Origin of the sequence: Corynebacterium sp. NML180780 (assembly GCF_007786415.1) — a bacterium.
Lineage (GTDB): Bacteria > Actinomycetota > Actinomycetes > Mycobacteriales > Mycobacteriaceae > Corynebacterium > Corynebacterium gottingense.
In genome coordinates, this window is the sequence record NZ_VNKN01000017.1 from 1 (window position 1) to 41,839 (window position 41,839).

Genomic DNA, 41,839 nt, shown 5'->3' on the forward strand with positions numbered 1-41,839 from the left:
TTGGGTGTGTCGGTGGTTGATGGCGGCGGGGAAACGCCCGGTCCCATTCCGAACCCGGAAGCTAAGCCCGCCCGCGCTGATGGTACTGCACTCGGGAGGGTGTGGGAGAGTAGGTTACCGCCGACCCAATAACTATAAATAATTGAATACTGTTTGTGCGCCCCGGCCCCGGGGGTGGTGGGATCATGTGTTGATCCGCACCGCCCTTTGTGGCCGGGGCGCTTCTCTGTGCGCGTAGCAGGGTGGGGGGGAGCCTGGCCCGCCGAGACGCGTAACCTGCCACCGGGGAGTAGCCGTTGTCAGCTGCCGTCTGTGACGGGCATCAATGGCGGGGGCTCGGCCGACCCACGAGGCGTGCGTACTTGGCGCTAGCTCGATCTACGGCTACCAGACACATGCGACCTGGGCTTTTCCCGGTGAGCCGAGCGCACATGGCGCTAGCTCCTTCTGCGGCCACCAGACGGATGCGACCAGGGTATTTGCCGGCGCCACCGTCCAAATGGAGCTAGCTCCATATAACGCAGCCCGCGCAGAAGCCGCACAACCATCGCAGACCAAGCTGTGGCCGTGCCGGGGGCTTTACTCTGCCACCGCAGAGTAAATGGGGAGCGTGGACCGCCGTGGTGCCTACGCTGGCGTCGCAGAGTGCCACCCGGTTGAATACCCGGGCAAAGGCTTCGCGGTTATCCTCACCGCATGATCGCCTGGCGTTGCTGTTGCCACCCGGTTCACGCGTGCTGGCGCACCGCCCAACCCCGCGTGCAGTCAGTAGGGCGGCTATCTGACGAGATCTCCTTGACGAAGATGCGAGACGAGGTCCGTGAATTCGTCACCCCCTTCTCGTCAAACACACACAGCGGCCATCAAACACACGGTCTTCTCGTCAAACACCCGACACCACACCCCACCGAAACACCGAGCCAGACGAAGGCCACCCCGAACCGGCGAACACCCCGCCACCGCAGAGTAGAAGTCGGGGCAGCGTCGGGCAGACAACTTTACTTCCTGGTTATTCTTGATGACTGTTTTTGACGCGATTAACCAGTACAGCTGCAACTATGGTGAGCAGCATGAGGATGATGAATCCGAGGATCGACTTGTTTGTGATGGCGACATAACTCGAGATTGCCAGCCCGAATAGTGCAACGACAATCGCATTGGGAGAAATTTTGTGCCCGTTCATGAGTCCCCCTGTACTTGATCGTTAAGTACACGCGCTGCCGCGAACCGATCTGCACCACGTGTCATGGACCTTTATGCCATTATTGCATTTCTTGTGGTGGCTCGGGGCTACTGTTGCCCCGGTGATAGTGGCTCCTATGACGGTGCAGAAAGCCCACCCGACATCAGGAATGGCTGTCCCTTGGGCAACCCCCGATCCGCTGATAACTTTGTCTTACTCAAGAGGACTGAACTCCAAACGCCCACCTTCACTCAAGGAAGGCAGGCGTTGTGCGTTCGGGGCGGCGAAGAGCTCGCTAGAGTTCCACGAGGGTGTTCTTCGCGGCAGTGACCAGCTCGGAGTCCTTGCGCGCCTTCTCCAGGCGCTGCCACTGGTCCTGCGGGATCTCGGCGCGTGCGCGCGATATTTCCTTGGTATCGGGGGTGGCCCAGGCGATGGGCATCGGGGTGATGACCTGCCAGGTGTTCTTGTCGCGGGTGGAGCGCTGCCCACCAACGGCGACGACTGGGACCTTCGTGCCCACCGTGTCGTGGGTGTTGGGGATGCGCTTGACCACGCGGGACGTGAGTGCCCAGCGGGCGGGGCCGCGGTCGGAGGCGTTCATGTTCACCAGCGCGGTCAAGGTGAGGGTCGTCCCGACATTTTCGGTGATGATGGCGGGGGCGAGCGGGTGGGCGTCGTAAAGCGTCTGCGTCTTGCCCACTGACTTGGGCAACATGAGTGCGACGATGAGCATCATGACGCCAAACAGGATCAGGCCGACGGAGCCGAGGAGGCGCCACGGCGACGTCGGGTCGATGAAGATCCACGCGGCGATGCCGCCGGCGATACTGAGGACGAAGAGCGCGATGCCGGAGAGCACCATGCTCTTGGTGTCACGGAGCAGTTCGTTGTGCTGCTTGGCATATTCCTCGTCAACGTCGAAGTGAAACGTGCTCATGGGCGACCAGTCTATAGGTCGGCGGCGTCGACCAATCTGTAGGCATAGCCCTGCTCGGCGAGGAAGCGTTGGCGGTGTACCGCGTATTCGGCGTCGAGTGTGTCGCGTGCGACCACGGTGTAGAAGACGGCCTCGGCACCGTCGTGCTTGGGGCGGAGCAGCCTGCCGAGCCGCTGTGCCTCCTCCTGGCGCGAGCCGAACGTGCCGGAGACCTGGATTGCAACTGCCGCCTCGGGCAGGTCGATGGAGAAGTTCGCCACCTTGGACACCACGAGCGTGGTTACTTCGCCGTCGCGGAAGGCCTGGAACGCCTGCTCGCGCTGCTTCGTGCTGGTTTTGCCGTGAATGAGCGGGGCGTCGATGCGCGCGGCGAGCTCCTCAAGCTGGTCCACGTAGGCACCGATGATGAGCGTTTGCTGGCCCTCGTGCTGGGCAAGCAGCTTATCGACGGCCCCCAGCTTCCCCTTCGAACACGCCGCGAGCCGGTACCGCTCCCGGGTCTCCGCGGTGGCGTAGGTCAGGCGTTCCTCCTGCGTGAGGGCGGTGCGTACCTCGACGCACTCGGCGGTGGCGATGTAGCCGGCCATCTCCAGTTCCTTCCACGGCGCGTCGTAGCGCTTCGGGCCGATGAGCGAGAATACGTCGTCCTCACGGCCGTCCTCGCGCACGAGCGTCGCGGTCAGCCCGAGGCGGCGGCGCGACTGCAGGTCGGCGGCCATGCGGAAGACGGGGGCGGGGAGAAGGTGGACTTCGTCGTAAATGATGAGGCCCCAGTCGCGGGAGTCGAAGAGCTCGAGGGCGCGGTATTCGCCCTTGGTCTTGCGGGTCACGACCTGATACGTGGCGATCGTGACGGGGCGGATCTCCTTCTTCTCGCCGGAGTACTCGCCGATCTCGTTTGGGGTCAGCGAGGTGCGTCGCAGGAGTTCGTCGCGCCATTGGCGGCCGGCCACGGTGTTGGTCACCAGGATCAGCGTGGTGGTCTGCGCCTGCGCCATGGAGGCCGCGCCCACGATCGTTTTGCCAGCGCCGCAGGGCAGGACGACCACGCCGGAGCCCCCCTCCCAGAAGGATTCGGTGGCGTACTGCTGGTAGTCGCGAAGTGCCCAGCCGTCCTGGTTGAGCTGGATCGGATGCGATTCGCCGTCGACGTAGCCGGCGAGGTCCTCGACGGGCCACCCGAGCTTGGTCAATTCCTGTTTGATCTGGCCGCGGGCGGACGGGTGGACGGGGATGGAGGTGGCGTCGATAGGCGAGCCGATGAGCGGGCGCACCTTCTTGCTGCGGGTGACCTCGGTGAGCAGCGCGGGCTCATCCGCCTCGAGGACGAGGCCGTGGGCGGGGTGTTGGAAGAGCTTGAGGCGGCCGTAGCGCGCCATCGTCTCCGCGACGCTGATGAGCAGCGGCTGCGGGACGGGGAAGCGGGAGTAGCGCTCGAGTGTATCCACGGCCTGCTCGGCGTCGAAACCGGCGGCGCGCGCGTTCCACAACGCGAGCGGGGTGATCCGGTAGGTGTGAATGTGTTCGGGCGCGCGCTCGAGCTCCGCGAACGGAGCGAGCGCGGCGCGGGCCTTCGGCGCGTCCGGGTGTGAAACCTCGAGCAGGACCGTGTTGTCCGATTGGACGATAAGCGGGCCGTCTCCGAGCGGCATGGGGATCCTTTCTGGGCCGGGATTTGAGCTGCTGAGTAGTGTAACCGGCTGGCTGCGGGGAGCATTCCGTCGTCCGCGTCGGAGTCCCGGAGGCGCGGGGGTGGCGGGGTTTGTCGTTCCGTTCATCGAAAAACCGCCACCGCCCGCCTTGGACGCACTAGGCTCGAACGGTATGACGGTCATCACTTCCGGCAAAGAACCTGTTTCGAATCACCAAACGAGCGCGGTATCTTCAGCCGCGCTCACCGCCGCCCTCGAGGCGGAAATCGGTACCGCGGAGACGGTGAGCACGCGGCTCATCGACCGCGTCAAGTACGCCAACGACGCGTCGCACTACCTCTACACCCCGCAGGCGGTGATCCAGGCGCGCAGCGCAGCGGACGTCGCCGCCGTCTTCCGCGCCGGGCGCGCCTCGGGCACCCCAGTGGTGTTGCGCTCGGGCGGCACCTCGCTCTCTGGTCAGGGCGGGGGCAAGGGGCTGCTTGTCGACGTCCGCAAGCACTTCCGCGACGTCGAAGTCCTCGACCACGGCAACCGGGTCCGCGTGCAGCCCGGCGCGACGGTGCGTTCCGTGAACGCTCGGCTGAACCTGTACGGCCGGAAGTTGGGGCCGGACCCGGCGTCGGAAAGCGCGGCCACCCTGGGCGGCGTGATTGCGAACAACTCCGCTGGCATGGCCTGCGGCACCGAATTCAACACCTACCGCACGCTGGAGTCCATGACGTTCGTGCTGCCCTCCGGCACCGTGATCAATACGGCGGATGTGGACGCGAACAACCAGTTCCGCGCGCAGGAGCCGGAGCTCTTCGACACGATTGTCCGCCTGCAGAAGCGTGTGCGCGAGAACCCCGAATCCGTGGCAAAGATCGAGCGCCACTTCGCGCTGAAGAACACGATGGGCTACAGCGTCAACGCGTTCCTGGACTTCGAGGAACCGGTGAAGGTGTTCGAGCACCTGCTCATCGGTTCCGAGGGCACGCTGGCGTTCATCGCGGAGGCGGTGCTGCGCACGGTACCGGTGCCGAAGGTGAAGACGACGTCGGTGGCGGTGTTTAAGAGCATCGACGCCGCGACGCGCAGCCTGCCGGACCTGTTCGCCTCCAAGGCGGCCACGCTGGAGCTTATGGACTCGCACTCCATCGAGGTGGGCCGCAGCTTCGCGTCCGTGCCGCAGGAGATCACGGGCTTTGACGTGGACGGCCAGGCCGCGCTGCTCATCGAGTACCACGCCGACGACGAGGAGGAGCTGCGTGCCCGTGAAAAGGAGGGCGCCGAGATCCTGCGCAACCTGGACCTGCAGAACCCCGCAGTGTTTTCCACCGACGCGTCGGCGGCGGCGAAGGCGTGGGCGTTCCGAAAAGGCCTCTACGCCCAGGTGGCCGAGGCGCGCCCGTCCGGCACGACCGCGCTGCTGGAGGACGTCGTTGTCCCGGTCGGAGACCTGGCCGACACGTGCTCCGGCCTGCAGGTGATGTTTGACCAATACGGGTACGACGACGCCGTCATCTTCGGCCACGCCAAGGACGGCAACATCCACTTCCTCATCACGGACCGTTTCGAGGGCGAGGAGAACCTCACTCGCTACAACGGCTTTAACGACGCACTCGTGGACCTGATCCTGGGCGCGGACGGCAACCTGAAGGCCGAGCACGGCACCGGACGCGTGATGGCGCCCTTCGTGCGCCGCCAGTACGGCGACGAGGTCTACGACGTCATGGTGCAGCTTAAGCGCGCGGTCGACCCGCACAACACGATGAACCCGGGCGTCATCATCACCGATGACCCGGAGGAGCACCTCCACAACATGAAGCTGTCCGCCACGGTCGAAGACGCCATCGACAGCTGCGTCGAGTGTGGCTACTGCGAGCCGGTGTGCCCGTCGCGCGACCTGACCATGACTCCGCGCCAGCGCATCGTCGTGCGCCGGGCCCGCGCGCAGGCGCTCCTCGACGGCGACATGGACACCGTCCAAGAGCTGGACAAGGCCTACCAGTACCAGGGCATTGACACGTGCGCGGTGGACTCCATGTGCGTCACCGCCTGCCCGGTGGGCATTGATACCGGCAAGTTCATCAAGTCCCTGCGCCGCGAGCAGGCCACGACGCTGGAGAACGAGGGCTGGGCCGCGGCCGCGAAGGCGTGGGCGCCGGCGAACAAGGTGGCCTCCGTCGCGCTGACCGGCGCGCACTACATGCCGACCGGCCTGGTGCAGAAGGTAACGGACGTTGCCCGCGCGCTGGTCGGCGAGGATACCGTGCCCGAGTACCGCCCAGAGCTGTCCAAGGGCGGCCGGACCCGCTCGAAGGCGTTCGGCGAGCGCATTGGCAGCAAGTTTGCGGAGCCGGTTGGCGTCTTCGTCCCGGCCTGCGTGAACTCCATGTTCGGCCCGCAGGGCGACGGCGTGGGCGCCTCGGAGGCGTTCGCCCGCCTGGTGGAGCGCGCCGGGCTGGCGCTCATCGTCCCGGAGGAGATCGACGCGCTGTGCTGCGGCACCCCGTGGTCCTCCAAGGGCATGGCCAAGGGACACGACGTGATGGAGCAACGCGCCCAGGAAGCGCTCATGGCAGCGACCGACGGCGGCCGGCTCCCCGTGGTCGTGGACGCGTCGTCGTGCACCCAGGGCTTCCAGGGCATGGCGGAGAAGGTGGGCATCACCGTCCTCGACGCGATCGAGTTCGTGGAGCAGCACGTCGTGGACAAGCTCACCGTGCCGCAGAAGCTGGATTCGGTGACGCTGCACCCCACCTGTTCCTCGACGCACCTGGGCATCAACGAGCAGCTGGTGGCAGTTGCGGAGCACGCGGCGGAGCACGTGCATGTGCCCGCGGACTGGAACTGCTGCGGCTACGCGGGCGACCGCGGCATGCTGCACCCGGAGCTGACCGAGTCGGCCACCAAGCGCGAGGCCCGCGAGGTGGAGCAGCTCGGCGCGCGGCACCACGCGTCGTCGAACCGCACCTGTGAGCTTGGCCTGACCAGCGCGACGGGCGAGGATTACCACCACGTCCTCGAGCTGCTGGAGCGCGTGAGCCGTTAGCTTATCGACGCCACTGTGACCGGGGCCACATCATACCGGTGGCCGTGGTCTGGGAGCTGCCTTAATTTAGAGTGCGTCAACCTCAATGGCTGACTGTCAGTCATCTGAAACCCCGCATTGAAGGAGCTTCACCGTGATGCGTTCCCGTTCGCTCGCACTCGCCACCGCCGCAGCTGTTACTGTCTCTGGCATCCTCGTCCCCGCCGCTTCCGCTGAGCAGCGCGAGGTGACCAACGAGTACATCGCCGACAATTTCCACAGCCCGTTCACGCTGCCGGAGAAGACTCCGGAGGGCGTGATCCTGCAGGTGGGCGGCAACGAGAACGAGGCCATGCTCAACTGGGTGACCCAGAAGGGCATCACCGGCCAGTCTGTGCAGTTCGCGCCGGAGGGTGCCGACGTGGCTAAGGGCGAGGTCGTGGACGCTACCTCCAAGGACTCCGTCGTCTCCCTCACCGAAGGCAAGCTGAAGAACCCCGAGGTTGAGCCGGTCTTCAACACCATCGCCGAGCACAAGGCGACCATCTCCGGCCTGAAGCCGGGCACCTCCTACTCCTACCGCGTGGGCAGCGAGCAGGACGGTTGGTCCGACACCTACACCTTCAAGACGGACAAGGCCGACGCCGAGAAGTGGAACTTCCTCCTCTTCGGCGACGTGCAGCTGTACTCCACCAAGGACCTCAAGGCGCAGACCAAGGGCTGGGACGACAACGTCACCAAGGCTACGAAGCAGTTCCCGGACACCTCCTTCATCCTCTCCGCGGGCGACCAGGCGAACCACTCCGCGCTGCACGAGCACGAGGCCTTCATCTCCCCGGACGAGCTGCGCTCCTACCGCACCGCGGTGAACATGGGCAACCACGACAACTACTACGCGCCGAGCTACGAGGCGATGTACAACCTGCCCAACCAGGAGGACGAGAACTACTGGTTCACCCACAACAACGCGCTGATCATCTCCCTGGACTCCAACGACTGGGAGGACCTGGACGACGACGTTGACTTCCTGCGCCGCACCGTCAAGGAGCAGGGCGAGGGCAAGGACTGGGTCATCGTGACCTACCACCACTCCACCTTCTCCCAGGCGTACCACCAGGAGGACCGCGGCATCATGTACTGGCGCGAGCGCATGACGCCGGTGCTCTCCGAGCTGGACGTTGACCTGGTGCTCGGCGGCCACGACCACATCTACGCCCGCTCCCACCTCATGAACGGCTACACCCCGGTTGACTCTGGCCGCGAGGCGAAGATCGGCGAGACCCTGGCGAAGAAGCCGGGCGAGGTCCAGTACATCACCACCAACTCCGGCTCCGGCTCGAAGTACTACCAGTTCTTCGATTTCAAGACGGGCGAGCGCGACGAGGACACCAAGGAAAACTTCGACCAGACGGTCAAGGAAAAGACCATCCGCGATTACACCGCGCTGTGGAACCAGCAGGAGGTGCCCAACTACACCAACGTTGAGGTCACCCCGGAGGGTCTGAAGGTTTCCACGTTTGCGTACAACACCGGCGACCGCGTCGACGAGTTCACCCTGACCCGCGCTGCCGACGATGCAGGCCAGGCTGATCAGGGCAAGGGCGATCAGGACCCGCAGGAGGGCGGCTCCTCCGACAACACCCTGGCCATCGCGCTGGGCGTGCTGGCCGGCCTGCTCGCAATCCTGGGTGGCGGTGCCTGGGCCGCGCAGCAGGGCCTGATCCCGGGCGTGAACCTGGACACGCTGCTCCCGTAAGGAGTTAGGCCAGCTCTACTCCGGCCACGCGCGCGATGGGGAGGCGGACGACCTTGTCGGTCGCCTCGTCGAGCAGGTCGGCCCGCCCCTCCCGCACCGAGAGCGGCAGCGCCGCGAGTTGGCGCTGCTCGCCGGCACCGGAGAAGTAGGTCACGCGCACGTGGCGCCGGCCGCGCGCCGCCGCGCGCAGCACCTCTGCGGGAGCCTCCTTGTCGCTTGTCGACGCCACCTTCGCCCCCGCAGTCAGCGCCCCGACGAGCTGCTCCACGCGGCCCTCGTCGATCTGGTAGTCGCGCGCCAACGTTGCAGGTGTCGCACGCACCAGCGCCGGTTCCGGGGCGAGGTCGATGGTGGCGCCGTCGGCGTCTTCGGCGGCCGGTTGCAGGCCGGCGTCGCGAAGCCGGGCGATCAGCTGCGGCAGCGGGAGCTGGGAGACAGCGACGGTGGGGGCGAGGATACGCAGCGGCGCGTGCTGCGCGGCGGCCGTGAGCGCGGCCGGGTCCTCGCTGCGCAGGTAGCTCAGCGCGGAGCCTGCGCGGACGGCACCGTGGGTGCGCGCGACGTCGTCAAGCAAAAAGCCCAACCCCTGCGGAACCTCTCCGAGGGTGTGGGCTTCCAGCCATGCCTTGAGCTCGTCGGCGGTACGGCCGGCGTCGAGGGCGCGGCGCACGGAGGCGTCGCTGACGCGCCAGACGCTGGCCAGGCCGGGTGACTCGAGCTGGGCGAAGGATTCGAGCATGGACGCCATCGCCGGTGGGAGGGGGCCAGGCGCGAGGATGGTGAGGTCCGCCTGGGCGATGACGGCGTCGATTTCCGCGGGGACCAGCTCGCGGGTGGCCGCGGCGACGTCGCCGCGCGCGAGCAGAACCCGCAGCGGCGTGGACGGGGTGGGGGCGAGGGCGCCGAACGTGCGCGCCTCTTCGGCGAGCTGAGCGACGAATTCCGGGCGCAGCCCCGCGGTCTCGAGCGGGGCGTGGAAGAGGAGCTGCTCCATGTCGCCGCCGTGGCGAGCGACGACCTCGCGGGTGCGCCGCAGGTCCGGCTGGCGCGACTCGGTGCTGAGCAGGCGGCCCTGGTCAAGGCGCCACGGGGAGGCGAGCCAGCCGGCGAGGAGGATCGCCCACTGATCCGAGATCGCCGCGTCGAGCCAGCTCAACGCGTCCTTGGTGGCGGCGAGCGCGTTCGTGTCGTCCGCGCCGGTGCGGGAGTCGTCGACCGGGCCGCGCCCGATGAGGCCGGCGGCCTCGCCGACGGTGATGGTGAGGCCGGGGTCGAACCCGAGCTCCTTGGTCAGCGCAGCGAGGGTGCGCACGCCCACGGAGCCGTCCTTGTTCAGCGGCGCGGGTGTGCGCAGCAGGCGGGTGAGCAGCTGGCGCGCCTGTCGCACGGCTTCCAGGCCCGCGGCGGTGGCGTCGCGGTCCACGGTCGTCTGGTCTGCCTCCGGCTCCGGCGGGGCGGTAAGCGGGTGGACGCGCGGAGTGCGCCCGCGGAAGGCGAGGAGGACAGGCTCGGGGAGACGGACGGAGTGCGCGTCCATGCGGACCAGGAGTCCGTCCGCGACGAGGCGGGCGGCGGGAGTAGTGGGGTCGGCGTCCGGCGCGGCGGCCTTGGACAAGCCGATGCCGCCGCCTGCGGCCAGCGACTCGATCACTTTGCGCTGGCGCGCATCGAGGGCCGCGAGCTTTGCGTCCAGGTCGGCCGGAGGGCGGTCGGCGACGCGCCAGGCCTGGGGCAGAGGAGCGACGGCGCCGGGGGCCACGCGCACCAGCTCGCCGGAGCCAGCAGCGCCGCCGTCGTAGACGAGCGCTGCGTCGCGCAGCCGGTTCGTGTCGCCGAAGGGGGCGGGGTCGATGGGGGAGAGCTCGGCACCGGCGTCGACAAGCGATTGCAACGTGGCGAGGTCTGCGGCGTTGAGCGCGCGCAGCGCACGGGCAGTGGAGGCGGGCTGCGTGAGGCGCGTGGCCAGCGACGCCAGCGAGGGCGGAGGCGGGAAGAACACGTCCGGGCGCAGGGCGATGAGGCGGCGTAGGGCGTCGGGGGTGAGCTGGTTGAGCGCGTCGGCGAAGTCAGTCATGTCAGGGTACAAGCTTAGTGGGTGACTTTGCGTGCGTTTTGACCACGGACGTGACAGAATAAGGGGCATGGCTAAAGATGTAGAGAAGATCGGTCGCGCAAACCCGGCGTGGCCTGAGCACACCCCAGGTAATGGTCACCCCGTGACGGAGATTTCCTCGAAGATCGCCGGCGCTTCCAGCCCCTTCGGCAACGAGCTCGTGCTGCCGATGCCGGCTGAGGAAACCGGTTACGTGCACCCGACCACGCGCATCAACCGCTAGCGCGCCCGCGGCACGAAAAAGCGCCTCCCCGGTTCCCCAACAGGGATCCGCGGAGGCGCTTTGCTGTGCGCTGCACAGCCGCCGTTTAGCCGTTTAGCGCAGTGCCTGTGCCTGCACCTGGGCGATGATGCCGTTGATGTTGCCGTTGAAGACGGCGTCGATCAGCGGCTGGTTCGCCTTGTAGAACGCGTTGTAGTCGTGGCGGTTCGCGGCGTAGGTGTTGTGGACCTGGGCCGGGACGCCGAGGCCGGCGTTGTTCAGCGTGGTGACAACCTGGGAGTACAGCTCGTCGACGGCCAGAGTGGTGTCCTCCTGGACCGGAGCCTGCTCAGCCGGGGCGGCCGGTGCGGGCGCCGGAGCCGGCTCGGGGGCCGGAGCTGGCTGGGCTGCCTGCGCGTCGCGGTTGGTCGGCGCGGAGTTCAGGCCGAGGCTGGCGGAGCAAGCGGGCCATGCGCCCCAGCCCTGCTGCGCCAGGGTGCGCTCGGCGACGATGATCTGCTGCTCGCGGGTGGCCTGGTCTGCGGTCGGGGCGAACTCGCCGCCGCCGTACGCCTGCCAGGTGCCGTAGTTGAACTGCAGGCCACCGTAGTAGCCGTTGCCGGTGTTGATGTGCCAGTTGCCGCCGGCCTCGCAGCCTGCGAGACGGTCCCAGTCGGAGTCGGGAGCGGCGGATGCTTGCGGAGCAAGCGCGCCGACACCTGCGAGGGCTGCTGCCGCTGCGGTGCCTGCGAGGGCCTTCTTGGCCGGGGAAGTGGTCTGCTTGGAGTGGCGACCCATAGGTGAAAAATCCTCTCTCGGTTCTGCCTGTCTAGCGTTGCGGGTCAGCCTAGCGGTTTATAACGATTGAGTCACGCAACGGGCACGAAACGGGTGTCGGTGAGGCGCGGCGTCGACAAGCGTGGCCCCGAAAGCGCTGGTCAAGGCGTTGAAGAAATATTCAGTGAGTTACGCCACAGTGGTGCGGTTTGGAAGCGGGAGGAGGTGGATGGGTACGATCACCTCTTTCGTTAAGGTGAAGGGAACGCCCTTACGGGCACGATACGAGTAAAGGAAGATGCATTATGCCTATCGGAAAGGTGAAGTGGTTCGACGCCGACAAGGGCTTCGGCTTCGCATCCAACCCGGGTGAAGAGGACGTCTTTATTGGCAAGTCCGTGCTTCCCGACGGCGTCGAGGAGCTCGTCCCCGGCCAGCGCATCGAGTTCGATTTCGCGGCCGGGCGCAAGGGCCCGCAGGCGCTACGGGTGAAGGTACTGGAGACGCCGAAGCGCCGCCCCGTGCACAAGCACACCCCGGAGCAGCTGGGAAGCATGCTCGCTGACGTGATGACCATGATTGAGACCGAGGTCCAGCCGGCGCTGACCAACGGCCGCTACCCGGACCGCAAAGAATCCCGCCAGGTGGCGGACATCCTGCGCGCCGTGGCCCGCGAGCTCGACGCGTAGCGGGGCATTGCTTATCGACGCCTACGCGTCACCCACACCAACCGACCACGTGGCGAGGACAGGGATTTCTTCCCCGTCCTCGCCACGATCTATTTCCAGCGCCGAGACCTCCGCAACCACCAGCCGCGCTCCCGACTCCGTCACCGCCTGCACGGTCTGCTCGTTGGACTCGTTCGACTGAAACACTTGCTCGTTGTTCGCCGCGGGGTCGTCGTAGATGGTGAGCAGGCGCCACCCGGAGCTGGAGATCTCTTCCGGCACGTTGAATCGCAGCTCGGTCGCGTCGCCCAGCTCAAGCGCGGGCGGCTCGCCGCCGTCGCACTGCTCATCCAGCGGGCAGACCGTGTACGGCGCCAGCTCCTGCGAATTGTCCCCCGCGGCGACCTGCACGCGGACGTCGTGCACCGGTGTCGACGGCGCGGAGCGCTGCCACTCCAGGAACGCGTAGATACCCCCGACCAGCACAATCACGAGCACGGCGATGACCGCGATCTGCTTCAGCGCGCCGCCACCCGACGCCGCTCCGGACTGTTTTGCCGTAGATGCCATGCGCGCCAGTCTAACCGGGTGCGCTAGCCGGACTGGCCGTCGGCCGGTTCGAAGGTGACCCGGTATAGGTCCGGCCAGCGCTTGCCGGCCAGCAGGAATTCGTCCGTGCCCGGCAGGTGTGCGATGCCGTTGAGTACGTTGTTCGGGTCGGGGGAGGCGTGGTTGGGGAGCGCGGAGGCGTCGATAAGCGCTGTGACCTCGCCCGAGTTGGCGTCGATGCGCACAATATCCGTGGTGGTAAACACGTTGGCGTAGATGTCGTCGCCCACGCACTCGAGCTCATTGAGCCCGGTGACGGGGGCGCCGTCGGAGGTGACGCGGAACCGCTCGCGCTCCTCAAGCGAATCCGGATCCATGCGGCGCAGCTCCGCCGAGCCGTCGGAGAAGATGAGCTCCTCGCCCCGGTTGCACAGGCCCCAGCCCTCGCCCTCGTAGGAGACGCGACCCGTCTCTTCCAGCGTGGAGGCGTCGCGGCGGATGGCGGTGTTGTCCTGCCAGGTGAGCTGCCAGAGCGCGTCGCCCACGCGGGTGATGCCCTCGCCGAACAGCTCCGGGTCCAGGTCCACCGACTGCGACTCGGCGCCGTCGAGCGAGCGCCGGTAGATGCGGGACTCGCCCTCCTGCCCGGTGCCCACCAGCAGCGAGCCGTCCTGGTCCACCTCCAGGCCCTGGGTAAAGCTGGTGGGGTCGAAATCGTAGCGCTCCTGCACGACCGCGCGCAGGCGCTCGGGGGCAGCATTTGGCACTGTGTCGGGCACGGTGTCGGGCAGGGCGTCGGGCACGGTGTCGTCGGCGCACGCGGTCAGCGATGCGCAGACGGCAAGGGAGGCAGCGGCTACTGCGGCTGCGCGGCGAGTGAAGATCATGCCCCTATCTTGCACCACCTGCACACCCGCTGTACTCGTGCGCCCGGTGTCGCGCATAATGGTGAGCGTGTCACATTCCAACAAACGCTCCCGCAAGCGGCCCGACGCGGCCACGCCACTGCTCAGCGCCAACGCGATCGACACCGCGCGCGAAGCGCTCGAAGAGATCGCGCAGCCCGAGGAAATCGGTGAGCACATCGGCGTGGGCGGGTTGAGCCACAACGTCGCGACGCATCGGTTTGCCGCGCAGGTCCCCGGGTACCCCGGCTGGGAATGGAACGTCGTCGTCGCCTGCGCCACGGGCTCCGACTGGGTGACCATCAACGAGCTCGCGCTCATGCCCGCTGCCGGCGCGCTCGAAGCGCCCGACTGGGTGCCGTACTCCGAGCGGCTGCGCCCCGGCGACCTCGGCCCGGGCGACATCATCGAGATCGCGCCTGACGACGATCGCCTCACCGAAGACTCCTTCTCCCGCCACGCCGTCACGTTCCCGGGGCGGGAAACGAAGCACTACCTCACCGAAAAGGGGCTCAGCGACGCGGAGAAGCGCTGGCGCACCGGCGACTACGGCCCCAACAGCGAGTTTGCAGAGAAGGCAGCGCTGCACTGCCGCAGCTGCGCGTTCTACGTCCCGATGGGCGAGCCGGTCGGCGACAACTTCGGCGTGTGCACCAACGAGTACTCGGCTGACGGTCACGTCGTCGCCGCGTCCTACGGGTGCGGCGCCCACGCCGATACGACGGTGGAATCGGTCGGGCTCTAGCGCGGCGTGCCTAGAGCGGTGTCGCCCGCCCGCGGCGCAGCTCGTTGACCTCACGGTGCGTGGGCACTTCGCGGCGCTCCACCCAGCGGCGCGCCGGGCGCCGCGTCCCGTACTCCAGCCACGACGTGACCAGGCGCGCGCCGCACAGCGGGTCGACCACCCACACCTCGCTGGTGAGCAGGTCCGAGCGGACGAAGCCGCCGTCGAGGTGGCGCACCTCGACGCCTTGTCCAGCGAGGATGTCCACCACGCCGTCGAGCGCGATCGAGGCGGAGGTGTGCTCGTGGCTCGATACGTACGCGGCCCCGTGCTTGAGCAGCAGGAGGGGGTTCATGATGGCGGAGACGACCCGCCCCGTGGCGTCGACAAGCAGGCCCTCATCGGCCCCCGCCTGAGCGAGTTCGAGCCGCTGCCACCCCAGGTCCGGGCCGACAAAGGCGGGGGTGGTGCGCTCGTCGCGCACCGGCTGGGCGGCGACCGCGATCTCCAGCGGCATAGGGGCCAGCGGGCGAAGCTCGAGGGAGGCCGAGCTGCCCTCGACCACGAGGACCGCGCGGCGCGTACCACCCACCAGGCTTAGGCGGAGGCGGAGCCGATGTATCTCGGCGGTGGAAACGCCGAGGTGGCGCAGCTCGGAGGTGTACGCGGCGGCGTCGACAACCGCCCCCTCTTGCACGACGAAGGTGAATGAGTGCACCGCGGGCCTTTCCGTGGGTGGGGCAGTGGTTGCAATGGTCGTATTTGTAAAAATGCCAAGAAAAGTGACAGTCTATGTCACGGAAACGGCTGTATGTATCCAGGCCGTGCCATTCATAATTCAATCATCCTGAAAGGGACAGGGGAGAACATCCGACGTGAGTACCGTCACCTCAAACGCCTCGCCGCAGGGCGGGCTCGACCGATTCTTTCACATCAACGAACGCGGCTCCACCGTCGGCACGGAGATCCGCGCCGGCGTAGTGACCTTCTTCGCAATGGCCTACATCGTGCTGCTCAACCCGCTGATCCTGGGCACCAGCGCGGACCGCGACGGCGTGGTGCTGGGAATCCCGCAGGTCGCCGCCGTGACCGCGCTCGCCGCGGGCGTGATGAGCATTCTCTTCGGCGTGATTGCCAAGTACCCCTTCGGCATCGCCACCGGCCTCGGCCTGAACACGCTCGTGGCCGTCACGCTCGTGGGGCAGCAGGGGCTGACCTGGCCGGAGGCCATGGGCCTGGTGGTTATCGACGGCATTATCATTGTCCTGCTCGCCATCTCCGGCTTCCGCACCGCAGTGTTTGACGCGATTCCGGACTCCATGAAGGTGGCCATGAGCGTGGGCATCGGCATGTTCATCGCCATGATCGGCCTCGTGGACGCAGGCTTTGTCCGCCGCGTGCCCGATGCGGCAATGACCACCGTGCCGGTCCAGCTGGGCTTTAGCGGCTCCATCGCCTCCTGGCCCACCTTCGTCTTTGTGATCGGCCTGATCATCTGCGGCTTCATGGTCGCACGCAACGTGCCTGGCGGACTGTTCATCGGGATCGTCATCACCACCATCATCTCCCTGATCGTGGAGCACTTCGCCGGCGCCGGTTCCTCCGCGGATGATCCGCACGGCTGGTCGCTCGCCGTGCCGGAGCTGCCCAGCTCGCTCGGAGGCGTCCCCGACCTGTCACTCGTGGGCAACATCGACCTGGCGGGCGCGTTCGTGCACCTGGGCGTCGTTGCCGCCTCGCTGCTGGTGTTCACCCTGGTCCTGGCCAACTTCTTCGACGCGATGGGCACCATGACGGCGCTCGGCCGCCAGGCCGAGGTGACCGACGAGCACGGCAACCTGCCCGACATGAAGCGCGCCCTGGTTGTCGAGGGCTTCGGCGCGGTCCTCGGCGGCGCCGCCTCCTCGTCCTCCAACACCGTCTTCGTCGACTCATCCGCAGGCATCGCCGACGGCGCGCGCACCGGCCTGGCCAACGTGGTCACCGGCGTGCTCTTCCTCGCCGCCATGTTCTTCACCCCGCTGTATGAGATGGTGCCCATCGAGGCCGCAGCACCGGTCCTCGTCGTCGTGGGCGCCCTGATGATGATGCAGGTGGGCAGCATTGACTGGACCCGCTTCGACGTCGCCTTCCCGGCGTTTCTCACCATCGTCGTCATGCCGCTGACCTACTCCATTGCCAACGGCATCGGCGTCGGCTTCATCGCGTTCACCGTGATGGCCGTATTTACCGGCAAGCACAAGCAGATCCACTGGATCATGTGGCTCATCTCCGCCCTGTTCGTGGTCTACTTCGCGCAGGGCCCGCTGCTCGCCGCACTGAGCTAGGAGAATCATGCTTATCGACGACCCCCAGGACCCCCGCCTCGACGACATCCGCGACCTCAAACACTCCGATAAGGAGAAGGGGCTGGTCTTCGCCGAGGGCCCGCTCGTCGCGGGCCGTCTCGTGGAGTCCCGCTTCCCGGTCCGCGCCATCTACGGCTTTGGCGGCCGGCTCGAATCCTTTCTCCAGGACTACGGCGAGGAGCTCGAGCGCCGCCGGATCCCGGTCTACGAGATCACCCGGAAGCTCATGGGCGAGGTCGCCGGCTACGACATGCACCGCGGCCTGCTCGCCTCCGCGGACAAGGCACCCGAGCGCAGCGTCGCCGAGGTCCTCGACGGCGCGCGCACGCTCGTCATCCTGGAGGGCGTGGGCGACCACGAAAACATCGGCTCGATCTTCCGCAACGCGGCGGGCATGGGCGTGGACGGCGTCCTGTTCGGCGCGGCGACCGCCGACCCGCTGTATCGCCGCAGCGTTCGCGTCTCCATGGGCCACGTCCTGCGCACCCCGTTTGCGCACCTCGAGGGCACGACCACGACCTGGCAGCGTTCCCTGCAGGAGCTCAAGGACGACGGATGGTGGCTCGTTTCGCTCACGCCGGCCGACGACGCGGTGCTGCTGCGCGAGGCCGTGGAAGGGCACGACAAGATCGCCTTCCTCGTCGGCGGGGAGGGCCCGGGCCTGACGCGCCACGCCATGGCCGCGACCGACGTGCGCGCAAAGATCCCCATGGCGCCGGGAACCGACTCGCTGAACGTGGCGACGTCAGCCGCGATTGCGTTCTACGAGGCGCAGCGCTCCCGGTCCTAGCGGTCCGAGTGCCGGATGCGGTCCTGGATCTGCGCCGCCAGTCGCTTGAGGCGGCGCGAGAGGCCGCGGCCGATGCGCTTGGTGGCGGCGAGGGAGGCGTCGGCAAGCTGCGCAAACTCGTGCCCGTCCTCATCCGGGGCTTCGACCTCGTAGTCGTCGTAGTCCTTCTCCGTATCTGCGAAGCGGGCGGCGACCTCATTGACCGACTTGGTCCGCGGCTTCGCCGGGCCGATCTTCGGCTCCGGGCGGCCGTCGATGGCGTAGCCCACCACGTGCACGTCCGGCCCCTCCGGGCTGACGGGGACACCCAGCCAGGCCTCCTGCGCCGCATCGGTAAGGTCCGACGGCTCGAAGGGAAGCGTGATCCCGCCCAGCTGCTCCGCCTTCTCGCCCGCCCAGTAGGGGGCCTCGAACGGGTCGGGCAGGCCGACGTCCTCGAGCACTACCTCGCGGGTCGCGGCCAGCGCGCGGCGCACCTGCGTGCCCGTGTAGTGGGCAAATCCGGCGTAGTCCGAGTCCGTGCCCTGCGCGAACACGTAGGTGTCCGTGGCGGGCAGCGCCTCGCGGAGGTGGGCGATGACCTCGGAGGCGTCGGTCACGGTATCCATCGACTCCACGAAGGTCTGCACGACGGCGACACCCGGGTAGCCCGCGATGTAGAACTCGGCCGGCCCCGGGGTAGAGGAGCGATTGAGGGGGAACTCGCCGATCGGGGTGATCGGCCAGGCGGGGTTGATCTGGCTGAGCAGCTTGCGGCCGAAACCGCGGTCGGCCTTCGGCTCGGAGCGCAGCACGGCAGCGGGGTCGTCAGTGTTGACAAACCACACGGTCACAATGGCAGGGTATGACATGTCACTTAGTGTAAAGAATGTGGCGTCCGCTACGCGGCCTTTGCTCGGCGTGTTCGCCCGCTACTTCTTTGGGCGCTTGGTATTTGTACGGACCCCGAGCAGGACGTCTTCCCAGTGCGGGGTCACTGCCTTGCGGCGCCGCTTCTGCGGGGCCTGGCTCTCCGGGTGCTGCAGGAAATCGCCCTCGGTCACGGTGGACTCTGTTGGCGCAGTGGGTGCAGTGGGATCGGCCGGCGCGCCGGTTTCGCCGTCGGGCTCGTTGGCTTCTGGCGTGTTGCGCTCTTCCGGTGCTTCGCTGTCATCCGCGCTCACTGCGCTCACTGCGGTGAGCGAGCGCACCGGCTGCACAAAGTTGGGGTCCGTGAGATCCGCCGCGACGCTGTTGCGCGCCTCGGTCGACGCGGTCGCGCCCATCGAGCGCTGCAGCGTCCACTGCGCCTCGTTCTCTGTCAGGCCGGCGCGCCAGCGCAGGTGCACGACCCACGCATCACCCGGCTGGCGGGTGGCGTCCCACTCCGCCTCGCTCAGCGAGTGCCCGCGGGCGGCGAACGCGGTGGCCAGGATTTCAAACAGGGAGAGCTTCGCGGGGCCGTCGTCGCGAACCGGGTGCGATTGCTTGGCGGCCTCCGCGATCTGCACGCGCTCCAGCATGACGGGGTGGGCGTAGGGGTCGACGCGGCTTTCCGCCACGCCCATCTCCTGCGCCAGCTCGGCGGCCGTCGCGCCGGCGCGGATACGCGCCTGGATTTCCTTCGGCGGGAGGGAAAGGGGAGTGGACAGGAGCGGGTCCGGCTCCGGCAAGGGGCGCTGCTTGGCCATCTGGTTCAGGGCGCTGTACTCCGGGGTGTCGTCGGGCACGGAGGGCCCAGAGGGCACTGAGGGCTCAGGGGGCTCTGGCGCCTCCTGCGGCTCTGGTGCTTCGGCGGGCGCGTCCTCGGCCTCGGCCGGCGCCGGGTGGAGCGGGTGGATGGTGCTGCCGGACGCGGGTGCGCCAGCGTCGGGGGCATTGTGGGCCGCACTGTAGACGCTGTCAAACTCGGAGCGGGCGATTTGGAAGCTCACGCCGTCTGCGTCACGAAGCACAAAAAACTTCGCCGTCGATTCATCTGCCATCAGGTGCAGCTCGCGCATGGATCTCCCTTCGCCCGGTCAGTTCACCCCAGCCTAGCGCACCTCGCCGGGGCGCCGCGGTAGACACGGGGCGTTTGTGCTGGCCCTCGGGTTGTCGTTACTTTTGGCCGACGCCCTGGCCGAGCAGCCAATCGATCGCCTGAGTGAGCGTGCGCACGTCCTGCGACTCAATTGCCGGGAACATACCGATGCGCAGCTGGTTCCGGCCCAGCTTGCGGTAGGGCTCGGTGTCCAGGATGCCGTTGGCGCGCAGCGCCTTGGCCAGCTCGGCGGCGTCGACGCGCTCGTCAACGTCAATCGTGCCCACCACGAGGGAGCGCTGCGCGGGGTCCTGGACAAATGGGGCGGCCAACTCGTGCGCGTCGGCCCAGCCGTAGAGCGCTTGCGCATTTGCGGAGGTGCGCTCGACCATGCCGTCTAGGCCGCCGTTCGCGTTCATCCACGACACCTGCTCCGCCAGCATGAGCAGCGTAGCGACGGCGGGGGTGTTGTAGGTCTGGTTCTTGCGTGAGTTGTCCACTGCGGTCTGCAGGTCCAGGAATGCGGGAATGAAGCGGTCGGACGCTTTGACCTCGGCGATGCGGTCGAGGGCGGCGGGGCTCATCGCCGCCAGCCACAGGCCACCGTCGGAGGCGAAGCACTTCTGCGGGGAGAAGTAGTAGATGTCCGCGTCCTGCATGGAAACGGGGAGTCCGCCGGCGCCCGAGGTGGCGTCGATAAGCACGAGCGCGTCGGTGTCGGGGCGGGTGACGGGCACCATGGCGCCTGTCGACGTCTCGTTGTGGGCCCAGGCGACGACGTCGGCGTCCTCGCTGTCGAGGCCGTTGAACTCGGCGGGGCTCGGGGCCGATCCGGGGTCGGCCTGAACGAGCCGCGGCTCGTCGAGCCAGGGCGCCTTCGCGGCGGCTTTGGCAAACTTGGAGGAGAACTCGCCGAAGGTCAGGTGTGCGGACCGCTGCTTGATCACGCCGAAGGTTGCGGCATCCCAGAAGGCGGTGGCGCCGCCGAGGGAAAGGACGACCTCGTAGCCGTCCGGCAGGTCGAAGAGCGCGGCGAGCCCCTCGCGGACCTCGCCCACCAGGTTCTTCACCGCCGGCTGGCGGTGGGAGGTGCCGATCACGTCTGCGCCGCGGGCGATCGCTTCGAGCTGGGCCGGGCGGACCTTGGAGGGACCGCACCCGAAGCGGCCGTCGGCGGGGATCAGGTTGGAGGGGAGAGTGGGGTAGGTGCTCATGTGGCGTCTTTCCTCGTTGGGAGCCGGAAAAGTTGCGGTGTAATGCATAATATAATGCATCACAACACGGGGGTGGCACAGTTTAGTTTCACAGATTCCGGCGATTGCCGGTGTGGGCTGTGTGGCGGACGGGCTGCTCACGGCTACTTGTCATGCGGATCACAAACTCTGCTAGGATGGCGGAGGTAATTCTTCGGCTTGCGCCGAACAACGCGATCAATCGTGGAAAGGCACACTGTGGCTACTGAGAACAACGAGAAGGCGGTACTCCACTACCCGGGTGGCGAGTACGAGATGGACATCATGAAGGCTTCTGAGGGTAACGACGGCGTTGTCCTTGGCAAGATGCTCAGCGAGACCGGCCTGGTGACCTTCGACCCGGGCTACGTTTCCACAGGTTCCACCGAGTCCAAGATCACCTACATTGACGGTGACGCTGGCATTCTTCGCTACCGTGGTTACGACATTGCGGACCTGGCCAACAACGCCAGCTTCAACGAGGTCTCCTACCTGCTGATCCGCGGCGAGCTGCCGACCACGGATGAGCTGGAGAAGTTCAACACCGAGATTCGCCACCACACGCTGCTGGATGAGGACTTTAAGGCGGCGTTCAACGTCTTCCCGCGCAACGCGCACCCGATGGCAGTGCTGGCTTCCTCGGTGAACATTCTCTCCGCGTACTACCAGGACCAGCTCGACCCGTTGGACGAGGAACAGCTGGACAAGGCCACCGTGCGCCTGATGGCAAAGGTGCCGATGCTGGCTGCGTACGCTTACCGCGCATCGCAGGGTAAGCCGTACATGTACCCGGATAACTCACTCAACGCGCGCGAGAACTTCCTGCGCATGATGTTTGGTTACCCGACCGAGCCGTACGAGGTCGACCCGGTCCTGGTCAAGGCGCTGGACAAGCTGCTGATCCTGCACGCTGACCACGAGCAGAACTGCTCCACCTCCACCGTCCGCATGATCGGCTCTGCGCAGGCGAACATGTTCGTCTCCATCGCCGGCGGTATCAACGCGCTGGCTGGCCCGCTGCACGGCGGCGCAAACCAGGCCGTGCTGGAGATGCTCGAGGACATCAAGACGAACCACGACGGCGACGCCACCGACTTCATGAACCGCGTGAAGAACAAGGAAAAGGGCGTCCGCCTGATGGGCTTCGGCCACCGCGTGTACAAGAACTACGACCCGCGCGCCGCGATCGTCAAGGAGACCGCGCACGAGGTGCTCGAGCACCTGGGCGGCGACGAGCTGCTTGACCTGGCGATGAAGCTCGAGGAGATCGCCCTGAAGGACGATTACTTCGTCTCCCGCAAGCTCTACCCGAACGTGGACTTCTACACCGGCCTGATCTACCGTGCGATGGGCTTCCCGACCGACTTCTTCACGGTCCTCTTCGCCATCGGCCGCCTCCCGGGCTGGATCGCGCAGTACCGCGAGCAGCTGGAGATGAACACCAAGATCAACCGCCCGCGCCAGATCTACACCGGCTACCAGCAGCGCGACTTCATCCCGCGCGACCAGCGATAGGAAAAACGCAGGTAGCAGGCGCGGATAACCGTCGAGAATGAGATTTCCCTTATACTTCGGGGAAAACCGTTCTCGGCGGTTTCGCATTTTCACGATTGTTTCTTCAAGGAGAATTCACATACATGGAAAAGCCGACCATCACTGTTCCGAACGAGCCGGCGCCGAAAGACCTGGTCATCAATGACCTCGTTGTCGGTGACGGCGCTGAAGCGGTGCCAGGCGGCTACGTCAAGGTGCACTACCTCGGCGTGTTCTACGAGTCTGGCGAGGAGTTCGACTCCTCGTGGGACCGCGGTAGCGTGGCAGAGTTCTGGCTCAGCGGCCTGATTGAAGGCTGGCAGGAGGGCATCCCCGGCATGAAGGTCGGCGGCCGCCGCGAGCTGATCGTCCCGCCGGAGAAGGGCTACGGTCCTGCGGGTGCCCCCAGCCCGCTCGCTGGGCGTACCCTCGTCTTTGTCATCGACTTGATCGACGTCCGCTAAGAGAGGACCACGCATGCGCATCCCAGTCACCACGCTCAACGACGGCTACGATTTCCCGCTCCTCGGCCTGGGCACCTACAAGCTTTCCGACGAGGACGTGAACAAGGTCATCCGCCGCGCCATCGAGCTCGGCTACCGTCACATCGACACCGCCTCCTTCTACGGCAACGAGGAGGCCGTGGGCAAGGCGCTCAACGACGCCATCTCGGCCGGTGATGTCACCCGCGAGGACCTGTTCGTGACCACCAAGCTGTGGAACGACGACCAGGACCGCGTCGCGGCCGCATACCAGGAGTCGCTCAAGCGTCTGGACCTCGAGTTCATCGACCTCTACCTGGTCCACTGGCCGTGGCCGCAGAAGGGGCTCTACGTGTCGGCCTTTGAGGAGCTGGTGCACCTCCAGGGGATGGGCCAGCTACAGTCCGTCGGCGTGGCCAACTTCTACCCGGAGGTCCTGGACGAGATCACAAAGGCCACCGGTGTTACGCCGGTGCTCAACCAGGTCGAGCTGCACGCCGGGTTCACCCAGCCGGAGCTGCGCGAGTACCACGCCAAGCACGGCATCGTCACCGAGGCGTGGGCCCCGCTGGCGCGCGGGAAGAACTTCGACGACCCCGCCATCGCCGGCGTTGCGGACAAGCATGGCGTGACGCCAGCCCAGGTCGTGCTGGCGTACCTGCTGCAGATGGGCGTGTCCGTCGTGCCGAAGACGGCGAACCCCGCGCGCTTGGAGGAAAACCTGGGCGCGCTGAGCGTCAAGCTTGATGACGCCGACGTGGCCGCCCTCGACGGCGTGCAAGGTGAGCGTATGTCCGGCGATCCGTTGACGTTCCCCGGAGACGTGGAGTAGCTGTCCACTCAGCGCACACGGCGCACACGGAGGGCCTACCCGATGACGGGTAGGTCCTTTTCGCTGCGAGTTTTGGCGGGAGAGGGGCGCTGTACGGGGGTAGTCGTATGATCATTGGTTTTTCCTGCTAAAAGCATGTTTTGGGGGTTGGGATCACGTTGGTGCGAAAACGTTATCTGGTAATCACACATGGCCCGCGTGTGGGGTAGGTAACATCCAGAGTGTCGAGTTGAAGGTGGCACACCATGATGCTGCAAGCCGTGCTGGTCCGCCTCTGCAGACATTGCAAATAGAGCACTCGTGAACTTGTACAAGACAAGAAAGGATAGAAGCCGTGACTGGATCGACTTCCATCCCACAACGTCGGGAACCCACCCCCGACGAATTTGTGGCTATGCAGCGCAGTCCCGAATTCCAAGACCTCCGCAAGACGTTCCGTGGATTTACGTTCCCCGTATCGGTGGCGTTCTTCCTCTGGTTCCTCGTCTTCGTGGTCGTGGCGACGCTGATGCCGGAGGCAATGGCCACGCCCTTCCTCGGGCTCAACGTCGGGCTGTGGCTCGGCCTGGCGCAGTTCTTCACCACGTTCCTCATCACCTGGGTGTACGTGAAGTGGGCGAACAAAAACCTGGAGCCGCGCGCGGCTCACATCCGAGAAGTCATGGAGGGCTAACACATGCAGGAATACATCCTCGCGGCGCCAGAGGCGGACGGCGCCGGCAACCCGCTGCTGAACATTGCGGTCTTTGCCATCTTCATCATCGTCACCCTCTACGTGGTGACCCGCGCTGGTAAGACGACCAGCGAGTCCGCCGACTTCTACACCGGTGGTTCCTCCTTCAGCGGTACCCAGAACGGCCTGGCCATCGCGGGCGACTACCTCTCCGCCGCATCCTTCCTGGGCATTGTGGGCTCCATCGCGCTGAGCGGCTACGACGGCTTCCTGTACTCTATCGGCTTCTTCGTCGCGTGGCTCGTCGCCCTGCTGCTGGTGGCAGAGCCGCTGCGCAACGTCGGCCGCTTCACCATGGCGGACGTCCTGTCCTTCCGCCTGCGCCAGAAGCCGGTGCGCGTCGCCGCGGCGTTTGGCACCCTGTTCGTGTCGCTGTTCTACCTCATCGCCCAGATGGCGGGCGCGGGCTCGCTGGTTTCGGTCCTCCTGAACCTGCACAGCTACTCCGCCCAGGCGATTTGCGTGGGCATCGTCGGCGTGATCATGATCGTCTACGTCCTTGTTGGCGGTATGAAGGGCACCACCTACGTGCAGATGATTAAGGCCGTGCTGCTCGTCGCCGGTGTTGCCGTGATGACGGTGTTGGTGTTTGTCAAGATCCGCGGCGGCATGAACACGCTCTTCGACGATGCGATCAGCGCCCACGCCGCCTCCGACTACCTGGCGTCGAAGGGCTACGAAGCCGAAGAGATTATGAAGCCGGGCCTGAAGTACGGCGCGACCCTGACCAAGCAGATTGACTTCATCTCGCTCGGCCTCACCCTGGTGCTCGGCACCGCGGGCCTACCGCACGTGCTGATGCGCTTCTACACCGTGCCCACCGCGAAGGAAGCGCGCAAGTCCGTGACCTGGGCCATCGTGCTCATCGGTGTGTTCTATCTGTTCACCCTGGTGCTGGGCTACGCAGCCGCAGCCCTGGTCGGCCCGGACCGCATCCTCGCCGCTCCCGGCGGTGCGAACTCCGCGGCCCCGCTGCTGGCGTTCGAGCTGGGTGGCTCCTTCTTCATGGCGCTGATCTCCGCGGTCGCCTTCGCAACGGTGCTTGCCGTCGTCTCCGGCCTGGCCATCACCGCCTCCGCGTCCATCGCGCACGATGTGTACGCCTCGGTGATCCGTGACGGCGAGGCCACCGAGGACGAGCAGGTCCGCGTCTCCCGCATCACCGTGGTGATCCTGGGCATCGTCTCGATCATCCTGGGCATCCTGGCGATGTCCCAGAACGTGGCGTTCCTGGTCTCCCTGGCGTTCGCCATCGCGGCGTCCGCAAACCTGCCGACCATCCTGTTCTCCCTGTACTGGAAGCGGTTCAACACCACCGGCGCGGTCGTGTCCATCTACACCGGCCTCATCTCCGCCCTGGTGCTGATCTTCCTGTCCCCGGCAGTCTCCGGCGCGGAGACCGCGATGTTCCCCAACGCCGACTGGGCCATCTTCCCGCTGTCCAGCCCGGGCATCGTGTCCATCCCGCTCGGCTTCCTTGCCGGCATCATTGGCACCTTCATGGGCAAGCCGGACAACTTTGAGGAGAAGCAGGCCGAGATGGAGGTCCGCTCCCTGACCGGTGTGGGCGTGGAGGCTCCGGTCGACCACTAGCCACACAAAACACTCCATCCGCGTGCGACGCCGGCCTGACGTTGAAGTTGGGTCGGCGTTGGCGTCGTTAAGCGGGGGTGCCCTCGCCGAGCTGGACGAAGCGGACCTGGCCGTGGAGCTCCTCCATGGCCTGGCGCACGCCGGCGGCGGTGCCCGACTGCGGGTGGTTCATGTGCATGAGGACGATCGCGCCGTCGGGAGCGTGGCGGATCTGCTGCGTGACCTGGGCGGGGGAGGCGGTGGCGCCGAAATCACCGTTGGTGGCAAACCCGGCGATACGCGCGCCACTGTCGGCGAGGATGCGCACCGCGATGTCGTCGTAGTGGGCGGTGGCGGCCCGGAACCAGGTGGAGTTGACCCCGAAGGCGCGCAGCGTCTCCGCGTTCTCGGCGACCTCCTGAATCGCCTCGGCGGGGCTCGCGGTGCCCGGGATGCCGTAGACGTGCTGGCCGTTCACGCTCAGCGGGAGGTGGCGGGCCCCGTGGTTTTCCAGCTGGAAGAGGGGGTCGTTGGCCAACTCGCGGGTGAAGTCCGGGTGCGCCTTGATCCACGGGCCGGCGAGGAACAGGGTGGCGGGGACGCGGAGCTCGCGCAGGGTATCCACGAGCGCGTGGTCCACCTCGCCACCGCACGCGTCGAAGGTGAGCGCGAGGGTGCGCAGCGGGGGCTGGGTGGGGAGAAAATCCGTGATCCCCGGCAAGTGCATGCCAAACTGCGTCGGTTGCGCGTCCGCGTAGGCGGCGGGGGAGGGGAAGCGCAGCGCGGCGGGCGTGCTCGGCCGTGGCTGACTCGTCTGCGTCTGGCTCGGCTGTGAAGAGCGCGAGGTCCGCTGGACGGGGCGCGTGCTTCGCTCCGCCTCGCAGGCGGCGAGCGCCAGGCCGGAGGCGATAGTCAGCAGCGCGGTACGTCGATTCACACGAGAGAGCTTAAGCGGCCAGCGGGGGTTCCGCTGGCTTCGTCTCGACGGCCTTGCGCGACAGCGGCCCCTTGAGCAGTGCCCACAGGAGGGCGAGCGTACTGACGGTCATAGCGGAGTACATCGCCGCCGGTCCGAGTTGCATCATGCCGACCGCGATCGAGTTGAACGCGATGTGGATGGCTACGGCGGCGAGCCACAGGACCCAGCGGTGCTCGCGAACCGCACGCAGCACGAGGACCGACATGGCGACGTGGAGGGTGATGGCCAGGATGCGTTCGTAGAGACTCATGCCTGCCAGCGCGGCGGTGATGCTGTGAACCGCGTCGATCTGTTGGTTGACTGCTTCGGTGGCCTCAGGGTTCTGCTGCGATTCGACGGCCTCCAGGATTTGGTCCGCGGCGAGGAGCAGGACAATATTGTTGATGCTCGCAGACCCGATGGTGAGGAGTGCCTCGATCCCGCCGTGGCCGAGGCCGAAGCCGACGCCGTCGCGCCAGGCGCGGGTGCGCTTGGCCCAGAAGCGCATGACCACCCAGCGGGTGGTCTCCTCGAACAGGCCGGAGGTGGCGATGAGGGTCAGCGTTGTGGCGATGAGGGCTGTGTGGGCGTCGAAAATAGCTCCCCACAGCAAGTTGACCGGGTAGATGAGCAGGAAGCGGAATACCTGCGAAAGGGGGAACGCGAGGACGCCCCATCCGAGCGCGGACCACGGGTAGCCGAGGAGCTTCTTGCCGAGGAACCACGCGGCCAGGACGATGACGACGATGCCGATGAGCTGCAGGCTCACGAGAACGATTGGGGTCATGGGGGAGAGGCTACCAACCCTTGGCCTGCAAATGCGCTCAGCCGGCTTGCACCACGACCATCCAGATCGCTACCAGGTGGCAGACGGCAGCGGCGATCGTCGCCGTGTGGAAGTGCTCGTGGTAGCCGTAGTAGCGGGCGGTGCGGCCGGGCCATTTGAAGCCGTAGATGAGCGCGCCGAGGGTGTAGACGATCCCGCCGGCGAACAGTAGCCACACGACGGCCGGGCCCGCGGAGTGCCACAGCGTGGGGATCAGCGGGACGATGATCCAGCCGAGCCCAACGTAGACCACCACGTCCAGCCAACGCGGGTGGTTGATCCAGACCAGGTTGAGGATTGCCCCACCCACGCCGCCAAGCCACGCCACGGTGAGCATGATTGCTGCGGTCTTCGGCGCGAAGACGATGAGGCACAGTGGTGTGTACGTCGCGGCGATGAAGATGGAGATCGTCGCGTGATCCGCCCGCCGCCACCACTGCACGGCCTCCGAGGTCCGCCAGGGCACCAGGTGGTACGCGGAGGAGACGCCGAAGAGGAGCACGACGCCCGCGCAGTAGAGGGTGACGCCGAGCGCTTCATGCCAGTGCAGCGTCATCCACGCAAACGTGATGAGCACCGCCGACGACAGCGCGGACAGCGCCGCCGCAACGAGGTGGAACCACCCGCGGATGATGGGCCGCTCCCCGCGGTCAGCCACGATGTAGGAACGCTGGATCTGTCCTTCGCGCAACGCTGTCATGATTCTCCCGAGTCTCGGTGTACCTGGGACTCACCCTAGCGCGGTTTCGCCTATCGACGCCCCCGCCTACGGCAGGAAACGCCGCCAATCCACCTGCGACGAGAGCTGGCTCGACCCCTGGACCAGCGCGTTGATGTCCGGGACCGGCAGCGGGTTTGCGCGCCCCGGGGTCCACTGGCCCCAGTCGGAGGCGTACACGTTGTTGATGTCCACCTGCACGCCGCCCACCGTGCCGACGAACCCAGCCTTCTGGTGGATGCTGGCGCTGGGGTGCAGTCGACCGTTGGAGCCCCAGTCGTGCTGCCAGAAGAACGAGCCGATGCGGTCCTCGACGCACCACTGGATCACGTTGTAGTTGCCGTACACGCCGGTGAGCAGCCCGGCCGCCTTCAGTGCGAGCTGGAATGCCTGCAGGTAGGGGCGGATCTGGTTGACGTACTGGTCGCGAGTGGGGTTGTCATCAATCGCGATGTAGACCGGCCGGCCGTTCGGTCCGCCCGCAGCCTGGTGGAGGCGGATCGCCTGCGGGGCATGCTTAGCGACGCCAGCCGCCCCCTCCTTCCAATCCGCAGTCTCCGCCCGCCCGAACTGGTAGACCGACGCGGTAGCCAGACCGTTGGCGGCGAAGTCCTGGGTCTCGCCGATGGTGACCGGCTTGCCTTTCATCCATTCCGCGCCGGGGCGGGGTTGGGAGACGTACCGGACCGCGCCCATGTGCCCGGCGGCCTTGACGGCTGCGCCGGACGGGACGCCCGCTGAGTAGTCGATCACGGTGCCGAGGATGCGGGATTGTGCGTGGGCTTGCACGGTGGAGCCAAGGGTTGCGCCCGCGACTGCGAGTGCGGTGGTTTGAAGGAGGCGGCGTCGATTGAAAGTAGTCACAACCGTGACTCTAGCAACATTACGGTGTGGGTTGGGGAGCGCGGATCGTCCATGCCGCAATCGCCGTGGTGATCGGCACCGCCAGGACTGATGCGATCGCGCCGATACTCGAGCGCATGATCTCGGTGGCCACCACGTCGGAGGTGAGCACCTGCGTGAGGGGACGATCGGCGACCTGGAGCAGCATCGACAGCGGGAGGGCAGCGCCCATGTATGCCAGCACCAGGGTATAGACCATCGAGGCGATGTGATCGTGGCCGACCTTCATTGCGGAGGCGAACACGGCGCGGGGCCGCGCATCGGGCGAAGTTTCGTACAGCTCCTGCACCGTCGAGGCCTGTGCAATGGTGACGTCGTTGAGCACGCCGAGCGCGCCGATGATGAATCCGGCGAGCATGATCCCTGGCACTTGCACCTGGGGGAGGTACATGTGAATGAGGAGGTTGTTTTCGTCGGCAAGCCCGCGAAGCTGCGTCGTGTCGATGGCGAGGTGTGCCGCGAGCGCCGCAAGCCCCAGCGCCGTCAGGGTGCCGGCCAGGGCCGACGCGGACTTCCAATTCCTGCCGTGCACAACAAAAAAGACAGGGAACAGCACCGCGGCACCCGTCACCAGGGAAAGCCCCACGGGGCTGTAGCCGAGCAGAAGCCCGGGGACTAGGAAGCCGAAGATGACAAGTAAGGTGCACAGCAGACCGAAGATTGCGCGCAAGCCGCGCCACGCCCCAACGGCAACCACCACCAGCAGCGTGAGCGCGAGCCACAGGCCGAGCGGCACCGAGCGGTCCATGTCGAGGAAAGAATACGAAGTCTTAGGGTTGTGGTGCACTGAGAGCACTACGCGGTCGCCGACCGAAAGCTCTGGGGTGCCCGGCTGCTGGGCAGCCTCGATGGTTGTGGTTCCCCCGGATTCGAGCTCGACGCGTAGGAAGTCGCACTCAGGGTGGTTTGGCGTTGCGACGCCACCACAGGGAGCCACCGAATGTTCAATGACGGTGGCCTTCACAGTTTCAGCCGTCGACGTCTGTGTCTGCTCAAACCCGGGCAGGACCTCCGGGTGCTTGCCGCCCGGCCACAGTAGTGCGAGCCCGGCTACGGTGACGACGCCCGCAATCGCGAGGAACGCTGCGAGCACGCCGCGCGCCGTGCGCAGCGGAGACGGTGAGGACTGGGTTGCGTGGCGTGCCAACGGAGCTCCCTTGTGAGATCAGTACTGGGACAATCAGACTGATTTTAAAGCTACTTCACGACAAGCGCGCGATGCGCCGCTTCGAAGCGGTCGCGGAGCTCCCTGAAGTACTCGCGGTGTGCATCGACGCTGCGGTGGCCTTGCCCGAACGGCGGGGTTGCCCGCCGCACCTCGGGGGCGACGACGTCCAGCGCGATGAGCACGGTGCCACGTAGAGTGGCGCGCTTCATCTCCAGGGGAACGACCTCGCAGCCGAGCGCATCTGCGAGCACCGACAGCCATGTCGGGTGGTCGGCCGTGACACGACCGGAGGCCACGACGCGATCGGGGAGCGCGCCTGCCTCCTTGAGCTGCTCGTAGACGCGCAGATACGACATTGCGATGCCTTCAAACACACCCCGCCACAGGTCGGCTGGTGTGGTTGCCGCAGTGACGCCCAAGAGCTGCGCCTGCGCGGTGGCGGCCCAGCCCGTGGAACGCTCGCCGGTGAAGAACGGAAGCACTAACGGTTAGGTGATTGTGCGCGGTCGAAGTGTGATCTTGATTCTGCTGTTGTTGCTCGCTTTTGTCCGCTTGTACGGACGACCCAGCAAAAACGTTCCATGTCCCTATCCGCACTCGAACACACCAAACACCGCATGCACCGCACAGGAGACAACCATGGTGACCAACACCAGCTAGCCGCCTAACCCAACCCTGAACTTCAAACCGAGCCGAAAGTTAGACGGCTACACCACTCCACGGGACTTGACCGCGGGCAACCCCACGTCTTTGTAACTGGTGCGGTGGTTGTTGCCAGTTGGGCCTTGCGTAGGTCCGTTTTATGGAACATGTCACTCTGCGGCCGCAGAGCGCAACGCCGATCGCAACCGTTTTGCGTAGCGCACGTCACAGAAGTCGGCCATAATGGAGACGTCTGAAAGCAGATCAAAATGGGGGATTGATGGGGAAGAATAAGACGATTGTGATTGGCGCGGTACTGGTGGCGACGCTTCTCGCGGGGTGCGGCGACCAGAACGCGGTGCTCGAACAGCACGCCGAGGCTGAAGCAGCTTCAAGTCCGGGGACTACCGAGGTTCCGGCATTCCATTTCGAAAGTGGGACTCTCGAACTCGGAGACTTTGATCCGCAAACGCTTGGCGACGACCTCTTCGATCCTTGCACCGAGATCTCCGAAGCGGAATTTGCTGCGGCGGGGATTACGGGGGTGGAGAACGAACCAGCGCTGTCTGGCGGAAATGCGCAGGGATGTCGAACCGACCAGCCTGAGCCAGCTGTTACTCGAACGGTTATTGCGGCTCGAACTACCTCAAATGATGCTGCCAACGCAGCTGATTATGAATTTTCTTTTGTGGAATCAAGCGTTGATGGGATGTATACATTCAAAAATCCCACCGTTAACCCGTATATGTGCATCGCCCAAGTCGACACGCAAAGAGGCGGTTTGTCTATAGGCATAAGCGTAAGCGGTTTGAAAAAAGATAGAATTGACCCTTGTAAAGTGGCCGTTAATGAACTCTCAAATCTTTATCGCTCGATAAACAATGGATGACGGGAACGTAGCAAAAGGGCCGAGTCTGAGATATTTTAGAGAACAGTGAAGCGGGGGAGCTTCACGCTAACTATGTATTAGGGGAACATATTTAAATGGGGGGAAACATGGGGAACAGAATAAATCTAGATGTTGAAAGAGTACTCAATTCTGCATCGATGCTGACACGACTTGCAGATTCGGTCAGCAACACCGGAGTTAACGGCTTGTTCAACGGAATGGCCGCCTTCTCGCCGGTCTCCGGCTTGGACGGCGCGGGGCGGACGCACTCGCGGGTGTCGTCCACGTCGGCGCCCGAGGCGAACCGCGTGCTGGGGGAGTGGCTGCAGACGATTGCCGACGTGCTCCGCGTGAGCACCGAGAACACGGCGCGGGCGGACAACTCCGTCGCAGGGATTCTTGGCTCGATCGGCGTGGTGGAGCGCTCCGGCGGCGCGGGGGCCGTGTCTGGGCTGATGACGCAGGCGATGTCGCACTATGACAACGCCAAGAACTTTTCTAATCCACGGCCGACGGCTGGGGCGCAGGCGTCGTTACCCGTGCTCCATGGGCAGCTGATGACCACGCAGGTTGCGCAGGCCACCGCGGCGGCCGCGTTTTGGGGCCAGAATGCGGCGCTGATCCAGTCGGTGATTGCGCAGCTGCCTGGGGTCGCCGCGATGCTCGCTGATTCGGCGGATACTGAGTTTGTGGCGCGTGCCGTCGATAAGCTTGGCGACGTCGCCCGCGTCGGCCAAGAATACGTCGCTAGGTCCGTCGCGATGCAGGGGCACGCGGCGGGCCTCGCGCAGGTCGCGGGCGCGGAGCAGCTTATGGCACACGGCGCGATGTCCGTGTACGCGGGGTTGCCGGGCCCGTCGCGGCTCGCGTTTGAGCGCTCCTACCTGGGCGTGTTCCCGCCGCGGCTCACCGCGTCGCTGCAGCCGGTGGTCCCAGTCTTTGACCGTCTGCTGCCTGACCTCGGATCCATCCCGGGCAACGGGTTTGCGGTGCCGGACATGCCAGAAGCGGTGGCTGCCGCATTCGAGGATTCGCCGTTGCCGCGCACGCTTCGCGACGCCTTCTCCGCCGCTGGCCTTTCCGCGCTCGGGAACGCAGCAACGCCAGCCCACGTCGTGGCCGAGTACGGGATGCCAAACCCGGAGGTCCTTGAGCAGGTGGCCGCGAAGGCACCGGGCGGATCCGCAGCAACGCAGGCCGCCTCCGCGGGGCTCGGGCAGATCGCCCCGCAGCCCGGCGGCGCATTCGGCGGCGGGGCAGTCCCGGCCGGCGGCGCGCCCCTGGGCGGCGCCGCGATGCCAGTCCCGGCAGGCGCCGGTGCTGGAGCGGGCGCTGGCGCTGCCGGCGGGTTCGCGCCCGGCCAAACCATCGCCGCGGGCGGCGGTGCCAGCTCGGGTGCTGGTGGCGCAGCCGCCGGGCCGATGGGCGCAGGTACACGAGGTCGCGGCGCAGGGCGCGTCGGCGGCGGGCGTCATGCTGCGCGCGAAGTCGGTGGCTCCGCGGCGTCGGCGGCGGGCGCCATTGGCGCCGGGGCGGCCGGAGCGGGCATCGGCGGCGCACTGGGTGCAGGGGCCGGGATGGCGGGTCGCCCGCTGTCCGGAGTTGGCAACGGCATGCCTGGCGCGGGCGGGAATGCAGCACCCGGTCTCACGCAGGGCGCAGCGGGCGGCACCGGTGGTAACGCGGCGGGGAGCCGCGGCGGCGCGATGGCGGCCGGGCCCATGGGTGCGTCCCGCGGTGCCGACAAGAAAGGGAAGCCGAACGCCAAGGTGAAGGCGGTGACGAGCGCGGTCGAGCGCGACGGCAACCTGGAGGCGCTGCTCGGTGAGTCGCCGCTAGTCCTGCCGACGGTGATTGGCAGCAACGTCCGCGGATAAAAAGCAGCCCACGTTGACCTATTTGAGCAGGTCAGCGGGGGACGTTCAGTAAACTCCCCAACCTTCTAGACCCGCCGCCGCGGAAGCGGCGGCTTACACGTTTTCTGACTCTTCCTTGCACACCCCCGCCACGCCCACCGTCCCGGAAACCGAACCGAGCCCCGCAACGGAAACCCCGTATCGAGTCCCGCCGCGACTTCCGAACCGAACCCCGTCTCAACAAGCCGTCACGGAAACCCCGCCCCGGTGCCCGTCTCGGTTTCCGACCCGAGCGGACGAGTCGAAACGGAGTGCGACACGGCCACCGCCCCGGAGTACGTCTCGGCGTCCGGTGGGGCTCGTCTCGGGAGCCGCCTTGGTGTTCGACCCGGTTGCCGTTTCGGGTGCGTGCTCACCGCTTCGGAGTCCGACACGTTAGTCGGAACGGTTGCCGACACGGGGCGGGGCTCGGGGCGGGGTGCGTTGCGGGGGTCGGGGCGAGGGACTTTGAACGTGCTGCGTGTTCGTTGCTAGGGAGCCAGAACCGCCGAAACCGCATCGTACAATGAAACCTATGTTCACCGCTTTGCACTCAGCGCTTGGAATAGCGCCTACCGACGAGTTCACAAACGAGATGCTCGACCGGCTGGTCGAGGAGCGCATTGCGGAGCGGCAAGACCTCGACTTCAAAGAGAAGATCGACAGCAAGCCGACTCGGCCTGAGAGCGACGTGAAGAAGGACCTGTGCGCTATGGCGAACAGCGGTGGTGGGGTCATTGTTTACGGCGTGGGTGAGCTGTCCGACATGAAAGACCACGCCGGTAAAAGGGTCAGTGCCGGCGACTATTCCCCCCGGCTTGGAGCAGGCCTACCGCTCTGTTGCCACCGATTACATTTCGCCGCCATTGCGGGGCGTGGAGTTTCACCGGGTCGAGCATCCCGAACACGAAGCATTCGTCGTCGTGGTGCCGGCCAGTAAGCAAGTGCCGCATATGTACTTCACCGAAAAGAAAAACGCCACGGCGCTCGCTGCGCCTACTCGTAACGGGAGTCACTCCGATTGGTTGAGTGAGCCTGAGATTGCGAACCTGTACCGGCTGCGTTTTCAACGGGAAGAAGCCTCGTCTCGTGAAGTAGACGAGGTGTATAGCAAGGTGGCCACGAAGCGGTCTAGTGACGGCTTCTGGGGTGTCGGTGTTGCGGTGCCGACGTACCCGGCAAGAAACGGCGACGTTACTCAGCGTGACGCGACTGTGGCAAGGTTTGCCGCTTATGACGACCCGCTGCGCCTGGAATACAACGGGTCGGTGTCTCCGGCGACTGCCTCGAATTACCGCAAGGGTTTGAAGTGTTGGACGTTTTCGGGAAAGCAGTACGACACGCAAGAATTGCTCGCGTATGTCGAGCTGCACGAAAACGGGGTTGTCACCGTCCTGTCGCGGCTGGACAAGGTGACGTTCTCGACGCAAGACCAGATAGTGTCCACGCATGCGGTTGCCTGCTTAGTAGGCGACCTCTTGGCGCTTGTTCGCCACTACGGAGGTGTTACCGGCAACACCGACTACACCGTGCGTTGCAGCGTTGAGTGGGACCAAGACAAGCCGCTGGTGTTGTGGCAGCCGAAAGACATGAGGTACTTCTCCGATGACCCGCTGCCGTTAGAGTCGTTCAGTCCGGTCGAGGCGGAGGTAAGCGTTACCGCGAACGCTGCGCTCATTGACACCGCGAGGTCGCTGGTGCGGGACTGCTTGAACCAGGCAGGAGTGGAGCAGCTTCCGGTGCGGAAGGAGCAGTAAGGCTTATTCGCCTGGCTGTGTCGGGCTGCTAGAACTGTGGGTTTGTCAACCGCTGGTAGGTCTTCGCGAGACGAAAACTCAACGAGGGCAGCGAGTATAGTGTCCGATCTCCTTGAGTACCAACGCCGTCGACCAGTGGACAAGAAGGAGCGTGAGTACTTGCCCCGTACCGCGGTGGATGCTGGACCGGGTCTCTGGTCGGCAGACCAAAAGGCGCGGCACGGGGTTGTACCCAGAGAAGGACGTCACTCCTCCTGGTTGGCAGATTCTTTAGTCGTGCGGACAGGCAACCTTAGACCGGGAGCGGTCGGCGCTTTTATCTTACACAGTACGGCCGGAACACCGTCCGCGCGTAGCATCCTCGTTGTTTCAGTGGCCTTGTGGTAAGCGCCAAACCTGACGTAGTAGGTCGCGCCGTCATCGCTTTAAACCTCAAAGCAGTCCGGCAGCTCCGCGAAGTCGAGTAACTCTCGTTCCTCGTCCTCTTGCGGGGCTTCAGGGGCTGCCAGCCTTGCGGGCAAGACCCGTATGGTCAGTCAATGCAGTGCGCCACCAGCGTTTGAGCTTTTCCCACGTCTAGCCTTCCACGCCCAACAGACCTGTCTGCTGGGCGGTGCATGCTTCACGCAGATGGAGGAACTCGTCGATGTCGTATTACGGAACCTCGCGGGGCTCCACGTCGTCGGTGAGAAATCGTGAGCTGTCGCGGTAGCGGCGGGTAATGCCTTGAGGCGAATTAGTTACTGCCAGTCGAACTCGAGGGCAAGTTGGAGCTTGGTTGCAGGCGCGGGCGCACCCTTGTCGTCTCGGTCGGGATGCGTGGTGATGAGACTGTGGTGGAAAGTCATGCTGAGCAGCCTGGTAGTTCGTTTCGCCGGTCTCCTTCGCCGGGGGTACGCAGTTTGCACGAACTTAGGCCCGCTCTTTGCGCCGGGGTCGACTTCGGACTTGATGCGGTTCCACTTGACGAAGTACACCGCAGCCTTCTTCTCACGACCCATGCGCTCTCACGTCGCCCAAGGCGTTGAGGGAGCTCGAGTGGACAGCAAGAATTTGGGGTTGTCGTCGGGCACTTCAAAGCGACTAGAGCGCGCAACATAAATATTGTGAATGTCATTGGCTGTGCCGGTGTAGAAGTGCCTCTGTCGGCCTGTTAGCCCCAGGTTTTCTCCGGCACGTTGGCCTGGTTGAACTTTTCCATAGGGATAGTCTCGAGTGGACCAGGTGCTGACGCGACGTTGGGGTGGCTGGGTTAGTGTGAATGTGAGGCAGCAGGCCGAAGCGCCACCGCGTAAGACTTAGCGGTCGTCGGTCCCGTCTAGCACTTGCACGATAAAATAGTTCGTCTTTATCTTCCCGTCAGTCTGCACGATCCGTTGCTCGAGTCGACGAACCCGCAGCCTCGTCCGAGCGTTTATATGAATGTCGCCATTGTCAACCTCGTCGAGGAAGCGCATGTCAAGCACCTCGGCTTTGAACCTCTGGCCGCCGTGCCGAAATGTCCACTTGCGATGAGGGGCTGCGAGCTGGGGTGTTTCCACCCAGACATCCAGTACGCGTAGTTCCTCTGAGAGATCGCTCAGGTAGTCGCGCTCCTGTTCGTTAAATTCCCCTACAACTCGGCCAGAGGACGTCTGGAGCTCCACGCGGTTGTACTCGGTGTCTTCTAATGGCTTCGTTGCTTGGATGAACGCCCCGTGGAAATGAGCATCACCTGCAATTTTGTAGATGACTGGCGACACCTGCTTCTGTTCTCCGTCTTCAGTTGTAATGGTCGTTGTATCGCCGTCGGTTGTAGCCTTGTGAGTACGTCCACGGACCCATTTCACCACGTCGATTGCGCCCTTGAGAATGTTATAGAGGTTGATGGCAGCGACTGTCCCTGGGGCGGCTAGGGACTGCACGGTGTGACCATGAATCTGCTCGAGACCGTCGAGCAACAACTGGAAGCCGATCACAAAGGAGCCAGAGTCAAGGGCATTGACTTTTACCTGAACTTTGCGTGCATCTTCAGGGGATAGCGTCTTGTGCGCGATGCTCACCATTTCACTGATGCCTTGGAGGGCTTGCGCAAGGTGGTCAGCGTACATCTCGTGGTACTCGGGGTTTTCACCCAGGTACCTGACACTGAAGCCTTCGTCGTTGCTGAGTAAGAGCTGTTTTGGCCCCTCTGGTTTACGCATAAGGCAAATTCTAGACGACTATGTGCAACATTTCTCCGAATACAACCTGACGGTGGGCACGGCGCCTCTGATTCTCGATAGATTCCAACACATGTTCGACGCTGGGGGCCGACCCCGAAGAGCTCCTCGAATTTCAGTCTGTTTCGTTAAAATAAGCCCGCGAGAAGACCAAACGGTGGGCGGCGCTCTCGGTGTCCCATTTAGGGACACCTCGGGGTTGATTATGGTAGTGCATGCGAAAAAGCGCTACCAGTGGGAGGTAACCTCACCGATATGAGACGATAGGTAGGCGTTTTACGGCCAGCGCAACATGGGTGAGTAGGGCAACAACAAACTGAGGAATTTACGCGGAGTCGTTTTTGGTGTTTTGACTGTCTGCCGCGTGCGAGACCGGGCACGTCTTCAGCTTATTGCGACTGCGATTTCGTAGCCGTGAACGTCCTACCTCGCTCACATGGGGTTACAACGGTTGAGTAGGTTGGAGGTTTAACCACCGACGAACTTGATGCCATATTCGTCGACGGCCGAAGCAGCGGCCAGGGTGATTTTGTCTCGACTCATTTTCAGGCCTCGGTCATAGCTCGCACCGGCTGCAACAAGGTGACATTACAGGTGTTGTGGGGCGGGGCACCGGTATTGCAGTCACGAGCGCTTCCGCCAGTCAGTGGACCAGGATGTTGATATCGTGGGCGTGACCGCCGGAATCCCGCATGTTCTCGGTTGTACCATGCAGGTGGGCTGGGCGGGAACGACAATGTGCCCGTTCGACCTCGCTGGCGGGCAAGGTGTCAAGCTCAAGGTGTTCTTGGAGTCGCTGCCGTATTCGAGGATGCAGTTTGCCGTGGCGTGCCCGAACGAACGCCAAGATTCGTGGCTGGATGTGCATAGGCGAATGCTCGAGTCCTTCGGCGGTATCGCCGAGGTTATCGTGCCTGATAACACCTCCACTGCATCGGACGCAATCAGTGCTGCTGACCGAAACTGGCGGATCATCTCCACCGATGAGGAGTTTATGTAGCACCGCAATACCGACGCCCCGCCGACGAGGACGAAGCGGACTAATGACTAAGCGAGTGTGGAACCCGGGGTGAAAATCATCACCCAGAAAGTCATCCACGCCCTGGCGGACTACCAATGCGTCGATTGCGACGAGCCCATTTTCCGCATCCGCGAACTGGTCGAGGGGATCAGCCCCGCCACGCTGTTTAGAGGCTGACAGTACAGTCAACGCGAGGCTTGTGATGCCAGTGAACGCGAGGTTCTCGGTGCGCTACCGGACACACTAAAGTAGCGTGCCGAGTGGAAAAGCGCCAAAGTCGCCCAAGAAATTTGCACATCACTGTCGATGGGGCCCATTACTCGGTACCCAAGCAGGTCGCCGGGCGGATCGTCGATGTGCGCAAAGAAGCCGTCACACGACCCGATAGGTCAGTTTTGGGTCATTTTGGGACCGGGTTGGGGGGGGAAAGAAAATGCCATGTAAGTAGACAAATCGAGCAAAAGTAGGCGGAAAGGGGGCTCTGGCAAAAGGTTCCCGAACTCTTTCGGGGACCTGACCCCTGTTTGGTAGCCATCTCTGATTTCGGCCATGTTGGGTCGGGGAAAGGTAATCTACCTCCATGCCTAGGAAGGTTTATTCGGATCAGTTCAAGCGCGACGCGGTCGCGATGTACGAAAACGATCCAAATCTCTCGCTCAAGGCCGCAGCCGAGGACTTAGGGATCTACCGCACCACGCTTCGCACGTGGGTCGACACGTACGGCACCGGTGCAAAGACCCAGAGTCCACCGGTTTCACGTGCTGATCGTGCCAAACAACTCACGGATGCCGAAAAGGTACGCCAGCTACAGCAGGAAAACGCCCGGTTAAAAGAAGAACGCGATATTTTGCGCAAGGCGGCCAAATATTTCATGGAAGAGACAAACTGGTGATCCGCTTTCGGTTTGTCGATGACCACCGCACCGAGTACTCGATCAAGCGGATGTGCACCGTCCTTGGGCTCAATCGCAGCGCTTACTACAAATGGAAGGCCAGCAGCGCCCAGCGGCACCGCCGACTGATCGACGACGCCATGCTAGGGGCGAAGGTCAAGGCGGTCTTCGATGACAAAGACCAGCTCTACGGTGCTAAACGCATCGTGGCAGAGCTGACGCATAACGACGCCTACAATGACAACGGGCCGGTCAACCATAAGCGCATCGCCCGGATCATGAAGAAGCTTCGCCTGCGTGGCTACACCAAAAAACGCAAGATCACCACCACCAGGCGTGAGCCCAATCGCGTGGTGTTTGCTGACCTGGTCAAGCGGGACTTTACAGCCCCGGCTGCAAATAGGGTGCTGGTTGGCGATATCACCTATCTGCCGATCGCGGACGGGTCGAATATGTATTTAGCTTCGGTGATTGACTGCTATTCCCGGATGCTCGTTGGCTTTGCTATCGCAGATCACATGCGCACCGAACTTGTCGAGGAAGCGCTCGAGCATGCGCACCACACCCGAGGGAGTCTTGCCGGGGCGATCTTTCATTCGGACCACGGAAGTGTCTATGCCTCATCGCAGTTTCAGGCCACCTGTCGCAGGCTCAACGTCACCCAGTCGATGGGTGCAGTGGGCACCAGTGCCGATAACTCACTGGCGGAGTCGTTTAACGCCACCTTGAAACGAGAGGTCCTCAAAGACAAGAAAGTCTTTGCCAACCAGCTCGTCTGCCGGCGAGATGTCTTCGCGTGGTGCGCGAGCTACAACACCAGCCGAAGACACTCCTGGTGCAAGTATCTCACCCCCACAGAGTACGAAGCGCCCGCCGCGTAACAATGCGCTAGAGTAAGCCCCATAATTTCACCACCCCATGGTGTCTACTTTCCGGGGGCCGGGCCCGACCGGTCATGTCCGTCTGCCCGTCACTCAACCTACAGCTTCGCACTTTCTACTGAGTGGGTAACGTCTGCTGGCATGAAGAAAACTATCGTCGCCCTCGCAGCGGCCTCCGCAATGTTCCTCGCGTCGTGTTCCGGTACGGAAACAGCCTCGTCTCAGTCGCAGGAGACGGCACGAGCCGGTTACGAGATTGGCGACTTCGTGCTTAACGTTATCGACGTAGCCGACCCGTCTAACGTCGCTGAAGTCGTAATGCCGGAGTACGAAAGCTTCAAGCAGGTCTCCGTTACGGCAGACGTGACGAATAACTCCGCAGAAGCCGTTGACCTAGCATGCAGTAAAGACCTTGAAGTTCAGATCGCGTCCAATGGCTCTGCGTTGGGCAATGCTGGCTATTTGGAGCGCGTACCAGGCAACCCGCAATGCGGTGACATGCTTGCCCCTGGCGAGACGAAGCAGATGACCTGGGTATCGCTCACGCCTGAAGAAGCTCAGCCGACGGATCTATTTGTCCAACTTGCCTCCGACCCGAGTTTCTTCGAGGAGATTCCGCTCCGGTAGCCGGAGCAGGGGGGCGATGTGGTGCTCGCCCCGCGTTGCCCAGAACCTCTCGGCTGCTCGATGCTCAGATCAAGTCCAGACAGCTAGAGCGAGCTCTGGAGCCTAAAGAATGGGGACGTCTACGTGACCGCGCGCAATTAGAACCCCATCTCTAACGGCGTAGCACTCGACATAGTGATTGCCTCTGAACTGAGTGGATTCTCTGTGTCTCCCTGCTCCAGAATCTTTAAAGATTTGGCCTCGGACTTGGTTTCTCCTTTTTGAAGCGTCCTGGGTTTGGTTCCGCTTCTTTTACGGCCCTGTGTTGATGGGCTCGGTGAGATAATACTCGGTTTCTACTTCTTGTGGGGTGGCGTAGTCCAACGCCTCGTGAAGACGTTTGGTGTTCCACCAGTGCACCCACCGCAGGGTGGCTAGCTCGACTTCTCCTACTGATGTCCACGGGCCCTGGG

At 64.7% G+C, this 41,839-nt stretch carries 37 protein-coding genes, 1 rRNA gene and 2 pseudogenes; 21 read left to right on the forward strand and 19 right to left on the reverse strand.

What is annotated here, in order from left to right:
- The first annotated feature begins 8 nt into the window (after positions 1-8).
- Positions 9-126: ribosomal RNA gene (gene rrf / locus FPP74_RS10955) — 5S ribosomal RNA — on the forward strand.
- 1,352 nt (positions 127-1,478) lie between these two features.
- Here rrf and FPP74_RS10960 read toward each other — a convergent pair.
- On the reverse strand, positions 1,479-2,123 hold the full coding sequence (locus FPP74_RS10960) for a DUF3239 domain-containing protein (RefSeq protein WP_095277224.1): 645 nt from the start codon (positions 2,121-2,123) through the stop codon (positions 1,479-1,481).
- An 11-nt stretch (positions 2,124-2,134) separates the two neighbouring features.
- Complete coding sequence (locus tag FPP74_RS10965; RefSeq protein WP_144718495.1) at positions 2,135-3,775, reverse strand: DNA repair helicase XPB; 1,641 nt, start codon at positions 3,773-3,775, stop codon at positions 2,135-2,137.
- 172 nt (positions 3,776-3,947) lie between these two features.
- On the opposite strand from FPP74_RS10965, the gene FPP74_RS10970 reads away from it, so the two are divergent.
- Both FPP74_RS10970 and FPP74_RS10975 read left to right on the forward strand, forming a co-directional pair.
- Positions 3,948-6,812 carry an FAD-binding and (Fe-S)-binding domain-containing protein gene (locus FPP74_RS10970; protein WP_144718497.1) on the forward strand — a complete coding sequence of 955 codons (2,865 nt, stop codon included), beginning with the start codon at positions 3,948-3,950 and terminating at the stop codon, positions 6,810-6,812.
- A 136-nt stretch (positions 6,813-6,948) separates the two neighbouring features.
- Positions 6,949-8,547: an FN3 domain-containing metallophosphoesterase family protein gene (locus FPP74_RS10975; RefSeq protein ID WP_255456144.1), complete on the forward strand. Its 1,599-nt coding sequence runs from the start codon at positions 6,949-6,951 to the stop codon at positions 8,545-8,547.
- Between the two features lie 4 nt (positions 8,548-8,551).
- Here the strand turns inward: FPP74_RS10975 and FPP74_RS10980 are convergent, their stop codons facing one another.
- Positions 8,552-10,621, reverse strand: a complete 2,070-nt coding sequence (locus FPP74_RS10980; RefSeq protein WP_144718501.1) for a helicase-associated domain-containing protein — start codon at positions 10,619-10,621, stop codon at positions 8,552-8,554.
- A 67-nt stretch (positions 10,622-10,688) separates the two neighbouring features.
- Between FPP74_RS10980 and FPP74_RS10985 the strand changes: the two genes are divergently transcribed.
- Positions 10,689-10,883 (forward strand): hypothetical protein, encoded by a 195-nt coding sequence (locus FPP74_RS10985; RefSeq protein ID WP_095277162.1) that lies wholly within the window; start codon positions 10,689-10,691, stop codon positions 10,881-10,883.
- 93 nt (positions 10,884-10,976) lie between these two features.
- On the opposite strand, the gene FPP74_RS10990 is transcribed toward FPP74_RS10985, so the two are convergent.
- Positions 10,977-11,660, reverse strand: a complete 684-nt coding sequence (locus FPP74_RS10990; RefSeq protein WP_144718503.1) for a resuscitation-promoting factor Rpf1 domain-containing protein — start codon at positions 11,658-11,660, stop codon at positions 10,977-10,979.
- Between the two features lie 284 nt (positions 11,661-11,944).
- Here FPP74_RS10990 and FPP74_RS10995 point away from each other — a divergent pair, with 284 nt between their 5' ends.
- On the forward strand, positions 11,945-12,328 hold the full coding sequence (locus FPP74_RS10995; RefSeq protein ID WP_095277157.1) for a cold-shock protein: 384 nt from the start codon (positions 11,945-11,947) through the stop codon (positions 12,326-12,328).
- A 21-nt stretch (positions 12,329-12,349) separates the two neighbouring features.
- On the opposite strand, the gene FPP74_RS11000 is transcribed toward FPP74_RS10995, so the two are convergent.
- Both FPP74_RS11000 and FPP74_RS11005 read right to left on the reverse strand, forming a co-directional pair.
- Positions 12,350-12,877, reverse strand: a complete 528-nt coding sequence (locus FPP74_RS11000; protein ID WP_095546016.1) for a DUF2771 domain-containing protein — start codon at positions 12,875-12,877, stop codon at positions 12,350-12,352.
- A 23-nt stretch (positions 12,878-12,900) separates the two neighbouring features.
- Positions 12,901-13,743, reverse strand: a complete 843-nt coding sequence (locus FPP74_RS11005; protein ID WP_144718505.1) for a glutaminyl-peptide cyclotransferase — start codon at positions 13,741-13,743, stop codon at positions 12,901-12,903.
- A 58-nt stretch (positions 13,744-13,801) separates the two neighbouring features.
- On the opposite strand from FPP74_RS11005, the gene FPP74_RS11010 reads away from it, so the two are divergent.
- A complete protein-coding gene (locus FPP74_RS11010) occupies positions 13,802-14,506 on the forward strand; it encodes a DUF3027 domain-containing protein (RefSeq protein WP_095277153.1) in 705 nt (234 codons plus the stop codon).
- Positions 14,507-14,516: 10 nt separating this feature from the next.
- Here FPP74_RS11010 and FPP74_RS11015 read toward each other — a convergent pair whose 3' ends face one another.
- Complete coding sequence (locus FPP74_RS11015) at positions 14,517-15,203, reverse strand: hypothetical protein (RefSeq protein ID WP_095277151.1); 687 nt, start codon at positions 15,201-15,203, stop codon at positions 14,517-14,519.
- A gap of 157 nt (positions 15,204-15,360) precedes the next feature.
- Between FPP74_RS11015 and FPP74_RS11020 the strand changes: the two genes are divergently transcribed.
- Both FPP74_RS11020 and FPP74_RS11025 read left to right on the forward strand, forming a co-directional pair.
- Positions 15,361-16,812: an NCS2 family permease gene (locus tag FPP74_RS11020; RefSeq protein WP_095555678.1), complete on the forward strand. Its 1,452-nt coding sequence runs from the start codon at positions 15,361-15,363 to the stop codon at positions 16,810-16,812.
- A gap of 7 nt (positions 16,813-16,819) precedes the next feature.
- Positions 16,820-17,623, forward strand: coding sequence for an RNA methyltransferase (locus FPP74_RS11025; protein ID WP_144718508.1), 804 nt, complete (start codon positions 16,820-16,822; stop codon positions 17,621-17,623).
- Here FPP74_RS11025 and FPP74_RS11030 read toward each other — a convergent pair.
- From FPP74_RS11030 to serC, 3 genes are all read right to left on the reverse strand, one after another.
- Positions 17,620-18,474, reverse strand: coding sequence for a hypothetical protein (locus FPP74_RS11030; protein WP_144718511.1), 855 nt, complete (start codon positions 18,472-18,474; stop codon positions 17,620-17,622). The genes FPP74_RS11025 and FPP74_RS11030 overlap by 4 nt on opposite strands.
- Positions 18,475-18,534: 60 nt before the next feature.
- The gene (gene sepH, locus FPP74_RS11035) at positions 18,535-19,605 is read right to left on the reverse strand and encodes a septation protein SepH (protein ID WP_144718514.1); all 1,071 of its coding nucleotides are present in this window, start codon (positions 19,603-19,605) and stop codon (positions 18,535-18,537) included.
- A 97-nt stretch (positions 19,606-19,702) separates the two neighbouring features.
- The gene (serC, locus tag FPP74_RS11040) at positions 19,703-20,839 is read right to left on the reverse strand and encodes a phosphoserine transaminase (RefSeq protein WP_144718517.1); all 1,137 of its coding nucleotides are present in this window, start codon (positions 20,837-20,839) and stop codon (positions 19,703-19,705) included.
- Positions 20,840-21,058: 219 nt separating this feature from the next.
- Between serC and FPP74_RS11045 the strand changes: the two genes are divergently transcribed.
- From FPP74_RS11045 to FPP74_RS11065, 5 genes are all read left to right on the forward strand, one after another.
- A complete protein-coding gene (locus FPP74_RS11045) occupies positions 21,059-22,372 on the forward strand; it encodes a citrate synthase (protein WP_144718549.1) in 1,314 nt (437 codons plus the stop codon).
- A gap of 122 nt (positions 22,373-22,494) precedes the next feature.
- Positions 22,495-22,854, forward strand: a complete 360-nt coding sequence (locus tag FPP74_RS11050) for an FKBP-type peptidyl-prolyl cis-trans isomerase (protein ID WP_095277137.1) — start codon at positions 22,495-22,497, stop codon at positions 22,852-22,854.
- A 13-nt stretch (positions 22,855-22,867) separates the two neighbouring features.
- Complete coding sequence (locus FPP74_RS11055; RefSeq protein WP_095548535.1) at positions 22,868-23,704, forward strand: aldo/keto reductase; 837 nt, start codon at positions 22,868-22,870, stop codon at positions 23,702-23,704.
- Between the two features lie 394 nt (positions 23,705-24,098).
- A complete protein-coding gene (locus FPP74_RS11060; protein WP_095535787.1) occupies positions 24,099-24,377 on the forward strand; it encodes a DUF485 domain-containing protein in 279 nt (92 codons plus the stop codon).
- 3 nt (positions 24,378-24,380) lie between these two features.
- A complete protein-coding gene (locus tag FPP74_RS11065; protein ID WP_095546008.1) occupies positions 24,381-26,030 on the forward strand; it encodes a cation acetate symporter in 1,650 nt (549 codons plus the stop codon).
- Between the two features lie 67 nt (positions 26,031-26,097).
- Here the strand turns inward: FPP74_RS11065 and FPP74_RS11070 are convergent, their stop codons facing one another.
- The 6 genes from FPP74_RS11070 to FPP74_RS11095 form a co-directional block, all read right to left on the reverse strand.
- Complete coding sequence (locus FPP74_RS11070; RefSeq protein ID WP_255456140.1) at positions 26,098-26,946, reverse strand: polysaccharide deacetylase family protein; 849 nt, start codon at positions 26,944-26,946, stop codon at positions 26,098-26,100.
- Positions 26,947-26,956: 10 nt separating this feature from the next.
- Complete coding sequence (locus FPP74_RS11075) at positions 26,957-27,754, reverse strand: YhfC family glutamic-type intramembrane protease (protein WP_144718520.1); 798 nt, start codon at positions 27,752-27,754, stop codon at positions 26,957-26,959.
- Between the two features lie 37 nt (positions 27,755-27,791).
- Entirely contained in the window at positions 27,792-28,493 is a 702-nt protein-coding gene (locus FPP74_RS11080; protein WP_095554369.1) for a hemolysin III family protein, read from the reverse strand.
- A gap of 66 nt (positions 28,494-28,559) precedes the next feature.
- On the reverse strand, positions 28,560-29,375 hold the full coding sequence (locus FPP74_RS11085) for a DUF1906 domain-containing protein (RefSeq protein WP_095277124.1): 816 nt from the start codon (positions 29,373-29,375) through the stop codon (positions 28,560-28,562).
- A 19-nt stretch (positions 29,376-29,394) separates the two neighbouring features.
- Positions 29,395-30,561, reverse strand: coding sequence for a YibE/F family protein (locus FPP74_RS11090; RefSeq protein WP_095554368.1), 1,167 nt, complete (start codon positions 30,559-30,561; stop codon positions 29,395-29,397).
- Positions 30,562-30,611: 50 nt separating this feature from the next.
- Positions 30,612-31,064, reverse strand: a complete 453-nt coding sequence (locus FPP74_RS11095; RefSeq protein ID WP_144718524.1) for an FGGY-family carbohydrate kinase — start codon at positions 31,062-31,064, stop codon at positions 30,612-30,614.
- A gap of 440 nt (positions 31,065-31,504) precedes the next feature.
- Between FPP74_RS11095 and FPP74_RS11100 the strand changes: the two genes are divergently transcribed.
- From FPP74_RS11100 to FPP74_RS12315, 4 genes and pseudogenes are all read left to right on the forward strand, one after another.
- Positions 31,505-32,113, forward strand: a complete 609-nt coding sequence (locus FPP74_RS11100) for a DUF3558 family protein (RefSeq protein ID WP_144718528.1) — start codon at positions 31,505-31,507, stop codon at positions 32,111-32,113.
- A gap of 158 nt (positions 32,114-32,271) precedes the next feature.
- Entirely contained in the window at positions 32,272-33,990 is a 1,719-nt protein-coding gene (locus FPP74_RS11105) for a hypothetical protein (protein ID WP_144718531.1), read from the forward strand.
- 613 nt (positions 33,991-34,603) lie between these two features.
- Positions 34,604-34,753, forward strand: a pseudogene (locus FPP74_RS12560) (RNA-binding domain-containing protein); the annotation flags it as partial.
- Positions 34,754-34,826: 73 nt separating this feature from the next.
- Positions 34,827-35,765, forward strand: a complete 939-nt coding sequence (locus tag FPP74_RS12315; RefSeq protein WP_255456141.1) for a hypothetical protein — start codon at positions 34,827-34,829, stop codon at positions 35,763-35,765.
- Positions 35,766-37,063: 1,298 nt separating this feature from the next.
- On the opposite strand, the gene FPP74_RS11115 is transcribed toward FPP74_RS12315, so the two are convergent.
- The gene (locus FPP74_RS11115) at positions 37,064-37,948 is read right to left on the reverse strand and encodes a hypothetical protein (RefSeq protein WP_144718536.1); all 885 of its coding nucleotides are present in this window, start codon (positions 37,946-37,948) and stop codon (positions 37,064-37,066) included.
- Positions 37,949-38,639: 691 nt separating this feature from the next.
- On the opposite strand from FPP74_RS11115, the gene FPP74_RS11120 reads away from it, so the two are divergent.
- The 4 genes from FPP74_RS11120 (at position 38,640) to FPP74_RS11130 (ending at position 41,387) form a co-directional block, all read left to right on the forward strand.
- Positions 38,640-38,966, forward strand: coding sequence for a transposase (locus tag FPP74_RS11120; protein ID WP_144718539.1), 327 nt, complete (start codon positions 38,640-38,642; stop codon positions 38,964-38,966).
- A gap of 69 nt (positions 38,967-39,035) precedes the next feature.
- Positions 39,036-39,164 carry a hypothetical protein gene (locus tag FPP74_RS12460; RefSeq protein ID WP_255456143.1) on the forward strand — a complete coding sequence of 43 codons (129 nt, stop codon included), beginning with the start codon at positions 39,036-39,038 and terminating at the stop codon, positions 39,162-39,164.
- Between the two features lie 403 nt (positions 39,165-39,567).
- Positions 39,568-40,760, forward strand: a protein-coding gene (locus FPP74_RS11125; RefSeq protein WP_144718542.1) for an IS3 family transposase whose coding sequence is annotated in 2 segments (ribosomal slippage) — positions 39,568-39,856 and positions 39,856-40,760 — 1,194 coding nt in all. Because the reading frame shifts where the segments join, the coding sequence is not laid out codon by codon here.
- A 141-nt stretch (positions 40,761-40,901) separates the two neighbouring features.
- Positions 40,902-41,387, forward strand: coding sequence for a hypothetical protein (locus FPP74_RS11130; RefSeq protein WP_144718546.1), 486 nt, complete (start codon positions 40,902-40,904; stop codon positions 41,385-41,387).
- A 102-nt stretch (positions 41,388-41,489) separates the two neighbouring features.
- Here FPP74_RS11130 and FPP74_RS11135 read toward each other — a convergent pair.
- A pseudogene (locus FPP74_RS11135) lies at positions 41,490-41,666 on the reverse strand (nucleotidyltransferase); the annotation flags it as partial.
- 12 nt (positions 41,667-41,678) lie between these two features.
- Positions 41,679-41,839 (reverse strand): integrase core domain-containing protein (locus FPP74_RS11140; protein ID WP_144717423.1); only part of this gene is annotated, 161 nt, incomplete at its 5' end.

Coding starts and splice junctions, on each gene's coding strand:
- FPP74_RS10960 (WP_095277224.1), bottom strand. CDS start 2,123: ATGAGCACGTTTCACTTCGACGTTGACGAGGAATATGCCAAGCAGCAC.
- FPP74_RS10965 (WP_144718495.1), bottom strand. CDS start 3,775: ATGCCGCTCGGAGACGGCCCGCTTATCGTCCAATCGGACAACACGGTC.
- FPP74_RS10970 (WP_144718497.1), top strand. CDS start 3,948: ATGACGGTCATCACTTCCGGCAAAGAACCTGTTTCGAATCACCAAACG.
- FPP74_RS10975 (WP_255456144.1), top strand. CDS start 6,949: ATGCGTTCCCGTTCGCTCGCACTCGCCACCGCCGCAGCTGTTACTGTC.
- FPP74_RS10980 (WP_144718501.1), bottom strand. CDS start 10,621: ATGACTGACTTCGCCGACGCGCTCAACCAGCTCACCCCCGACGCCCTA.
- FPP74_RS10985 (WP_095277162.1), top strand. CDS start 10,689: ATGGCTAAAGATGTAGAGAAGATCGGTCGCGCAAACCCGGCGTGGCCT.
- FPP74_RS10990 (WP_144718503.1), bottom strand. CDS start 11,660: ATGGGTCGCCACTCCAAGCAGACCACTTCCCCGGCCAAGAAGGCCCTC.
- FPP74_RS10995 (WP_095277157.1), top strand. CDS start 11,945: ATGCCTATCGGAAAGGTGAAGTGGTTCGACGCCGACAAGGGCTTCGGC.
- FPP74_RS11000 (WP_095546016.1), bottom strand. CDS start 12,877: ATGGCATCTACGGCAAAACAGTCCGGAGCGGCGTCGGGTGGCGGCGCG.
- FPP74_RS11005 (WP_144718505.1), bottom strand. CDS start 13,743: ATGATCTTCACTCGCCGCGCAGCCGCAGTAGCCGCTGCCTCCCTTGCC.
- FPP74_RS11010 (WP_095277153.1), top strand. CDS start 13,802: ATGGTGAGCGTGTCACATTCCAACAAACGCTCCCGCAAGCGGCCCGAC.
- FPP74_RS11025 (WP_144718508.1), top strand. CDS start 16,820: ATGCTTATCGACGACCCCCAGGACCCCCGCCTCGACGACATCCGCGAC.
- FPP74_RS11030 (WP_144718511.1), bottom strand. CDS start 18,474: ATGTCATACCCTGCCATTGTGACCGTGTGGTTTGTCAACACTGACGAC.
- sepH (WP_144718514.1), bottom strand. CDS start 19,605: ATGCGCGAGCTGCACCTGATGGCAGATGAATCGACGGCGAAGTTTTTT.
- serC (WP_144718517.1), bottom strand. CDS start 20,839: ATGAGCACCTACCCCACTCTCCCCTCCAACCTGATCCCCGCCGACGGC.
- FPP74_RS11050 (WP_095277137.1), top strand. CDS start 22,495: ATGGAAAAGCCGACCATCACTGTTCCGAACGAGCCGGCGCCGAAAGAC.
- FPP74_RS11055 (WP_095548535.1), top strand. CDS start 22,868: ATGCGCATCCCAGTCACCACGCTCAACGACGGCTACGATTTCCCGCTC.
- FPP74_RS11060 (WP_095535787.1), top strand. CDS start 24,099: ATGCAGCGCAGTCCCGAATTCCAAGACCTCCGCAAGACGTTCCGTGGA.
- FPP74_RS11065 (WP_095546008.1), top strand. CDS start 24,381: ATGCAGGAATACATCCTCGCGGCGCCAGAGGCGGACGGCGCCGGCAAC.
- FPP74_RS11075 (WP_144718520.1), bottom strand. CDS start 27,754: ATGACCCCAATCGTTCTCGTGAGCCTGCAGCTCATCGGCATCGTCGTC.
- FPP74_RS11080 (WP_095554369.1), bottom strand. CDS start 28,493: ATGACAGCGTTGCGCGAAGGACAGATCCAGCGTTCCTACATCGTGGCT.
- FPP74_RS11100 (WP_144718528.1), top strand. CDS start 31,505: ATGGGGAAGAATAAGACGATTGTGATTGGCGCGGTACTGGTGGCGACG.
- FPP74_RS11105 (WP_144718531.1), top strand. CDS start 32,272: ATGCTGACACGACTTGCAGATTCGGTCAGCAACACCGGAGTTAACGGC.
- FPP74_RS11115 (WP_144718536.1), bottom strand. CDS start 37,948: ATGCGTAAACCAGAGGGGCCAAAACAGCTCTTACTCAGCAACGACGAA.
- FPP74_RS11130 (WP_144718546.1), top strand. CDS start 40,902: ATGAAGAAAACTATCGTCGCCCTCGCAGCGGCCTCCGCAATGTTCCTC.